Below are 57,671 nucleotides of genomic sequence, written 5' to 3'. Positions count from 1 at the left end.
ATGATGAAGCCCATGCAAAATCGCGTGTATTCTGAATTTTAAACTTCCATGTTTTCGTTCCTTTTGCTGTTTTAGAAGCTTTATTCACTTCATCTGCTGAACGGATAATTACTGTTTTATCACTTGCTTTTGCTTTGTTCCATCTGTTTATTTCTTCTTTAGAATACACTTCATTCTGATTCAATAATTCACCCGATCCAACAACATAATGTGTAGATGGAACTGTTATACTAGCTGTTACATCTCCGTATTCCAAATAAAATTCTCCAGCTCCTAAATAAGGTAAAGTGTTCCATCCCATGATGTCATCATAAACAGCCATACGCGGAAACCATTGTGCCATTGTAAAAATCTTTCCATTCTTTGTTGGCTCTACTCCCATTCTATCCGCTCCATAATCAGGAGAAGTAAACGAATACTCAATTTTAATTTTAGCTTTTCCTCCTCTCGCTTTCAAATGGCTCGCTAAATCAATTTGCATCCGAGTATCAGAAATAGTGTAGTTTGCATTTTTCCCATCTATTTGAACAGATTTTATGTTATATCCACCTTCAAATTGGGACACAGAATCTCCGTAACGACTTCCGGAAAGAGGAACCAAAGTACTTCCCCGTGAATCTTTTTTGAATAAATTTTGGTCCAATTGCAACCATAAAAAGTCTAAATCATCAAAACTATTGTTGGTATACGTAATCTCTGAAGTTCCTGAAATTTCGTTTTTTTCTTCGTTTAAACTCACATTCAAGGTATAATCAGCACGGTTTTGCCAATAATTATGACCAGGTTTTCCACTCGCTGAACGAGTTTCGGTTGCATTATTTTGATAAAAAAAAGGTTTGAAAGCTTCTTGATAATCGTATTTTGGTTTTTCTTGTTGTCCAAAAACAGCAATAGAAAATAAGCTTATACCTAAAAAGATAGGTTTGAAATAATTTTTTTTCATGTGTGAAATTTTACAGCAACGTTAAATTTACTTTTAATTTTTCAAACACATCAAATAAGTTTCAAGTATTTCTCTATTCTTAAGAAAACATATTCATTCCACTCACTTTAAATAAAATTGACTTGCAGAATTGACAAAGTGTTTAAATGCTTGTGTTATTTCATTTTCTTTTTTGATTGTCAAAGGAAATGGAACCATGTGTGAATAATCAAACGCATAATCAACAATTTCAACAGCTGTTTTCAGCTTTCGATAACCTCCTTGTAATGTATTCAATGCTTCTATTGGCGGCGCCACTTCATCTTTTTCTAACACATATGATTTTATTTTCAGCTGAAGGTCTTTTAATCGTTCTTCTCTTTCTTTTTGAAAATAATTGTAACGTAGCATCATCTTGAACCAGCTTTCTTCTTTGTGTAAAGACGGATTTTGAAAATGCCCCAGACGTTTGTCATTTTTGAAGTTTGTACTTAACAATTCAGCAAAAACAGTTTGCATCGTGATTGCAGCTTTAGAGTCCATAATATATTTAGAAATCGGATACATTCGATCAATTGTCATCCCTCCACAAAAGCAGAATAACTTTGAATCTGAAAAAATACCTTTCGGATTTGCCATCATCAAAATTACAGATAAAAAAGAGCCTATCGAATAACCAAATAAATCAATTTTAGCATTTTTCTTGATAGAAGATAATTCTCCATTTCTAATTTGATTGACTAATTTTATCGTATCGGAATAGGTTTGAAAACCAGACCAAAAAATTCGCTGCGGATACGCTTCCAGTCTTGCACTAATAGCGGCATTTACATAAGAAGAATCTGAATTGTCCCGGTTATCTTTCATTCTCATTTTAGATACTTCTACCATTTTACGTCTATCGCTCCAGGTATCTTCAGCTCTATTCATATGAAAAGCTATAGGAAAAAGAATAACAGCTTTTTTTGTTTGTTGAGCTATTTCATAAGCCCAAGGTAAATACTTGTCCCAATTTTTCTCATTCAATCCATGAAAAAAAATAATTGCTCCTTCTGCTTCTTCTGTATCCAAACGCTGAACAATGGTATAATCGAATTTTTTGTTGCATTCTATGTTGTAATCTCGAATGTCAACATCATCATTTCCATAAATCATGTTTACCGAATCACTTTCATCAAAACTAAGATGGTGATCTTTGCATATTAATTGAGAGGAATCTGTCAACAAATCTTCAGCTGAATCTGAAGTAATTTGATGTTTGATTAGTTTTAAATTAAGCGCCGGATATTTGGTTGAAGTTTGATTCAGATCAAAAGCTTCTTTTAACTGTTGATAAAGTTGATGATACTGCATACCAATGATTTTTAAATCACCTAATTTACTTAATTCCTATGCGTGCATATTAAAAGAAATGAAATTTCTGCCTAAAAATATCAATTTGATCACTTTCTTGACAAAATATTTTCAGAACAAAAAAAACTCATCCCGAAAGATGAGTTTTTAATAGTTGAATGATTATTTACATTCTATTTTTTATTTGCATAAAGAACAGGATTCAAATCCTCGTCATTGTACATTTTCATTTGTTTATACACTTTCATGTATTTTTTTCCTGCTTCAAAATCTGCTAACAATTCTTCAATCGCAATAGATAAATCTTGGTGTTGTTGATTCAGAATATCTAATTTCAATTGACAAGCTGCTTTATGTTCTGGGGTAGCATCTTCACGTTCTACCTCTTGTTTCATGTGGTAAACTTTCAAAGATAAAATTGAAAAACGATCCACAGCCCAAGCAGGGGACTCAGTATTATAGGTTGCATCAGCTTTCACTTCAACATTTTCATATTGCTTTAAAAACCAGCTATCTACATACTCTACCATATCCGTACGCTCTTGGTTCGATTTATCAATCCAGCGTTTCAAACTTAGTGCTTCAACAGGATCAATTTCCGGGTTACGGATAATATCTTCTAAATGCCATTGTACAGTATCAATCCAGTTTTTCTTGTACAATAAGTGAGCAATCAAATCATCTTCGTTATATGGATTTTCGATTTGACGATTTACGTCATCATATTGGTGATAGTCATTAATGCTTTGATTAAAAATAGACCAAGCTTTATCTGTAAATTTCATGTGTATTTGTTTATAAAATAAAAGCATTGCAATTAAAATTGTTCAACTACAATGCTTTATTATTTAATTAAAAATAGATTTTAATTCTCCTTTTTCTCAGAAGTCGTTTCTGTTGCTTCTGATTTGTTCTCATCTTTTGTTGCTTTCTTAAATTCGTTTAAACCCGAACCTAATCCTCTCATTAATTCAGGAATTTTTTTACCTCCGAATAATAATAAAACAACAAGTACGATTACGATCCATTCTTTACCTCCTAATCCCATACTGAATTGATTTTAATGCAAATATATAATTTTTTTCTTACATTCCTGCTACCCAAGAAGCAGGATTTTGTTTCGTTGTCCCACTCCAAACCTGGAAATTCATTACTGTTTCTCCTTCTCCACTTGTATAGACAATTCCTAAAGATTGCCCACGTTTTACAACATCATCTTTTGAAACACTTACGCTTGAGATATTGGTATAGACTGTAAAATATGACCCATGTCGAATTAGAATAGATTTATTTCCTCCGGGAATGGCTATAACACCTTGAACAGTCCCCTCATATACAGCACGAGCATGCGCACCTTTATAAGTAGAAATATCTACACCACTATTTTGTGTTGTGATGTTGGACAAAACAGGATGTGAATTTGATCCAAATCGGCTCACAATTGTTCCTTTATCAACCGGCCAAGGTAAACGTCCTCTATTAGAAGAAAACTCTCCTGAAATACCTTCAGAGTCCGGACGTTCTGCATGAGTTTCAGCTGGTTTTACAGCATCTACTTTAACAACACGTTCCTTTTCCGGAACTTTTGTCACCACTTTTTGTTCTGCTTCTATTTTAGCCTTACGCTCTGCTTCTGCTTTTGCAGCTGCAATTTTACGTGCATCTTCTTCTTTTTGAGCTTTTAAACGAGCTTCTTCTTCAGCTTTACGTTGCGCAATAATACGTTGACGCTCTGCTTCTGCCTCACGTTCTAACTGTTCAAATTTTGAAATCTCAGTTTTTGCGGTAGAGACAAAATTTCCAGCAGGATGATTCTTTAAATAAGATTGATATGCTTGTTTTGTATGTGCAGAACGTGCAATGTTCCAAGCTTTAGCATCATTCTCAATTCGTAAAATAGCTGTGCGAGCAGACTTTGCATAATCTCCTTTCGGATTATCTCTCAAATATTCATTGTAAGATGCAATTGTATTTCCACGTTTTGCTTCGTTCCAATCCTTTAAATCTTTTTCAGCACGGATTTTAGCCTGGCGAATTTCTTCTTCAATAATAGCCTTAATCTGGGCATCTATTTGGCGCTGCTGAGCTTCTTTTGCATTGATTTCAGCAACAATAACGCCTTCATTTTTATGAAATTCTTCTACTGCTTTTTCTTTTGTCAATCGTTCCTTTTCAAGATTTTGACTAAATAGCGTTTGCTGAGAAAGGACTTTTGCTTTTTCGTCTTTTGCTTTCTCTTTTTGTGCTTTTTTATGTTGAATATCGGTTTGTTTACCAATAATTTCGTTCGCCTGTCCCAATTGGAATGCCGAATATTTCTCTAAATATTTGATACGACGATACGCCTCTCCCAAACTTTTAGAAGAAAGCACAAAAAGTAATTTATTTTCAACAGATTTGTTCTTGTACGCACGAACCAAAACCTGTTTGTATTCTTTTTTTAGTTCTACCAACTCACGCGAAAGCTTATTAATCTCTAATTGAGTTAAATAAATTTCATCCTCAATAAATCGTTTTTCTTTCGATAAGTTGTTCACTAATTTACTCTGAACTTGAATTTTTTTTGTCAAATTCTGTACATAATCAACATTTAACTTCGAATTTCGTTTATTAACCTCGAGTTGTTTGTTTAAGTTTATAATCTCTTTTTTTAGCTGAGCATTTTGCTTTTGTAAGTTCGCTTTATTATACGGAACCTGCGCAAACACTGATAATGACAACGTTAAAAATACAGTTGATAAAACAAACTTCATTATTTTATTTCTTTTTTCTTATACCCATCTGGAATTGAGAACGGTGTGTTCGTTTCCTGAAACGTAAAACTATTATATTCCAAATCTATTCGACGCGTTTTTTTCTCTTTTATAATAATTTTAACATTTTTTGGAAACTCCTCTTCTCCGGCTTTTATCCAGTTATTGTAAACCAAATCAACTTCCATTTTACGTTTTGGATCTTTTAAATGTGCTTCCTTCAAGCGAAATCCATTGTCAAAAATATACGTCTGAATGTATTCCCCTTCTTTAGGAGAAGTTACAATATCTTGGTTTTTATTGTATGTAATTGTGTATTGATCATTCAAAAAAGCAGCTGTGTAATCTGTCGGATTTAAATCAACGAAAACCTTTCCTAGCATTAAATTTTGTAATTTTTGATAATCAATAAAATCAACTTTCAATAATTTATTTGCAATAGAAAAGTCTCCTTCATAATAAGTTCCTCCTAATTTCTCATAAGCCGAAAAACCATTTGGCGTAATCAATGAACGCGCACCGGTAAAACCAAATTTGGTTGCATTAACCCATATCTTTTGTCCATTTTTTATCGCAATTGTTGCATTTACATCACCCGAAATTTCTTCTAAATCTGCAGTAACCTTTGCTTTTATTGTCAAATCTTTGAATTCCGATTTTTTGGACAATGTTTGCTGAATAATTTTTGCCGAAGCTGATATTACTTCGGTATTATTTTTATCAACTTTTGCTATTTTTTGAGTATTACAAGCTGTTGTAATAACTCCTAAACAAAAGATATACGTTAATTTCTTCATCATATTTTCTTAAGCTTCATGTGACTTAAAATCTAATTCAGAATAATCTCCTAAACTGATACTACGAGAAACTCCAAAATACTTGGCATTATTTCCAATCATAGTATCTGTTAAGTTTGCATTACAAATTCTTGAATTTTCTTGAATTAAACTGTTATCGATATTTGAGTTTTCAACAACCGTTCCATTTCCTAACGAAACGAATGGTCCGATTTTCGAATTTTTGATTACTACATTTTCACCAATAAAACATGGCTCAATAATTAATGAATGATCAATTATTGCTGAAGAATGAATTTCTTTGAAGTCTTCTTGATCTAAATTCAAAACGCGAGTATTGGTATCCACTGTAACAGCTTTGTTTCCACAATCCATCCATTCATCAACTTTTCCAAGCGTAAATTTATCACCTGCAACACGCATATTCTCCAAAGCATCTGTCAATTGATATTCGCCACCTTTTTGAATATCATTTTCCAGTAAATATTCAATTTCTTTGTACAGCTTTTGTCCATCTCTGAAAAAATAAATTCCAATAATTGCTAAATCAGAAACAAATTCTTTCGGTTTTTCCACAAAATCTGTAATCACATTCTGGTTATCTAGTTTTACAACTCCAAAAGCAGAAGGGTTATCGACTTGTTTTACCCAAACAACGCCATCCGATTCCATGTCTAATTTGAAATCAGCACGGAACAAAGTATCAGCATAAGCTACAATAACAGGTCCATCTAAAACTTCTTTCGCCATCCAGATAGAATGCGCTGTTCCCAGAGGTTCTAACTGATGACAAATTGTTCCTTTTGCTCCTAATTTTTCAGCTATTGCAATTAAATCAGCTTCAACCTCAGCTCCAAAATCACCGATTACAAAAGCTATTTCATCAATCTTTTCTGAACATACTTTTGCAATGTCTTCCACTAAACGATGAACAATTGGCTTTCCTGCTATTGGAATTAACGGTTTTGGTGTTGTTAATGTATGAGGGCGTAAACGTGAACCACGTCCAGCCATTGGGATAATAATTTTCATTTTATTTTAAAAAATATCTTTGTTAGATTGTATCATTGATAAGATTCTGAAAATAAATTCAAACCTTTCTTTATTGCTTTCCTGTGCTTCCGAAACCTCCGGCTCCTCTTTCTGTTTCGTTCAACATTTCTGTTTCCTCCCATTCGATTGTTTCGTGTTTAGCGATCACCAATTGTGCAATTCGTTCACCATCATTAATCACACAGACTTCATTTGAAACATTGGCTAAAATCACACCGATTTCTCCACGATAATCCGCATCAATTGTTCCCGGAGAATTAAGGCATGTTAATCCATATTTTAATGCCATTCCACTACGGGGACGAACTTGTGCTTCATAACCTGCAGGTAATTCGATACTCAATCCTGTCGGAATTAATCTTCTTTCTAATGGCTTCAATTCAATTGGAGCATCAATGTTAGCTGTCAAATCCATTCCAGCTGATAATGCTGTTTTATACTCAGGCAAAGCATGTTTCGAAATATTAATAACTTTTACTTTCATTTTTATTTTCTTAGTTTTTTAAGTGTGTTTCTTTCCGCAAATGCAATAAACGCAATGTACACGATTAGAATCAGATTACCACTAATCAAATTCGAACCAAGGATAAAATAATTTGTCCAAGCCAAAGCAATTGCAATTCCCATATAAAATAATATTTTATTGACTTTGTATGGAATTGGGTAAACTTTCTGACCCCAAATGTACGAAATCACCATCATTATGCCATATGCAAATAAAGTTGTCCAAGCAGAAACCATAAATCCATATTTTGGCAATAAAAAGATGTTTAAAAGAATGGTAATTGCACCTCCTATTAAGGAAATTACTGTTCCGATATTTGTTCTATCTGTCACTTTGTACCAGATAGAAAGATTGTAATAAATCCCAAAAAATAAATTGGCGATTAAAATAATTGGCACAATATCTAAAGCGACCCAAAAAGAAGAATCCGGAATAAAAATTTTCTTAATCCAATCAATATTTGCTAAAATACCAAGAATTACAATGTTGCAAATAATACTAAAGAAGAATAAAATATTGGCATACATCTGTTTTGCATCTCCTTTTTTTGCTACTTTAAAGAAAAAAGGCTCTATACCCATTCGATAAGCTGTTACAAAAAGCGTCATCAAAGTTGCTAATTTATAACACGCTGCGTACGAACCTGCGTCAGCTTCATTGATAAATTGCCGCTGAACTAATTTGTCGAAATTCTCATTTAAAATATAACCTAAACCCGCAATCATGATAGGATAACCATATATAAACATTGTTTTGAATAAAGGTTTATCAAACCTGAATTGAACATGACGAATAACACCTAACAATAAAACAACTCCAAGAATACTTGCGATTAAATTCGCTATAAAAGGAAAAGAGATGGTATTCTCAAAACCTAGGCTACTCATAAAACTCCTCGAAACATAATACAATAAAACAATTGTAAAAACTGCCTGGAACACATTTTGAAAAACTTTAATGGCTGAATATAAAATCGGTCGGTTTTTAAAACGTAATACAGCAAAAGGAATTACACAAATTGTATCAAAAAAAGCAATCCAACCAAACCACAATAGGTATTCGGGATGATCCGTATAATTCGCAAAATCAGCCAAAGGCTGTAAGAAGAGATACAACAGCGTCATCATTGCAGATGATGTTATAACCATAAACCAAAAGGATGTATTCAGCACTTTCTGGTACAATCCTTCTTCGGTAGCATACCGAAAAAATGCGGTTTCGAAACCAAAAGTCAGGATGACATTTAGAAATGAAACTGCGGCATACAGTTGTCCGAAAATAGAGAAATCCGTATTTGACGTTTTATCAATAATGAAAGGATTTAACGCAAACATGATTAACCTCGGCAAAATTGAGCCAATACCATAAATAATGGTCTCACTAAAAAGTTTTTTGTACAAAGCCGTTAAAATTTTTACAAAATTGAGTTTCTTTTCGTAAAATTCAAAATACCTAAGCTACAAAATCTGTAACTTTGTCTGTTCAATAAGTATATTATGATAGAGTTATCTAATCGTAAAGTTGGATTAATCGGGAATGGAAGCTGGGCAACTGCTATTGCAAAAATGCTGAATAAAAATCTTGAGACATTCAACTGGTGGGTAAAAGACGAGTACGTAAAAGGATATTTGGAACGTAATAAACACAATCCAAATTATTTGACTGATGTCGAATTTAAGTCAGAGAAACTTAAAATATCGACGGATATAAACGAAGTTGTCATGAATTCGGATATTATCTTTTTGGTTGTACCATCCATTTACGTTGCCGATTGTTTGAACAAATTAACTGTTCCATTGACAGATAAATTTGTTGTAACATCGATAAAAGGAATTATTCCGGACCATTTTCAATTGGTAGGGCAATATTTGTTTGACAATTTCGACTTGAAAGAAGAACAATTAGGGATTGTGAGTGGGCCTTGTCATGCTGAAGAAGTTGCCTTAGAGCGCCTTTCATATTTGACAATTGCTGCCAAAGAGGAGAGTAAAGCACAAATTGTAGCCGATTGTTTGGCTTGTGACTTTATCAAAACGAAACTATCAAACGATATTTATGGGACGGAGTTTGGAGCTGTTCTGAAAAATATTTACGCCATTGCTGCAGGTATCGCACATGGACTAGGCTACGGAGATAATTTTCAGGCTGTTTTAATGAGTAATGCAATTCGTGAAATGAATCATATATTAAAAACGGCGAGCCCTTTGAAACGTAAAATAAATGATTCCGCTTATCTTGGCGATTTACTGGTAACTGGTTATTCGTTTTTCTCCAGAAACCGAATGTTCGGAAATATGATCGGAAAAGGCTATACTGTAAAATCTGCTATTTTAGAGATGAATATGGTTGCCGAAGGTTATTATGCGACAAAAGGTGTAGCCATTATGAATGAACAGTATCAAATTAAAGCACCGATTATCAACGCCGTTCATAAAATTTTATACGAAGGAAAAAATCCTGCAAGAACCATAGAAAAATTATCTAAAAAATTAGATTAAAATGATTAAACAAGATTTTATTTCAAAATATATTCAGGAACTAAATAAAACATTGGCCCGAATTATCTCTTTAGAAATTGGAAATTCGGATGATGGCTTCTTGATTATGTTCAATCAAATGTTACAATCGTATTATAAAATTGATGATAATAATTTGTCAACATTATTAGAAGTTAACGAGGAACGTGACCAGTTTTTATTGTCTGACGAATTAAAAAAGAAGAATATTTTAACGTTTATGAAAGCGATTCGTGTGTATATCAACCAGAATAATTCGGAAAAAGCGTTAACCTCTTATGAAGTTTTAAAACGTATTGAGAGCCTCAATTCTGGAATTTTTCAATTTCCGACAGAAGAAGATAACTTAATCGCACAGGAACGAAAAGTTATTGAAGAGAAAATAAGATTGATTTAAAACCATTATCATTTTCAAAAATATAAAAGCGGTTAGTATACTAATTGCTTTTTTTGTATCTTCAACCAAATCTAAATCAAACTACTATGAACGACATTCTTTCACTTTTATCCTCATTATTATGTTGTATTTCACCTGTTATCCTCATCTTTGGAATTGCTTTTTGGGCAAGTAAATCGAGAGAAAAGAAGCAAAATACCTTATTAGAAACCGTTCCTTCCAATGCCGATTTTAAGGCAGTATTACGGTATAATTTCGGAAAAAATCAATCACAATTTTTCAAATTAAAAGCGTTTCAAGGAAGTGGCGTTTTGTATGTCATTGCTGATAAAATACATTACGTGACAACCAATAATCCCGATGATAACTTTATCTTCGATTTGAAAACTTCTGAAATCAACTGGATTGGTGTTAATCTTGCAAATGGATTATTAGAATGGTTTCAAATTAGAAATGGTGGTCAAGATTATTATTTTAATGTCGAAACAGGATTATTTATTTTCCATACAAGTTCATCAAAAATGAAAACGTCACAGGTTTTTTCTTATCTCAAGGAGGCTCAGAAAAAATATCAATAAAACCAAACCACTTCAAAAAGAAGTGGTTTTCTATTTTTACAAAAATCATAATCTCAACTTCTAATTATTTATTTTCCAATTTGTCCTTATCTTTGCGCAAACACAACAAAACAATGCAAATTTTAGACGGAATTAAACTGGCAAAAGAGATCAAACAAGAGATCAAGGAGCTGGTACAGAATTACAAAGACCAAGGAGTTCGTGTACCACATTTGGGTGCTATTTTAGTAGGAAGCAACGGTGCTTCACAAACGTATGTTGACAATAAAATAAAAGATTGTCATTTTGTAGGAATCGAATCTTCTGAATTACGATTACCTGACACCATTTCCCAAGAAGATTTAATTGCGGAAATTGAAAAATGGAACAATGATGAGACCTTAGATGGATTTATCGTTCAGTTGCCTTTACCAAAACACATTGATCAAGAAGCTGTTATTAATGCAATTGATCCTAAAAAAGATGTGGACGGTTTCCATCCGATGAACTTTGGTAAAATGGCTTTAGAGATGGAAACATTTTTGCCAGCAACACCTTTTGGAATTATGGAAATGTTGGAACGTTATAACATTGATACAACAGGAAAACATACAGTTGTGATTGGTCGTTCACGAATCGTTGGTCGTCCAATGAGTATTTTGATGAGTAAAAACGGAAACCCCGGAAACAGTACAGTAACGTTAGCACACTCTAAAACCCAAAATTTAGAACAATTTACAAAAGAAGCTGATATCGTGATTACCGCTTTAGGAGTTCCAGGCTTTTTAAAAGCTGATATGATAAAAGATGGAGCAGTTATCATTGACGTTGGAATTACTCGCGTTGATGATGAAACTAATCCAAGAGGCTTCAAATTAGCTGGTGATGTAGACTTTGATAACGTAAAAGAAAAAGCATCGTGGATTACACCGGTTCCGGGAGGAGTTGGTCCTATGACACGTGCCATGTTATTAAAAAATACATTGTTGGCTTACAACAATAAAAAATAAAATTATGATACACATTGCATCGACAACTGCAGAAGAACAACAACTGATAAAAGAAGGAAAATTATTACCTGTTATGGAACATTTCTATACTATTCAAGGTGAAGGAATGTACACAGGTGTAGCTTCCTATTTTATTCGATTAGGAGGGTGTGATGTTGGTTGCCATTGGTGCGATGTAAAAGATAGCTGGGATGCTGAAAAGCATCCCTTAACCAACGTTGATGAATTAGTCGATTTGGCAACTTCTCAAGCCAAAACAATTATTATCACAGGTGGAGAACCCTTGATGTGGGACTTGACTTATTTAACCAAAAAACTGCATGAAAAAGGAGCCAGAATTCATATCGAAACCTCTGGTGCTTATCCATTAAGTGGTGAAATTGACTGGGTTTGTCTTTCTCCAAAGAAAACAATGCTTCCGTTGGATGAAGTTTGTGAAGCTGCGCACGAATTGAAATGTATTATTTTCAATAACCACGATTTTCAGTTTGCTGAAGAACAGGCTGCACGAGTTGGAGAAGATTGTACACTATTCTTACAAACTGAATGGAGTAAACGCGACAAAAATCTTCCATTAATCATTGAGTACGTCAAAGAAAACCCTAAATGGCGTTATTCTTTACAAACACATAAATATTTGGATATTCCATAGGAAATTGTCTGTTTAAAATCATTTCTATTTATCATCAGTAAACTTTTTTAAGTTTCTGAATTTCATTATTTTTATTCAAACAAAAAGTTGAATGATGAAAAAAATAGTTTTAATGAGCTTCGCTGCAATTCTAATGATGAGTTGCGGAGGTTCGAAGAAAGATGAATCTACTCCGCCGGAGATTGATTATAGTACAGCACCAAAAGAAGATTCAGAATCTTCTACAGCTACTCCTGCTACAAATAATCATATCGTTCTAAAAGCTGGAGATGATATGCGTTATGACAAAACAGCATTTACTGTGAAAGCTGGTGAGGAGGTGACTTTAATTTTGATGAATTCTGGTGAGATGTCGAAAGAAGCAATGGGACATAATTTTGTTTTATTAAAACCGGGTGCTGATGCTTCCGGATTTGCTAATACTGCAGCATCGGCCAAAGCGACAGATTATATTCCAACTGATTTACAATCTGAAATTATTGCCCATACAAAACTATTAGGAGGTAAAGAAAACGACCAAATCAAATTCACTTTAGAAGAAGGCTCTTATGATTTCTTATGTTCTTTTCCCGGGCATTTTGCAACAATGAACGGAAAAATTACAGCGATAAAATAATCATCGAAAAAATATTTTACAAGAACCTCTTTCATAAAAAAGAGGTTCTTTTGTATGTAATTTTGTATTTTTAAGAATGCTAACGAGAATTATTCATGTAAAGAACCCTTTACTGAAGCCCTACATTCAGTATTTTCTATTTTTCCAATCTGAGAAAAATGAAACGATTAGCTATTCCACCTTTCCAAATATCAATTTGTGTTTGTCTATTTACCGAAATAATTCTGTGGACTTTAAAAAAGAGAGACTTGTCAATCAAATTGATGTTGAGACTTCCAATTCTTCTATCAAAAGTTATTTTGCAGGCTTTCATCAAAAAGCTTTAAGTGTAAAAATAGAGAATTTTATGGATGAAATTTGTGTACTCTTTTATCCAAGTGCTCTTCGGGCTTTTACGAATGTAAATTTCAATGAATTAATGAATTCTAACGAAGCATTTCAGTTAGCTTTTAATTCTTCAAATTATTTTATTTTAGAAAAATTATTTGAAGAAATTGAATTAGAGAAACGTACTACTATTCTCGAAAATTTCTTGCTACAACAACTTGTCATTTCGAATCATTCCGTCAAAATAAAAACAATCTTACAGTTTATTCACAATCAAGAAAATATAAATTATGGTGTTCAGGAAATTGCGAAACACTTTCAAATAAGCGAAGCTACGTTGTATCGGTTATGTATAAATGAACTGGGACAGAGCCCGAAAAATTATATAAAAACAGTCCGTTTTCGCAAAGTTTTAAACGATATTTTAATTCATCAAAATGAATTGACCAAAATAGCATATACCCACAATTTCTTCGATCAAGCACATTTGATCAAAGATTTTAAACAAATTTCCGGTATTACACCTAAGCAAACCAATCATAAAATTAGTGTATTAGACAATGAACTGATTTGGATTTACGAAGAAAAATAAAATTTTGAATGATTTTTACAATTCTATCTTTTATAGACAATCGTTATTTGTCTATAAAAATAGAATATGAAAAATATATTTGCTCTCCTTTGTCTTTTATTTTATTCTTTTGTCTTTGGACAAACCTATCAATTAACAGGGAAAATTGTTGATCAAAATAATCAAGCATTGTCCAATCAACTTGTTTTGTTAGCCGTAAAAGATAGTTTGGCGAATCAACAAACACTTACCAATGATTTGGGGGAATTTATTTTTGAAGTTGAAAAAAATTCTTACGATGTTTCCCTTGAACAACAAGGGCAAGAGATTTTTCTACAACGTATTTTACTTGATAAAAATATGGCGCTTGGAAGCTTAAAAGTGGAAAATACATTCAATCTGGAAGGTGTAACGATTACCAAAAAGAAAAAGCTCATTGAGCAACAGATTGACCGAATGGTTTTTAATGTCGAGAATTCTATTGCAGCACAAGGGATGGATGGTTTGGATGCTTTACGAAATACGCCTTTGGTCCGTTTAGAAAATGATGCCATTTCGATTATCGGTAAAAACAATGTTTCCGTTATGATTAATGATCGTCCACTTCAGCTTTCAGGATCTGATTTACAGAATTATTTGCGCTCATTACGTTCAGAAGATATTGCGAGAATCGAGGTCATTACAACTCCTCCGGCAAAATACGAAGCGCAAGGAAATAGCGGAATCATCAATATTATTTTGAAGAAAAATACAAATTTAGGATGGAACGGGTCGATTTCTACAACCTACCAACGCAATTCCTATAATGGCTATCGTATTCATCCAACTGTTAACTATCAATCCGAAAAAATAAGTTCGTCATTAAAAATTCGTTATTATAATATGGGCTATAAAATGGATTCTTGGCGAAATTTAGTCAGCGCTGAAAAAAGTGTTTATACCAATAGCAATAGAAAAGATTCTCCTCGCGGCGGTGGATTCAATTACAGTTTAGATTATAAGATGAATGAACAATCGAATATAGGTTTGATTTACGATTTTAGTCAGAGTAATTACAACGTAAATGCAGAAAATACCGCAACTTATTTTACACGAACTATTCAGGATTCTATTCTAACAACAAATGAAAATCAACATTGGAAAACCCCCACACATACTTTTAATTTATATTATGATTTAAAGCTCGATTCAATCGGTAAAAAAATGAGTATTACAACAAATTATCTTGGCACTACCCCAGATAAAAGAAACCAGCTTAACACAATTTCAGATACTGATTATTTGTCTTTTGTTCGAAATTTCAGCAAAATGAATTATTCTATTTTTTCCGGACAAATCGATTTTACATTACCTTTCTCTACTTTCAAGATGGATACTGGTGCGAAATATACTTTACTAAGCAACAAATCGGATGTTAAATTTTATGAATTAAAAAATGATGATTATTTGCTAAATCCGATGAACAGTAATGTTTTTGACTATTCAGAAAAAAATTATGCAACTTATGTAAGTATACAAAAGGATTTTGATGAACATTGGTCTGCAAAAGCCGGACTTCGTTATGAAGTCACTGATTATGAAGGTAAATCGGAAACCCAAAGTGTTGCAAAAAATAATTACGGAAAATTTTTCCCGACTGCTTATGTCAGCTATAAAACGAATCAAAATACATTTACTCTAAACTATTCAAAACGTATTAATCGCCCGGGATTCCAAGAAATAAATCCATTCCGATGGTACTCTAACCCGTATTTATATTACGCAGGAAACGCCTCTGTTCAACCTTCTTTCAATGATAATATTGAATTTTCATTCAATTACAAAAGTAAACTCAATGCACAATTGTATTATCAGTTTACTAAAAATGATTTGACCAATGTTTCTCGTTTAGAAGATGGAATCTATAGTAATGTCATCGAAAATAGTTTTAACCAGAATAGATTTGGCTTGAACCTAAATTATTTTGATACCTATTTTAAACGTTGGGAAATGGTTGCTGTTGCAAATACATCTTATACCAAAACACTCCCGTTGATCAAAGAAGTGGAAAGTCTCAGTATTTATTCCTTCTATCTCTCTATTAATAATACGTTTACGTTAAATAAAGACAAAACTTATTTTCTATTAGTGAATTATTGGCAGGATTTGCCTTGGACATATGCCAATACAAAAATGAATGGAAGAAATGATCTTTCTCTCGGATTGAGAGCTTCTTTCTTTAACAAAAACCTACAAACAAGTTTAGTTGTCAATGATATTTTTAATCAGGTAAGGAATTATGGGAATGCCAATATGTCGGGTTACAATTCATCCTTCTACCAATTTATGGATTACCGTAAATTAACCTTGAGCTTGAGTTACTCTTTTGGAAATAAAGAAATAAAAGGCAATACAAAGAAAATTAATTTTGAAGATAAAAGTCGTGCAAACTAATTAACAATACAAAAAAATAGCCTCCAAAAAATACTGTAAAATTATATAATTCCTAATAAATCTAGAAAATTTCTAGATTTATTAAAAATACTTCATGCTAAATAAAGTTTTGGCATAAATATTGAAACAAACATATACGTATAAGATTTAGTAGAGTAAATTTTGTCCTCATGTGTTAATTTTAAGCCTGTTTTTACAACAGGCTTTTTTTTATTTTCAATCATTTGATGATTAAATCTTTAACAATTTTTTATCATCTATTTCTGCAATTATAGTTTTAACTTGTTAATCAACAACAAAAATTACGATTATGGCAAAAAATGTTTCGCATCAAATTGTAGAATTATTAGAAAAAGCAAACATAAAACGTGTATATGCAGTCACCGGAGATAGTTTAAATTTTTTCAATATCGCTGTCAAGCAATCCGATAATATTGACTGGGTTCATGTACGACACGAAGAAGTAGGTGCATATGCTGCAACAGCAGAATCTGAACTAAATGGAATAGGATGTTGTGCAGGTAGTTCCGGTCCGGGGCATGTTCACTTGATTAACGGAGTATACGAAGCACATAAATCGAGAACACCTTTGGTTGTTATTGCTTCTACAATTCCCACCATAGAATTTGGTACCGATTATTTTCAAGAAACAAACACCATAAAACTTTTTGACGATTGTAGTTGTTACAATCAAATCATTACACGACCAGAACAAGCCCAACGCATTGTCCAAACTGCAATTCAACATGCAATATCAAAAAAAGATGTTGCAGTAATTGGCCTTCCGGGAGATATTGCTGAAATGGATGCAATTGACGAAGCTTATACTACGAATCTATTTTTCAACCAACCGATTATTATCCCAAATAAAACTGAATTGCAACAAGCTTCGCAAATCATTAACGAAGCTAAACGTGTCACTCTATTCTGTGGAATTGGTGCTTCGGAAGCTAATCAGGAAATTATTGAATTCTCTAAAAAGCTCCATGCTCCTGTCGGCTATTCTTTCAAAGGAAAAATGAGTATTCAACCCAATAACCCGAATGAAGTAGGTATGACAGGGTTATTAGGACAACCTTCTGCTTATCACGCCATGCATAAAGCAGATCTAATTGTTTTAATTGGAACCGATTTTCCTTATAAAGATTTTATTCCTACAGATAAAAAAATCATTCAGATAGACACAGAGGGTGCAAAAATAGGTAGACGTGCAAAAGTGGACTTAGGATTAGTAGGAAATGCGAAGGAAACAGTTCAGGAATTATTGTCTTTAGTTCAACCAAAAGACAATCGTGATTTTCTTGACAGCCAGTTAGAATTGTACAAAAAAGTATTGGAAAATAAATTGACATACGTCCATGACAAGGGAACAGAAAATGCTATACAACCAGAATACACCGCTTATTTACTGGATGAGCTAGCAACAAAAGATGCAATATTCACAGTTGATACAGGAATGTGTTGTGTATGGGGAGCCCGTTACATTACAGGAACAGGCGAACGAAAAATGTTAGGATCTTTCAATCACGGATCTATGGCAAATGCGATGCCTCAAGCAATAGGCGCACAGTTGGCTTACCCCGAAAGACAAATCATTGCAATGTGCGGTGATGGAGGAATTTCGATGTTATTAGGAGATTTGGCTACGATAAAACAATATCACTTACCTGTGAAAATAATTATTTTTAACAACCGAACATTAGGAATGGTGAAACTAGAAATGGAAGTCGCAGGTTTACCTGATAATGAAACAGATATGGAAAATCCTGATTTTGCCTTAATTGGAAAAGCGATGGGAATTGAAAGTGAAGCTGTTAAAAATCCTGATGATTTACCTGATGCTATTTGCAGGGCTTTTGCCCATAATGGTCCGTATTTATTGAATGTTTTTACGAATCCAAATGCTTTGGCAATGCCTCCAAAAATAGATTTCAATCAAATGCTGGGAATGACAAAATCTATGGCTAAATTAATGTTAGGTGGAAAAATGGATGAAGTCATGGACACAATCAAATCCAATTATAAACATTTGAAAGATTTATAAGGATGAATGCAACTGCAATTACTCCATCTCATAAGAAACTTTTCATTACGGCCTGGGTTTTAGGTTTGCTTTTTTATTTTATCGACTATGCAACCCGTTCTGCACCTTCATTAATGATAAAAGATTTAGCTGAAAACTTTGCTATTTCTAAAGAAGACACTGTCTCGTTAGTCGGAACTTATTATTACACCTATTCAATTTGTGCTTTAATTGCTGGAATTTGTTTGGATAAATTTGGTGCTAAATATTCCATGTTTGCAGGATGCTTTATACTCGGTATTGGATGTATTTTATTTATAGTTTCTTCTCATTTTGTTGGAGAAACAGGACGATTACTACAAGGAGCCGGTAGTGCATTTGCATTTCCCGGTTGTGTCTATTTAGCCACAAAAGGATTTTCTTCGAAATCATTGGCAACCGCCATAGGCTTTACCCAATGTATAGGAATGTTGGGTGGAGCTGCAGGACAATTTGTTGTTGAACCACTATTAGAAGATGGTTTAAGCTTCAAAGTATTTTGGATTATTGCAGGTATTTTGTGTATTATTCCTGCGATTGCCATGTTAATCATTACACCAAAAGCTTCTGAGCAAGAAATTGAAAAAAGTAAAACCACCTCTTTTATTGAGCCTTTCAAAATTATTTTCAGTAACAGAGAGTCATGGTTAACAGGAATTATTTCCGGATTACTCTTTATTCCGACCACCATTTTTGCAATGACCTGGGCTGTGGCCTTCTTTAAACTAGATCTTGGTTTTGATACACAAAAGGCCGCATTAACAGCTGCAATGGCTTCATTAGGTTGGGTTGTTGGCTGTCCTTTAATGGGAATTTTAACAGACAAAATTGGTTTACGAAAGCCTGTTATTTTAATAGGATGTATGGGTATGATTTTGATGTTAGTACTATTCATTTATTTACCTAACTTCATGAACCCTAAAATAACCTTGTTTATTTTTGGAATATTTTCAGGCGTGGCAATGATTCCCTATTCTGTTATAAAAGAAGCTAATCCTGATCATGTAAAGGGTTCTGCAACCGGTGTTCAAAACTTTTTGACTTTTGGAGTAACCTCTCTTGTTAGTCCATTATTTGCAAAAATGTATGGAAATAAAATCACAACCGTTACCGATAAATTGGAACATTTTCAACATGCTATTTGGTTTTGGATCATCGGAATACTCATCGCCATCGTTCTCACTTTATTCCTAAAAGAAACAGGTCAAAAACAGCAAGATTTACAATAAATAAAACCGCTTATTAAGCGGTTTTATTTATGTTTTAAGGTTATTTATTTTCTCCAGTATTTATACGTATTTATTAATCCGTTTGTAGATGAATCGTGCGAAATTACCTGCTCTTCATTTTCTAACTCCGGTAAAATAACATTCGCTAATTGCTTTCCTAACTCTACTCCCCATTGATCAAAAGAAAAAATATTCCAAATAACTCCTTGAACGAAGATTTTGTGTTCATACATTGCAATTAGATTCCCTAAAACTTTTGGCGTTAGAACTTCATATAAAATTGAATTTGTCGGGCGATTTCCTTCAAAAATCTTAAATGCTGTTAAAAAATCAATTTCTTCTTTTGATTTTCCTGCCTTTTCTAATTCAGCAACAACAGTTTCTTCATCTTTTCCAAAAGCCAACGCTTCTGTTTGGGCAAAGAAATTGGATAGTAATTTTGCATGATGATCTCCTAAAACGTTCAACGAATTAGCGCCTGCAATAAAATCGGCTGGAATTAATTTTGTCCCTTGGTGAATCAATTGATAAAAAGCATGTTGTCCGTTTGTTCCCGGTTCTCCCCAAATAATAGGACCTGTTTCATAATCAACTTTTTTTCCATCTCTCCCAACATATTTACCATTACTTTCCATATCTCCTTGCTGAAAATATGCAGCAAAACGGGATAAATATTGTTCATATGGCAATAAAGCAACAGAATCAGCTCCAAAGAAATTGTTGTACCAAATTCCTAAAAGAGCCAATACAACAGGAATGTTTTGATCTAATGTTTCCGTTTTAAAATGTACATCCATTTCATGAGCTCCTTCCAACAATTCTTCGAAATGATCGAAACCAACTGCCAAGGAGATGCTCAAGCCAATAGCACTCCACAATGAATAGCGGCCACCAACCCAATCCCAAAACTGGAACATATTTGCTGTATCAATTCCGAAATCTGAAACACCTTCTGCATTTGTTGATAATGCAACAAAATGTTTGGCTACATCCGCTTCAATAGCATCAGAATCTAAGAACCATTTCTTTGCAGAAAAAGCATTTGTCATTGTTTCCTGCGTCGTAAATGTTTTAGAAGCAACGATGAACAATGTTGTTTCTGGATTTATTTGTTTAAATGTCTCTGCTAAGTGTGTTCCATCAATATTTGAAACAAAGTGAATATTTAAACGAGTTTTATAATGTTTCAATGCTTCTGTCACCATGACAGGTCCAAGATCAGATCCTCCGATTCCAATATTCACAACATCAGTAATTTCTTTCCCCGAAAAACCTTTCCATTCCCCGAAAATTACCTTCTCTGAAAACGATTTCATTTGTTCCAAAACTGCATTAATTTGTGGCATTACATCTTTACCGTCAACAAAAACCTCTTCATTAGAACGATTGCGCAAAGCTGTATGCAAGACAGCTCGGTTTTCAGTTGAATTGATCACATCTCCTTCAAACATCTGTTGAATTGCCTGATCAACATCCATTTCTTTTGCCAAATCAACCAAGAGTTGAATTGTTTCAGAATTGATTCTATTTTTTGAATAATCCACCAATAATGATGGATATTGAATAGAAAATTCTTCAAAGCGATTTGGATTTTGAGCAAATAGTTCTTTGATTGTTGTTTGTTGAATAGATTGAAAATGTTTTTCTAATGCCTTCCAAGCATTTGTCTTTGTTGGATTGAGGGTATTTAAAGCCATAATATTTTAGTATTCTTTCCTAAACAAATTTAATCATTTCAAGTTCATCTCAAAACCTATAATTCAACGATAACGTTTTAGAAGAAAAAATTTTAATAAATAATAGTCCCCCATTGTGTAACCTTTTGTTAAACATCTCGTCTTATCACAAACAAGTAAAGTTATGCGCAACTATTTTTTCGTCACAGTTTTAATCATTTGTAACATCATCTCGGCTCAAATTCAATTAAAAGGAACTGTCAAGGATGTTAACAACCTTGCTATTCCATATTGTTCGATCGGAATAAAAGAATCAGAAACCGGAACAATTACGGATGAAAATGGTGAATTTTCAATTGTAATTCCTGAAAGCTTAGTAAATAGCCCGCTTATTTTTGATGCTTCCGGCTATGAGGAAAAATCTTTATCCATTAAAGAAATGCAACAGAATCCTATTGTTCTTCTCAAAGAAAAAACGATTTCATTAACAGAAGTAATGGTAAAAAGCGAAAAAATGAAAGCGAAAATAATTGGGCAGAAAACTCGTCCAATGTTAACTTTTTCTAAGATGTTTAATGAGAATGTTCCGACAATTGAACAAGGAAATATTTTTGACATCTATCCAAAAACGACACTTAGTGCCTACAATTTTTATATCATTCCAAGTTCTAAATTTGAAGAAATTACACTGAAAATCAACATCTATTCCGTTAAAAATGGATTGCCGCACGAATCGCTTTTGGACGAAAATATCATTTATAAAACCTCAACGACAGCGTGGCAAAAAATTGATTTGACACCCTATAAATTTCGTTTCAAAAACTTGGAGCAAATTGCTGTAACCGTTCAATTGGTTGAGTATAAAAAACCAAATGATGAAGATTTCGTATTTGGTGTTTCAGCAAAAAAATCGCTGGCAAAAGAGTTATTATTTCGCTTCCAAAGTCAAGGAAATTGGGAAGCTTCTGCTGGTATATTTATTTCAAATTTAGAGGTGCTGTATTCAAAAGATAAAGAAGAAGAAAAAGTGGAAAAAGCGGAAGAAATAGACGCAAAAACGCAACACTTAATTACCTATTACCAACATAAAGAGAAAGCTAAAAAATCTGTTTATGGAAAAAATAAGTCAGGAAAATATATTGATTTGGACAATGCAAAAATCTATTATGAGGAATATGGAAGCGGTGAACCATTGATTTTATTACATGGCAATAATGGCAGCATTGAAGATTTTTACCTGCAAATTCCTTTTTTTGCAAAATATTTTCGCGTGATTGCAATTGACACACGTGGACAAGGTAGAAGCACAGATTTAACAACGAATAATTATACTTATGAATTATTTGCGAATGACCTGTATAAAATTATTCAACAACTTCATTTGACAAAAGTAAATCTCGTTGGCTGGAGTGATGGCGGAAATACAGCTTTGATTTTCAACACCCAGCATCCTGAGTTAATCAATAAAATTGTAACAATAGGAGCCGTTCTTAATCCTGAAGGCGTAAAAGAAGAGTTAACAGCAAGTTTTAAAACCCTAATTGAAACTCCTTCAGAAACTACAAATTTACGTTTAATACAACTGATGCTAAATGAACCAAATATTACTAAGCCTGACCTAAAAAAGATTGAAAACCGTGTGTTGGTAATTGCCGGAGAACAAGATGAAGTAAAAGAAAGTCATACCAAAGAAATTCAAAAGAGTATTTTAAACGCAGAATTGTTAATTGTACCTCATTCTACACATTATGTACCTTTTGAACAACCCAAGAAACTGAATGATGCTATTTTGAAATTTTTGAAAAATTGAAAAATAAAAAGGCAGGTTTAGTTTTTTAATTTCTCCATATCTTTACTTCGCTAAACCAACTTCATGAAATACATCACAAGTTTTTTCGTCCTTATTTGGCGCATTTGGATGATTTTGTTAGCCGCAATTTATGTTTTAACAATAGGTGTTTTTATCGTGTTGCCTTTGGCTAACTTCGATAAAACTTTTCCATATATCTACCCTTTTATTCGCTATTGGGGAAAATTTGTTTTGTATGGAACCGGTTTCAGAATTGATTATAAAAAACTTGTTCCGCTCGATTCAAAAGAAAACTATATTTTTATCGCCAATCACACTTCAGTAATGGATATTATGTTGATGTTGACAATTCTAAAACATCATCCAATCGTGTTTGTTGGTAAAGCAGAATTACTTAAAATCCCTATCTTTGGACGAATCTTTGAAAGAATTTGTATTCCAGTAGATAGAAAAAGTGTTCGTAGTAAAGCACTTGTTTATCCTGAAGCAAAGAAAAAGTTAGATAAAAATCTCAGCATTTTTATTTTTCCTGAAGGAGGAGTAACCAACGAGAAAGAGTTTAGAATTTATTTGGATCCATTTAAAGACGGTGCTTTCAATATTGCTATCGAGACGAAAACACCATTAGCCGTTTTTTCAATTCACGGATTAAATAAAATGTTTCCTTTCAATTGGTTCAGAGGTTATCCGGGAAGAATAAAAGTTCGATTACTGGCTACTTTTGAAACCAAAGATTTAGACGTAAAAAAAGACAAAGCTGCTTTAAAAGAAGCTGCTTTCAATACAATATTAAAAGATTTAGAAGAATGCAAAAGTTAGTTTATATTGCACTTGGAACTGCTTTAATTGCCGCAAGCTGTAATAAACAAATAACCTCTACAAAAAACATTGAAGCAAAAGATAACCAAACCTTTGCCGATTTAGATCAGGCACGAATTAAACATTTGAGTTTGGATATTGAAACAGACTTCAAGACGCAACAAATTAAAGGATCTGCTACTTATACATTCGAAAATAAGAATGCGAAACAATTAATTTTAGACACCGAAAAACTAACAATTGATTCTGTTTTATTAGCAAATGGTCAAAAAACAACCTATCAATTAGGAGAAAAAGATTCCATCAAAGGGCAGGCTCTAATTATTGATGTAACGCAAAAGGATACAATTGTAAAAGTTTTTTATAAAACCTCACCAGATGCAAATGCTTTACAATGGCTAAATCCGCAGCAAACTCACGACAAGAAACACCCTTTTTTATTGTCGCAAGGACAAGCAATTTTAACACGGTCTTGGATTCCTATCCAGGATACACCAAGTGTTCGTGTGACGTATGATGCAAAGGTGAAAACACCTAAAGAGTTAATGGCATTGATGAGCGCGATCAATCCAAAAGAAAAATCTGTTGATGGAACCTATACATTCGATATGCCACAACCAATTGCACCCTATTTGATTGCACTGGCTGTAGGTGATGTCAACTACCAACCCATAGACAACAGAACAGGAGTATATGCAGAACCGGGATTATTGAAAGCTGCTGCATGGGAATTTGCAGAAATGGGAAAAATGGTAACTGCCGCCGAAAAATTATACGGGACATATCCTTGGGAACAATTTGATGTCTTGGTTTTACCTCCTTCATTTCCATTTGGAGGAATGGAAAATCCTCGTTTAACATTCGCTACGCCAACTGCAATTGTTGGAGACCGCTCGATGACAAACCTTATTGCACATGAGTTGGCACATTCTTGGTCAGGAAATTTAGTAACCAATTCCACTTGGGATGATTTCTGGGTAAACGAAGGTTTTACGGTTTATTTTGAACGTCGAATTATGGAAGAATTAGAAGGAAAAGATTATGCTGATATGATTTCAGTTATTGGTTTTCAGGATTTAGAAACTTCAATGCGTAATATTCCTGAAAAATACACTTCTTTAAAAGTTGACATGAAAGGTGCTAATCCTGATGACGCCTTTTCTGATGTCCCTTATGACAAAGGATATTTGTTTTTAAAAATGTTGGAGGACAAATATGGTCGCGAAAAATTTGATCCTTTCTTGAAACAATATTTTTCTTCGCATGCTTTTCAAACCATGACAACAGAAAAGTTTGTAGACTATCTGAAAGAAAATCTGACAAATGGAGACGATAGCTTTGTTCAGGAATGGATTTACAACACGGGATGGCCAAAAGATTTAAAGAAACCAACGTCAACATTATTTGATTTAGCAGAGGCACAGTTAAAACAAGATATTCAAAACGGACGAGCTAAAGTTACTCCTAAAAAAATAGAGATTTCAACAAAATCTACAAATGAATGGGTTCACTTTATTCGCCAAATAGACCCAAAGAAAAACACAAAAGGAGATTTAGCCTATTTGGATGCCATTTATGATTTTACAAATTCTAAAAATCCGGAAATAGAATGTGCCTGGTACGAAAAAGCATTCTTAATGCATTATGATAAAGTGAATACCAATGCAAAAGAATTTTTAGTACATGTTGGTCGCCGCAAATTTTTAGAGCCTTTGTATTTAGCACTCAAAGAATCAAATCAAATCGAGTTAGCAAAAGATATTTACAAAGATGCACGTCCAAACTACCATTTTGTAGCTCGTCAAACAATTGATTCCATGTTAAATTACAAACCATAAAAACCATGGCAATTGTAGCATATACAGATGGTTCGTCTTTAGGAAATCCTGGTCCGGGTGGATTTGGTTGTATTTTGTTGGAAACGGAGAAAAAAGTGAAAAAGGAGATTTCTCAAGGTTTTCGCTTAACAACGAATAACCGAATGGAGCTTCTTGCCGTGATTACTGCTTTGGAAACGTTAAAGTTTACAAATACTGAAATTACAATTATCACAGATTCTAAATATGTCGTTGACGCAGTGGAAAAACGCTGGGTTTTTGGTTGGTTGCAAAAGAATTTTAAAGGGAAAAAGAATTCCGATTTATGGCGAAGGTTTTTGGAGGTGTATAAAATTCATCGTGTAAAATTTCAATGGATAAAAGGACATGCCGGTCATCATTGGAATGAAATGGCCGATCAATTGGCTGTTGCTGCAGCCAATGATCCTGCAAATTTTAAAGTCGATTCTTTCTTTGAAATTCATCAAAACGAAGAATAATTTTCTACTTTTGTGAGGCAGAGAGAAAAATGAAAATGAAGACGTTGTGGGGATTACTCCCACTAATTTTGATGGTATCATACAATTGTTCACCTAAAGAAAGAAAAGGTGAAATAATCTACTTTAGTGGGCGAATAGCGAATGCGCAAACGGATAGCATTTACCTATTGTTGAATAATCGGGAAAAAGCTTTTGCTTTAGATTTTGACGGAAATTTTTCGGATACTCTTCAGTTGGTTGACGAAGGCTATAAAACACTTTCTATTGAACGGGAAGAATTCACAATCTATCTAGTTCCAGGTGACAGTCTGGTATTAAATACAGATCTGACCCAACTTGAAAGCAATTTTAAATTTTCAGGAAAAGGAAAAAACCGAAACAATTATCTTGTTGAAAAAAGCTTTAAAACAGATCATTTTTTAACTGAAAATACCGAACTATTCAAACTACCTCCATCGGATTTTAAGAATCGTATTAAACGTTTTCATCTAAAAGTTTTTGAAGATTTAGAAAAATTAGAAGTAAATAGTTCGTTTATTAAAACAGAGAAAAATAATTTGAATTACGACTTTATTAACTTATTGTATACCTACAAAGATTCATATACCTACTATAATCCTGCTTCACAACAATTGCCTGTTAACTTTTTAACAGAATTAGATAAAATTGACTTGGACAATGAGGACGCTTACAGAACTTACCAAAGTTACCGTAGTATTGTATTGACTAACTTGCAGGAAAAATTGTATCAAGGGTTCTCTGCTGATGCTTTGCTACAAGAAATAGAAAGTCAATCGATAAAAAATGGGTTCATTCATTCATTAATCTACGAACTTGATTCAAAAGACCCCAATAGCCTGGCAATTTATCAAGCAATTCAAAAACACTGTAAACATCAACCCTGGTTAGATGAAGCTGAAAAACGAATGAAAAAATGAGTTAATGCATTAAATTTTATTCACCTAATAATCAGCTAGATGAATATTTTTTACGGTTTTCCTTTTTTTTTAAGCAACCTTTTGGTGAAATTTGCATCTTTATTTATAAATCAATCAACTAAAATGCCTAAGCCTAAGAGAATCCATAAGACTTATAAAAAGTCTGTATTCAGTAAAATGAGAGTAAAACCTGTCAACATATTGCTTTTTATGGCAATTGCTTGTTTTATCTTCTTTTTAGTTTTTATCTATTAATTAAAACTAAAAAAACCTTCTATTTACTTTTGGGCTAATTTTCCCTAACTTCGTTTCAAACGAAGAAAGATGACAAAAGCAGAAGCCAGAAAGTATTATCGAACCTTAAGAAAAGAGTTCACAAAAGTAGAAGTGTATAGCTTAAGTGAAAAGATTTTCCAGTATGTCAAGCAAATCGATTTTTCTTCTGAAAAGTCTTTTCACATTTTCTTACCAATTGAAAAAAATCATGAGATCAATACTTATCCTATTATAGAATGGTTATTTCAACAACAAAAAGAAGTTGTTTTACCTTTGGTTATTGGTGATGATATGATAAATTGCCACGTTGAAAAAGGTTTTCAAACTTCTTTAAATTCACTTCACATTCCGGAGCCTATCGACTATAAAGAAGTAGATGATTCGACAATAGATGTTATTTTTATTCCAATGTTTGTCGCGGATAAAAAAGGAAACCGCGTGGGTTATGGTGGCGGTTATTACGATAAGTTTTTAGCACGATGCAGACCTGATTCAAAAAAAATAGGTCTAACTTATTTTAGACCTATTGAACATCTTGAAGATATTTATTTTGGTGATTTTCCACTTGATTTCTGTATTACGCCTGAAGGAATTGAGTCTTTCTGAATCGAATCTTTTTTATCCATTAACGTTGTAAAGTAAAATTTAAATTCGCGTTGAAATTTTATTGGTTCTTGTTTTAAAACAAATACACCAACATGATTATTCGTTTCAATTAATTTTTTATCAGAATTAAAGTAATTAACTGTATAAGCTATCCTTTTGATAGAATCCGGAGCAATAGAATCTTTCGGTAAAATAGCAAATTTTGAAACCGAAGTATAGGTTACTTTTTTAGCACGTAAATCTCTCAACAAAGAGAAAATCTCTGTCGTATCTTTTTTCGGAAAATATGATAACAATTGATCCCGCAACAAACTATCCACTACTGTATCGCTCGTATTAGATGCCAGTGCTGAAAGTTCGTATAATTCGCGTAACTTCTGTTTTGCAATAAAATTAACCGCTTCTACAGAATCCATCTTACTACTAACGGTAGACGATTCGTTCTTGTATCCTTTTATCGCTTCTGGGTTATAATCCCCGTTATATTTATCGTCTTTACACGAAAATATAATCCAAACACTCAATAGCAATACGATGCTAAACTGAACCAATTTACTTATCGTTTTCATCTTGTTGGATTTTAAATTTTAATTTTACAATTTTTCCTTTTTTACTTTCCGATTCGATCAAAGAAAAATTCTTTAATGATGTCGTAGGCATTGTAACCAAATTGATATACTGTTGTTTTGAAAGAATTTCTACACCAAAAAAATCATTGTCATATACTTGATAAATCAAAGCATCATCAGCAATCATTTGATTCAGTTTAGAAATTCGTTGTTTCAAATCTTTTGCTGAATTAGAATAATAATACAGCATAATTTTATAATCGTCCGGTTCTAATAACAACTTTTCAGGTTGATTATACTGATGTAAATTAACCTTAAATGTATCTTGTTTATAATAAGGAGAACTCACAAACATCTTGATTGTATCTTTTTGCGACTCGAATTTAATACAACCTGTTTTCGTCGATAAATACAGTGGCGTAAAACCATCTCTAATGATTGTGACCTCAACAGAATTGGTAATTTTGCTTTGTCTATCTGAATCTACAAAACAAAATTCATATTCCCTTTGGCTAAAAAAAGTGTAATAAACGGCTGCTCCTATTCCACTTAACAAAACAACTGTTGCAACCAATATCGAAATCAATTTTAACTTCGGTTTTTGTTGCTGAAGTTCATCTTTTGTTAAAACTGTTTCCTTTTTTATAGGTCCTTTAACTTCCTGCTTAATTTCACTTTCTAATTCTACGGAAGTTGTTCCTTCTAATCCTTCTTTTTCGGTTTCTTCTGCTTTTTCTGTCGATTCAGTTGGTTGATTTGAGTTTAGTTGCTCATTTTTTTGTGTTTGAACAAAATGCGCCCAGTTCTTAAATCCACAATATTGCGCCAAAAGATTGAGCATATCTATACGCGGAAGTTTCTTAAAATCTGACTTAAAATACGTATAAAACCATTTTTCGCTAACGGTAGATCTGGTTTTATTGAATAAATCATCTTGAAAAGAAGTGATTTCCTGACCTTTCCAATCAGAGATTTTTTCGGATTGAGCAGAATTTTCTTCCAAAAATCGATTGGCAATCGTTTTTTTCAGAATTTCGAAAATTTCTATATCTGTAAATTTGCTCAAAAAATATAATTTAAAATTTTGATTCTTACTATTTTGTAAAATAGTTTTTATTTTACAATTTGTCTTTCAATACAACTACAAATAAAATAATTTTTTTGATATAATAAGTTGTATTTCTTTATTAATGCCATGTTAAATGATTTCTTTTGTTGTAAAATAGTTGTTGATTACTCAGCTGATCGATTACAATCATCTTACAACTGTTTTGCTTAAAAAAATATTGATTCCATATTTAACTTTGATTCAACAAAATGATTAAGAAATCAACAAAAACGAAAATCAATTAAAAACATTTAAAAAAATTAAAGTTATGAAAAAATTAGCATTAAACGTAATCGTATTAGGAGTATTCGGAACTGCATTTGGTTTGTCTTCTTGTAATTTATTCGGATCAAAAGAAACAAAGACTGAAACAGAAGTAAAAAATGATACCATTACAACGATCGAAGATTCAATAAAAATAGATTCTGTAGGAAAAGATTCTGTTGTAATTACAGATTCGACAGTTGTGAAAGAACAACCTGTAAAAGTTGAAACGAAGACAACAACAGAGAAAAAATAATTGTAGAATAAATTAAAGTCAGATCAGATGAAAAAAATAGTATTATTCGCTTTCGTGGCGATTTCTTTTACAGCATTATCATGCAAACAACAACCTAAAGCAGGAGAACCTACAACTGTTGTAGAAGACTCTGTTATTGTAGAGAAAACCGAAATTCCTGCTGCAGATTCTGTAGAAGGTGTGACTGTAGACTCTTCTAAAATTGTACAACCAGCGGAGGCTTCTAAAGATGCTGCAACGAAATAAAAAATCAAAAACCTAAACTAAAAAATCCGCTAGATAAGCGGATTTTTTAGTTTTTTATAGGAATGACTAAGATTCTTTCAACGATTTGATGTCAATCACAAAACGATATTTAACATCCGATTTCATCATACGCTCGTAAGCTGTATTGATGTTCTGAATATCGATCATTTCAATATCAGAAACAATATTATGTTCTCCGCAAAAATCAAGCATTTCCTGCGTTTCTTTAATTCCTCCAATTAAAGAACCTGCTAAATTTCGACGTTTCATAATCAATAAACCGCCATGAACAGCGTCTAAAGGTTCTATTGCTCCTACCATACACATGGTTTTGTCTAACTTTAACAATGCTAAATAGGGGTTAACATCGTGTTTCACAGGAATTGTATTCAACAAAAAATCAAATGTATTTTGATGAGCTTTCATTTGATCTGCATCTTTCGAAATTAAAACTTCATCAGCTCCTAATTTCTTAGCGTCTTCTCCTTTTGATTCCGAAGTTGTAATCATCACAACATGAGCGCCCATTGCTTTAGCAAATTTAACCCCCATATGTCCCAAACCACCTAGTCCGATTACGCCTACTTTATCACCAGCTTTTACTTTCCAATGACGCAAAGGCGACCAAGTCGTAATTCCGGCACATAATAACGGAGCTGCTGCTTTCACATCAATATTTTCCGGGACATGAAGCACAAAATCTTCTTCTACTACAACATTTTCTGAATAACCACCATAAGTCACTCCTCCATATTTTGAATTTTTAGAATTATAAGTACCTGTAAACCCATTCTCACAATATTGTTCTAAACCTTCGTCACAAGAATGACAATGTTGACAAGACTCGACCATACAACCTACCCCAACCAGATCTCCAACTTTGAATTTCGTCACTTCCGAGCCTATTTCTTTTACCCGACCAATAATTTCGTGTCCGGGAACAACAGGGTAATTTGGTTTTCCCCAATCCCCTTTCGCGGTATGAATGTCACTGTGACAAACACCACAATATTCGATATCAATAAAAATATCTTTTGGCGATAGCTGACGACGCTCTATGGTATGTGGGCCTAATGCGTCTGTTTCGTTAAATGCTGCATATACTTTTGTATTCATTTTTTATATATTTTTATTATTTGTTTGTATTCTATACAATTTTAATTGTCTATCATCAATTCTCTGACATCACTTAAAAAATCATCATCCTTTCCACAAGAAATTTTTTTATTTAGATTATCTTTAAAATATTCATTGAATCGCTTACAATTCTTAACCGTATAAAATTTTTGCTCCTTGTTTACTAAAATGAAAGGATATTTACTATTCATTAAGCTATAGCTAGTTCCATAATAATTAGCAGATCCCATTATTCCAATTGCTTTACCAGCGGGAATTGAAGAGATTTCTGTATAAAAATATTCAGGTGTAGCATATTTTACTTTAATGTAATAATTCTTTGAATAAGTAATTGCAAAAGCTCCTTTCATCCTTTTGGATTCATGTTTATTACTTGCTTTTATTCCGAAAAAAAGAATTCCTTTATAAACAATTGCAAAAGCATTTTTTATAATATCTCCACTTTTTGAATAGTTAAATGCCATTAAATCATTTGAATTTTCATAAAATTTCCCGCCTTCTTCTTTTCCTACTAATTTTTCAGTTGATGATGGACTTTTTTTGTAAAAATCTTCAATTGTTTCATAAACTCCTTCAGGCAAATCATTTTCATAATACATATTTCTTACTTCAAAATATGTTCTTTGCTCTACTTGTTTCGTAAAGTCAATAGAATCAAAAATAATTTCTGAAACAGACTCTTTTGTTATAGCCAGATTAGATTTTTTTTTAATCTTATACTCATAAACTTTATCTCCATAAACAACATCTTCTACTTCTAAGATTTTGCCATCCGTTAAAACAAAAGTCGCTTTCTTTATATGCTGTCCAAAAGCAAAAGTTGAACATAGGATAAGTAGAGTAAATAATTTTTTCATTCGTTTATATTTTGGATAAAATTAAAAAAATCCACCTGAATAATCAGATGGATTTCTTGTATTTATTAAAATTGAATTTATTTCAATTTCTTTATTCCCATGTTCCACAAAGTGAACGCATATTTATCAGCCGTTTCATTGATTACAACTTCTGTTGAACGACCTGCTCCATGACCTGCTTTTGTTTCAATTCGGATTAAAACCGGATTATTACATCCTTGTTTTGCTTGCAAATTCGCAGCGAATTTGTACGAATGCGCAGGAACTACACGATCATCATGATCTCCTGTTGTGACCAATGTTGCCGGATAACATGTTCCTTCTTTTACATTATGAACAGGTGAATATCCTTTTAAATAATCGAACATTTCTTTGCTGTCATCAGCCGTTCCGTAGTCGTATCCCCAACCTGCTCCGGCAGTGAATGTATGATAACGTAGCATATCTAAAACACCAACTGCTGGTAAAGCTACTTTTGCCACTTTTGGATTGATTGTTTCTGTTGCTCCGACTAATAATCCTCCATTAGAACCTCCGGATAAAGCTGTAAAATCTGGTGAAGTATAGTTATTTTTCTGAAGGTATTCTGCTGCTGCTATGAAATCGTTAAATACATTCAATTTATTGAATTGACGACCTCCGTCGTGCCATTTTTTTCCATACTCTCCACCTCCTCGTAAGTTTGGAACAGCGTAAACTCCACCATTTTCAATCCAAGCTGCTGTAGCAGGGCTAAATCCCGGTGTTAAACTAATGTTGAATCCTCCATAACCATAAACGATTGTAGGATTTTTCCCATTTTTCTTTAAACCTTTCTTATAGGTAATAATCATCGGAACTTTTGTTCCATCTTTTGAAGTATAGAAAACTTGTTCAGAAATGTAATCATCCGAATTAAATTTCACATTTGGTTTGATGTAAACATCTGATGAACCTGTTTCTACATTGTATTTGTAGCTAGTAGATGGTGTGATATAATTAGAGAATCCGAAATAAATTTCTTTTTCTGATTTTTTCCCTCCAAATCCTGAAGCAGAACCCACTCCCGGCAATTCGATTTGACGAACTTTTGATCCGTCATATTTATATTGTTCAACAACAGAAATTGCATCTTTCAAATATTTCGCAAATAAATATCCACCTCCTGTCGATACAGATAACACATTTTCAGTTTCAGGAATAACAGTTGTCCATGCAGCTTCACTTAAATCAGAAATCGTCGCTTTTACCACTTTATTATTTGGCGCTTTATTATTCGTAAAGATGTAGAATGTTTCTCCATCATTATCAATGACAGAAGTGTTCGTCTCAAAATTATTTACAATTGTTTTGATTGAGCTATTTGCTTGGGATAAATCCTTATAATACAACTCATTACCAGTCGTTGTATTTGCAGCTGTAATAATCAAGAAACGTTCATCGTCTGTTAAATAGGCTCCGACATAACGGCGAGGAATCTCAGATCCACCAAAAATCAATTGATCTTTTTTCTGAGCTGTTCCTAATTTATGGTAATATAATTTGTGTTGATCTGTTTTTTCAGATAATTCAGATCCTTTCGGTTTATCATAAGATGAATAATAGAACCCATCGTTTCCTTTCCAAGCTGTTCCTGAAAATTTAACATCGATCAATGTTTCTCCAACTTGTTTTTTATCTTTTGTATTTAATACGATAACTTTTCTCCAGTCCGAACCTCCTTCTGAAATAGAGTAAGCAACTAAGCTTCCGTCTTTTGAGAAGCTAACATCTGCTAATGAAACAGATCCGTCTTTCGAAAATTTATTTGGGTCTAAGAAAACTTCTTCTGTTCCGTTTTCTCCTAATTTGCGGTATAAAACTGAATGTTGTTGTAAACCATCATTTTTGTAGTAATAGGTGTAATCTCCTTCTTTAAATGGTGTTGAAATTTTCTCATAATTCCAAATATCCGTCAACGATTTTTTTAATTGCGTACGCAATGGAATTTCATTCAAATAAGCATAAGTCGCTTTATTTTGTTCAATCACCCATTTCTTTGTCTCCTCAGACAAGTCATTTTCTAACCAACGATATGGATCTTGTACTTCCTCTCCAAAATACGTGTCAACATGGTCAATTTTTTTCGTTTCCGGGTACTTTTTCTTATAGCTTTGAGCATTCACTCCTATCATAAGGGCAACGTTTAATAAAATAAAAGTAGTTTTTTTCATTTCTTTTGATATATAGCTGTTTTGGTAAAGATAATAAATCCAAAAACATAAATTGGTATTGAAAAAAATGATTTACATTTGTGCGAAATCTCTCTCAGATTTTTAAATTTAAATGAATGCTTAAAACTTCGCGGCAACTTAACGTTTACTTCATTTGGATTTAATTTTTATCAATTATTTTAATTTGTAAAATCTAAAAAAATGACTGTAGAAAAGTCTTTAACAGCCAAAATTGGGTCTATTTTTTCGTTGATTAAACAATCTTTTTCAAGCGAAAACTTAGATTTAACCGCGATGCCAATCAAAAAATCAGTGTTTTTATTGGCCATTCCGATGATGTTCGAAATGGTGATGGAATCTGTTTTTGCTTTGGTCGATTTATATTTTGTAGGCCATTTAAAAGAAAGTGCATTTGCCATACAAACAGTTGGTTTAACAGAATCATTGTTGACAATTGTCTATTCTATTTCAATCGGGATAAGTATGGCCGCAACCGCCATTATTGCACGAAGAGTTGGAGAAAAGAAACCCGAAAAAGCTTCAGAAAGTGCTTCGCAGGCAATATTATTAGCAATAATCATTACTGTTCTATTAAGTATTTTGGGATTTATTTTCTCAAAGGATTTACTGATTTGGATGGGCTCAACCGAAGCTGCTGCTGAATATGGTAAGAATTTTACAAGAATCATGATGGCAAGCTGCTTAAGCATTGTTTTATTGTTCTTAATCAATGGAATCTTTCGTGGTGCAGGAAATGCTGCCATTGCCATGAAAAGTTTATGGCTGGCAAATGGAATCAACATTATTTTATGTCCGATTCTTGTTCGTGGTTGGTTCTTTTTCCCTGAAATGGGATTAGAAGGAGCTGCTTTATCTACTGCAATCGGTAGAAGCTGCGGTGTTATTTATCAATTGTACTGCTTAATGAAAAAAGACTCTTTGATTCAGATAAAATGGTCTTACTTTATTCCAAAATCTAAGTTAATTCTCAATATTGTGCGAATAGCTGTTCCTGCAATTGTTCAATACATTATAGCGAGTTGCAGTTGGATTATTTTGGCTCGAATTGTTGCTCAAACCGGAGGAGAAATTGCTTCATCCGGTTATCAAACAGCTTTACGACTAATGATGTTTTTCATGTTACCGGCATGGGGATTAAGCAATGCTGCTGCGACTTTAGTTGGTCAAAATTTAGGAAATAAAGCCCCCGAAAAAGCTGAAAAATCGGTATTAATGACGATGAAATTCAACATTATTTACATGTTAATTGTAAGTGTTATTTTTTATGGACTGAGCAATTACTTGGTTTCTATTTTTACAACGGAAGCACATATCAAACTTGTTGCGAAAGAAGGAATGTATGTTTTAGCGAGCGGTTTTTTATTGTACGGAATTGGAATGGTAATGATGAATGCATTTAATGGAGCCGGCGATACAATGACTCCCACCTTAATTAATTTGGTTGGTTTTTGGTTGTTTCAAATTCCATTAGCTTATGTTCTTTCCTATTATTTTAACTTGAAAGAAGAGGGGGTTTTTATTGCAATTCCTGTTTCAGAAACCTTTATTGCTATATTGGCATTTGTCCTTTTTAAACGAGGAAAATGGAAACTGAAAATGATTTAAAACTAAAAAAGAGTTCTTAGAAAGAACTCTTTTTTAGTTTAATAAAGGGTATAAATTATCCTTTGAATGTATAATACCTAGCCCCTTTTAAGTCTAGATTTTCAGTTTCAATTCTATCCAAAGCAAAACCTTTTGAAGCATTGATCGAAATTTTCAAATTCTTATTGTGTAAATCTTGGTATTGTTCAAACGTAATAGCCTCTCTTTGATTCAAATAATTGAACAGATCAACTTTATTTATGACGTTTTTCCATCCTTCACCAATTTGTCCTTGGAACACTTTTGATTTAGATCCTGAACCATATGCAATAAACCCGATTGTTTTTCCTGTCAATTCTTCATTCGTGTCAGCGCTAACTTGCAAAGCTGATAAAAATGCTGCAAAAATGGAAGCTGTGTACATATTTCCGATTTCCGAAGAAGCACGTTGGGTTGGTTCTACTTTTTCTTTGATCAATGTTTTATATGCTTCAGATTTTGAAACTATTTTTAACTGATCGTTCGAGTTATCTTGTCCATTTTCTAAAGCAAAAACATCCGAAAACATTCTTTTTCCCTGAAATGCATACGGTAAATGAAACGCAATATAACGCCAATTTTCATATAATTTTCCTTCGACTCCTGCTTTCTCTTTAAAGTTGAAATACGCTTCTCTTACTCTATTTTTGTAACATTCGTTTGAATACTGTCCCTCGAAAACAGGTTCATCAGAAAATATCTCTATTTCTGATTTTGATGTTCCTAAAGTTTCCAAAATAGTTGCATTAGAAGTTGCCTGATGAGGTTTGAAAAAATCAAAAACTGATTCCATTCCAATTCCCCAATGGTGATCAAATGTAATTAAATTTGGTTGATCAGAGATTAACATTGCCACAGCACCAGCTCCTTGTGTGTACTCTCCTGTAGACTCTAATCCATATTTTGCATAATCAGCTGCAATAACAATTGCTTTTTTATCAGAATTTACCCGAACATAATCAATCGAATTATGCAAGGCATCAACTCCTCCTACACAAGCAAATATCATGTCAACAACGTCCGTGTGTTTAAACGGTCTTTCGCCAAACTTATTTGCTAAAACAGATTCTACCAACTGTACTGCGTAAGTTGCTGTTGGCTTTGCGCCGTCTAAAGCACTTTCTGTTCCTAAATAAATCCGTCCGATTTCATTTGGATTAATTTCAAAATCATGGATTAATTTCAACAAAGCATTCGCTGCAATTGTAGCGGTATCTTCGTGAACATCTAAAACAGACATTTTCTTTAAACCTAATCCTATTTCAAGTTTATCAGGGTCAATCTGACGTTGAATTGCTAAATCTTTTATTGGTAAATATATATGCGGAACGTAGATTGAAACCGCCTCTATTCCATACTTCATTTTCGTTTATTTTTAAAGCGAACATCAAATTTAAGGGTATTTTAATTTTATTCCGGCATGAAATAAATCCTGAATTCTCCGAAATATAGTTTCACTATAAATTAATCAATAAACCATGCGTTTTTTTATAATATTTACTAAATTTATAGAAGATAATTTTAAATATCTTTTTCAATATGGCTAGAACTTTTTATAAATCGATCAAAAATTCAATCAAGTATTGGTGGATTTTACTTCTTATAGGATTATTGTTTATAGGAATGGGCATTTATTGCTTCGCTTTCCCGACGGCCTCATATGTAGCTCTTTCGGTCTTTTTTGCGGTATCATTTTTGTTTTCCGGAATTTCAGAAATCATCTTTTCTATCTCGAACAAGGATGAAATCGATAGTTGGGGTTGGACGCTAGCGTATGGAATTGTAACAACCATTGTCGGATTTATGTTGGTGGTCAATCCAATTTTAAGCTTAGAAGTCTTTGCTTATTATGTGGGATTCCTTATTTTATTCCGTTCAATATCGGGGATTAGTTATGCATTTGATTTGAAAAATTATGGTGTAAAAGATTGGGGAGTGTCTTTATTTTTAGCTGTCATAGGATTAATTATTTCGTTGATCTTACTATCCTCTCCACAGTTAGCCGGGTTAACTGCTGTCGCATGGCTTGGATTAGCCGTAATTTCATCAGGATTATTTGCCATTTTTATTTCGCTTCAATTGAAAAAAATAAAAGATTTGCCAAATAATATATCAGATGATTTAAGAAGTCGATACGAACAAATCAGAAAAGAAATCGAAGATTTTAAAAATCAATAATTTCAAAAAAAGCCATTTCTAAATGAAGTGGCTTTTTCGTATCTTCTTTTTTCTATTGTCTATAATATTGGTGCCAATAATCTACAAACGGAAGCAAATGCTCGGTTATACCAAGGTTTATTCTCCCACTTGTCAATTGTCAATTGTTCTGAATCATTTCGGTCTATTTCAAACTGATTACTCATTTGGTTCAGCAATATGTCATTCTCTATAACTGATGTAATCTCGAAATTAATCATGAAGCTGCGATAGTCTAAATTTACTGTTCCAATAAAAGCCAATTGATCATCAACCGTAATTGTTTTGGCATGAATAAATCCTTTTTCATACAAATAAACTTTTACCCCACGTTTCATCAAAGGTTTCAGGAAAGATAGAGAAGCCTGCTGAACTACAATAGAATCTCCTTTCTTGGGGATAATCAATTCTACTTCCACTCCTGTAGAAACAGCAATCATCATAGCTGTCTTAAATTCATCACTTGGAATAAAATAAGGGGTACATAGCTGTACTTTCTTCTTTGCTAGAGTAATTGCTAAAATCATCGCTTCCATAGCCGAATGCACATCACTTCCTGGCGAAGAAAGTCCGAAACTAACCGTTGCATCATTTTCAAAAAAACTACTTTCTACGGGATAAAAGTATTTTGGATTTGAAATATTAAACTTCTTTCCTTCCGTCATCATCCAATTCAAATAAAAATGTAATTGCAGACTATTGATTGATTCTCCCTCAATCATCACCGATGTATCTCGCCAATAAATCTTATTATCTGGGCTTTCTTCTCCATTTTGATTAATGTACTTGTCGCTAATGTTAATTCCTCCTACAAATGCCTTTGTCCCATCAACAATCAGAATCTTTCGGTGATTACGGTAATTGGAATTTGCTAAAGATGAAAACCGAACAGGAAGAAAGGTTTGAAACTCTATTCCTGAAGCTTCCAATCTCTTTTGATGTTTGTTTAGTTTTGGAGAGCCAAAATCATCAGCAGTTACACGGACTTCTATTCCGTTTTTTGCTTTTTCTTCAAGAATTGAAATAATCTCATTTCCAATACGATCTTCATCAAAAATATAATACTCAAGATGAATATGATCTTTTGCATTTTTCAAGGCTTCTAAAAATAAGGGAAACTTTTTCTCACCATTAATCAATAATTTCACTCTATTCTTCGTTGACGGATAAGCCACCCTTGCATTATTCAAATACCGGTATACTTGAGCAAAAGCTCCAATCCTCTGCTCTACTTTGGACAAATCTTCTTGAACAAATTCATCCAATTCGCTCCATTTTTCATTGATAATCCGTTGATGATTCTTGTCTATACGTTTAAAAAATTCGTCTTTCTTAAATTTTTGTCCAAAGAAAAAGTACAGAATAATCCCTATAAAAGGGAGAAAAACAATCACTAATATCCATGCAATTGTCTTTGTTGGGTTTCTGTTTTCTATTAGAATAGTTGTTAAAACCATGATATAGAAAAAAGACAAAGGAATCCAGTACCATTCTTTAATAAAATTCCAGATCTGTAAAAGTGATGATAACCATTCCATTTTATGAACTTTTCATTTTTTTGATAAAAAATAATTGAATAAAAATCAATTGCTTAAAAAAATAATGGAAAATATTTTAAATTTATTTTGGAAATAATAAATAAAGGTGCTTATATTTGCAATCCAAAATGAGCGGTGCCTTAGCTCAGTTGGTAGAGCAAAGGACTGAAAATCCTTGTGTCCCTGGTTCGATTCCTGGAGGCACCACATTTTAAAACCTCAAGCATTTGTTTGAGGTTTTTTTTTTGAAGCGTTATAACAATTTATTAATTGAACATTTTGTATTCACTTATTTAAATATTCAGTAAATTGCATTACAGATGGAAATAGGAAACAGACCATGGGGATCTTACTATGTTTTAGAAGATACCGATATATATAAAGTAAAAAGAATTGAAGTTAATGTTGGAGGACGCTTATCTTACCAATACCATAATCATCGTGCTGAAGTTTGGACAATTGTTCAGGGAAAAGCTTTGGTTACATTAGACGATGTTGAATATGAATACAACACCGGAGAAGTTGTTATTATTCCCTTGAAAGCTAAACATCGTATTCAAAATACCGGAAATGACACCTTAATTTTTATCGAAGTACAACATGGTACGTATTTTGGTGAAGAGGACATCGTTCGTATTGACGATGATTACAATCGTTCAAGTGACGACTAAATTACTAAAAACAAACTATAAAAGACTAAACTAATCATACTATGAAAATCGGAATTACATTCAGTGCATTTGATTTGTTGCATGCAGGACATATCAAAATGCTTGAAGATGCAAAACAACAATGCGATTATTTGATTGTCGGGCTACAGACTGATCCTACATTAGACAGGCCGGAGAAAAACAGACCTACACAAACAGTTGTAGAACGTTATATCCAGTTGAAAGGATGCAAATTTGTAGACGAAATCGTTCCTTACGCGACAGAACAAGATTTAGAAGATGTTTTAAGATCATTTAAAATTGATGTCCGTATTTTAGGAATTGAATACCAAGATAAGAATTTCACAGGAAGGAAGTATTGTGAAGAAAAAGGGATTCAATTGTATTACAATTCGAGAGATCACCGTTTTTCAAGTTCAGGATTAAGAAAAGTGGTTGCAGAAAAAGAACTTTTAAAAGTTGTAAAATAAAATTTTTAATGAAGGTTGGATTTTATCCAACCTTTTTTATTTACAATACTTTCTCAATCAAAAAATTAATATAAAAAATAATTCTAAAAACTATACCTTTGCAAAATGTCAAATATAGTTGCAATTGTAGGAAGACCAAACGTTGGTAAATCTACGTTCTTCAATCGATTAATCCAAAAAAGACAAGCTATCGTGGACGACACTTCTGGTGTTACACGTGACCGTCATTATGGAAAATCTGATTGGAATGGAAAAGAATTTACCGTAATCGATACCGGAGGGTATGTCGTTGGTTCAGATGATACCTTTGAAGAAGAGATCCGCAAGCAAGTTGAATTGGCTATTGATGAAGCAAATGTCATATTGTTCATGGTAGACAATCAAGTTGGATTAACGGATATGGATAAGGAAGTTGGCAACCTTTTAAGACGCACTAAGAAACCTACATTCTTAGTTGTGAATAAGGTCGATACCAACAAAAATTTAGAAGATTCTTATGAGTTTTATAACTTAGGATTCGAAAAAATGTACACAATCGCTGCTATGAGCGGAAGTGGAACAGGTGAATTATTGGATGATGTTGTGGATACTTTTACAGAAGAAGAGCACATTGATCCATTCGAAGGTTTACCTAAAATTACGATCGTAGGTCGTCCAAATGCCGGAAAATCTACATTAATTAATGCATTATTAGGTGAAGAACGTAATATTGTAACTGATATCGCAGGTACAACACGTGATTCTATCGAAACATTGTACAATAAATTTGGACACGAATTTGTTTTGGTAGATACAGCCGGAATGCGAAAAAAAGGAAAAGTTAGCGAAGATTTAGAATTTTATTCTGTAATGCGTTCAGTTCGTGCAATCGAAGAATGTGACGTTTGTGTCTTGATGATTGATGCAGAGCGTGGAATTGAAGCACAGGATTTGAATATTCTTTATTTAGCAGAACGAAACCGAAAAGGTGTTGTCATCTTAATCAACAAATGGGATTTACTTGAAAAAGAAACCAATACGATGAAAGAATACAAAGATGCTATTCTTAGACGTATTGCACCATTTACAGACGTTCCTGTTTTATTTATTTCAGCGTTAACAAAACAACGTGTATTAAAAGCTGTTGATACTTTTATCGAAGTGTATGAAAACCGTAGCCGTCGTATCAAAACAAGTAAGTTAAATGAAACGTTGTTACCTATTATCGAGATTACGCCTCCACCTGCAGTAAAAGGAAAATACATCAAAATAAAATATGTCACGCAGTTACCTACAAAAACGCCACAGTTTGCATTTTTCTGTAACTTGCCACAATATATTAGAGATCCTTATAAACGATTTATCGAAAATCAATTGAGGAAAGAATTTAATTTTGAAGGTGTTCCAATCGAAGTTTACTTCAGAAAGAAATAATAAAAATCCAAAAAGTCCATTTACATAGTGTAGATGGACTTTTTTATTGAATAACAATAGAATTTAACATTCATAAAAAAAGCTCAACGATTGACGCTGAGCATTTTTGTGACCGAGACAGGATTCAAACCTGTAACCTCTTGAGCCGTAATCAAGTGCGCTATTCAGTTGCGCCACTCGGCCATTTGAAAAAAATAGAAAAGTAATTTCCCTTATTTTCGAATGCAAATATACAGCACTTTTATTGTAAAAACCTAAGGTTTTTGTGAAAATTTTTTAACTATAATTTAATCTACAACTAGTCAATTGCTTACAAAAATATTTTTTTACGATTTTACAATATTTATTAACTTGCTTCGTCAAAATTCAATCCAAATGATAAAAAAAATAATTCTAAGTTCATTCATTATTCTTGCCTTTAGCAGCTGTAAACAGTCGAAAGAAGAGCTGTCTTCTGAAAAAGAAAATACATCATTTCAATTTGCAAAAAACATTTCGATTGATGAAAATGAAAAAACCATTACCATAAAATCTACCGGGAATACTATAACCTTTGACAAGGAAGATTTACCTATTAAAACAGTAATGGTTGAAACATCTGCAGCCGTATCGTTTTTAGATGAATTAGGAAGTATTGATTTGATTAAAGGAGTTACTGATGCTGATTTTATTTACAATCCTAAAATCGCAGAAAAAATCGCAAACAACTCAATCTTAAAAGTTGGAAATTCGAACGAGTTATTCACAGAAATTATCCTAAAAAATAAACCTCAATTAATTATTGCAAGTTCTAACCCTGTTTTAGCCAAATTTCATCAGCAATTGGAGCAGAATGGAATAAACGTATTGTATTTGGATGAATACAAAGAACAGAATCCATTAGGACAGGTTGAATATTTGAAAGTTTTTGGAAAATTATTCGGAAAAGACCACGAAGCTCAAAAACGTATTGAAACGGTAAAAAATAATTACGATTCAATCAAAAACATTATTCAAGCCAAAGCAAAAGGCAATGTTTCGACAATTGTGAATACAATGTATGGCGATATTTGGTATGCTCCTACAAAAGATTTGCTGCAAGCAAAATTGATTGATGATGCCAAAGGAAATTATATTTTTAATGATAAAACCGGTGAAAATAGTTTGAGTCTAACATTTGAAGAAGTCTATACAAAAGGAAAAAATGCAACATATTGGATTAACGTAACGAATGTAAATTCTTTAGCAGAAATGAAAGCTGCTTATTCAAATTACACTTGGTTTGAAGCATTTAAGAAAGGGAATGTCTATGCTTATAACAAACGTATGAATTCAAAAGGATCAAATGATTACTTTGAACAAGGTATTCTACGTCCGGATATTGTACTAAACGATTTAGGAAAGATTTTTTACCCTAATTTATTTCCCACTTACGAATTATACTTTTATCAACAATTGAAATAGCAACAACCAAGATAAAGATTCTTGTATTTGATACAACGACTCCCATTTAAATCAGGTTAAGAAATTCTTTTGACCTGATTTTTTAGCTTATGATCATAAATTCTCCAAATTAAAATAAGCTTCGCTGATATAATCACTAATGTCAGAAGCTGTTAAGCTATGCGGATGTATTTTCTTTATGGCCAGGTCTCCAGCTAAACCATGCAGATAAACCCCTATTAAAGCTGCATCAACAGATTGATAACCTTGCCCTTTTAACGACGCAATTATTCCGCTCAATGTATCACCAGATCCAGCTGTAGCCATTCCCCAATTCCCTGTTGAATTAAAATACACCTTACCATCAGAGGTAGTAATTACGGAATAAAATCCTTTAATCACGAAAGTGATTTGGTATTGTAATGCTAAATCCTTCACCATTTTTATTTTATCAAAATCATTTTCCCAATTCCCAATAAGTCTCTGTAATTCTTTGGGATGCGGAGTTAATATAGATTCTTTGGGGATAATTAAAAAAGGATTCGTTTGTTTTGCTAAAATATTCAGTGCGTCAGCATCAATCACAAGCGGTTGAGCTTGTTTTTTTATCCATTCTATAAAGTTTATTTCTGTCTCAGCCGTTTGCCCCAATCCCATTCCAATTGCTACCCCTTGATAATCTTGTAATAAAGGGAAGTTTTTAATCAAGTCATTTGTTTCGTCTGTTAAACACATACTTTCAATTAGATTTACCTGCAGAATATCTTGCCCACATTTTGGCGTATAAGATGTTACAAGTCCGCTACCTGTTTTTAAAGCTGCTTTGGCACTCAAAACAATTGAACCAATTTTACCAAGACTTCCTCCTACGATAAGTGCATGCCCAAATGTTCCTTTATGCGAAAAACAGCTTGGAGTCTTTAACCGTTTTTGTATATCTTTTTTCTCAAGAAAGTAAAAATTGGTTTTGAACTGATTCAAGACACTCTTATCCAGTCCAATATCTATTAGTGACAATGAGTCGGAATAAGTTTGATTGTCAGGTAAAAGAAGTCCTATTTTCGGAACTTGAAAAGTATAAGTACGTTGAACTTTAAGACATGGAAATCTTTTATTCATTGGATAATCTGCTATAAAACCGGAAGGTAAATCTACAGCAATGATAGATTGTGGATTCGCTTGATAAATTTGTTCAAAAAACAGTGCCCATTGATTATCTAAAGGGTTACTCAAACCTGTTCCAAAAATGGCATCAATAATAAAAGCTTTTTCAGGAATTTCAACTTGATCATCTGGTTTAAAATACCGCACATCGGCCTCTTTCAATAACCTCTGATTCTTTAAATTGTCTTCACTGTACTTCTCTGAATGAAGTAGATAAACAATTGGATCGAAACCCTGCGAATTCAGGTATCGCGCAACTCCTAATCCATCTCCTCCATTATTTCCTTTCCCGCAGAAAATAACAATTGGTGACTGAATTGGCGCAAAGTCATTCAACATATTTTCTGTCAGTTTTTTAACCGCTCTCTCCATCAAATCCCATGAAGATATTTTTTGATTTTCAGTTGTCAATCGGTCCCATTCCTTGGTTTGTTCTGCTGAGAGTATTTTCATCGAAAAAGAATTGTTTCCATAAAGTTAACAAATAAAAAAGGGAACCAAATTTTTGATTCCCTTTTTATGTTTTAAACTATAATGAATTAGAATAATTCTGATTTAAATTGTTCTAAGAAACGTTTATCATTTTCTGTGTATAAACGGATATCTCCGATTTGATAAAGCAATAGTGCAATGCGTTCTATTCCCATCCCAAATGCATATCCCGAATATTTTTCAGGATCGATGTCTACATTACGCAAAACATTTGGATCGACCATACCACATCCCATAATTTCTAACCAACCTGTACCTTTGGTCATACGGTAATCTGTTTCTGTTTCTAATCCCCAATAAACATCAACTTCAGCAGAAGGTTCTGTAAATGGAAAATATGAAGGTCTTAAACGAATTTCAGATTTACCGAATAATTCCGTTGTAAAATAACTTAATGTTTGTTTCAAATCTGCAAAAGAAACACCTTCGTCGATATACAACCCTTCGATTTGATGAAACATCATGTGCGAACGAGACGAAATCGCTTCATTACGGTAAACACGTCCCGGTGATAAAAAACGCATTGGCGGTTGGTTGTTCTCCATGTGGCGAATCTGAACAGAAGACGTATGTGTACGCAAGACGATGTCCGGATCTTTTTCAATGAAGAACGTATCCTGCATATCACGTGCCGGATGGTATGTTGGTAAATTAAGCGCTGTAAAATTGTGCCAATCATCCTCTATTTCAGGTCCCTCAGAAACACTGAATCCAATACGGTTAAAAATCTCGATAATACGATTTTTTGTCACATTGATTGGATGACGAGATCCTAATGTAAAAGGTTCTCCCGGACGAGTTAAATCTAATGAAATATCTGTTTTTCCTTCATTCGAAATTTCATTTTTAAGAACAGTTGATTTTTCAGTTGCCAATGTCTTTAATTCATTTACAACTTGACCAAATTCCTTTTTTTGTTCATTTGGAACAGATTTAAACTGCGCAAATAAGTCAGTTAAAATTCCTTTTTTTCCTAAAAATTTAATTCTGAATTCTTCAATTTCAGAAGCATTCGTTGAATGGAAGTTTTTTACTTCTTCAATATATTGTTTGATTTGGTCAATCATAATTTCTGATCAATTTAGACGCAAATTTAACGGATAATAGCCTTATAACAAATTATTCATGTAATTTTATCTTCTCTCAATCAAAACTCTGTATAAAAATGGTTTATTGCTCTCTATAAAGTGTGGAACCATTCTTTCTTTTCTTATTTGTATCTAACGGAAAAAGAATACTGTCATTTTTCGAAAACCGTACGAAATAGCGTTCTTCTGACGGTTGATCAAAATTTAAAACATATACAGTCGCATCCTGATCATCTTCAAAACCTCGTTCATAATTCACGTTTCCTTTGATGGTATGCGAACTATTTTTCTCTTTTTCAATCAGTTCAAATGTATTGTTTTTATAAATAGAAAGTTCGTTTGTTTCATTTTTGAAAAGTTCCTGTACTTCCGGAAGGTCTACTACTGAAGTTCTCTTTTTTTCCGTTTCTTCCGCCTTATGCTGACAAGCTGCCACTAGCGATAAGGCTATCATTCCAACGATTCGTTTTTTCATACTGTTATGTGGTTTACTTTTATGTAAAGGTGATACAAATTCTCTATTTTTTATAGTTTTTACCTCATTTTGCTCTATAAAGTGTACAACGAAGCATAAAAAAATCCTTGCAATTGCAAGGATTTTTTTATGCTTATTTTCTAAAATTATTTTCCAAAAAACTCTTTTACTTTTGCTGTAATTCTATTGCGTTCTGTATCTGTTAAATTAGAACCGGAAGGTAAACATAATCCATTTTCAAATAATTCTTCTGCTACTTTTCCTCCATAATAAGGTGCATCTGCAAAAATAGGCTGCATATGCATTGGTTTCCATAATGGTCGAGACTCAATCTCATCTTCCAAGAAAGCTAAACGTAAATCTTCGCGTGTTTTCCCGACAATTTCAGGATCAATTAGAATCGCTGATAGCCAGTGGTTCGAAAAATAATCTGTATTTGGTTCCGTAAATACCGTAATACCATCAATATCAGCAAATAAATCCTGGTAGAATTGATTCATTGCGCGGCGGGCTTCAATACGATTATCCAAAACTTCCATTTGTCCTCGTCCAATTCCTGCCGTAATATTACTCATTCGGTAATTGTATCCGATATGCGAATGTTGATAATGAGGGGCGTTATCACGAGCTTGTGTAGATAAGAAGACAGCTTTGTCTTTGTCTTCTTGCGAATGACAAACCAATGCTCCTCCTCCGGAAGTCGTGATGATTTTATTTCCATTGAAAGATAAAGCACCAAAACGCCCGAATGTTCCACATTTTATTCCTTTGAATGTAGAGCCTAAAGCTTCGGCTGCATCTTCAATAACCGGAATATTGTATTTTTCAGCAACGGCAGTTACTTCTTCAACCTTATAAGGCATTCCATACAAATGAACTGCTAAAATCGCTTTTGGTGTTTTTCCTTTCGCGATACGATCTTTAATTGCTTCTTCTAAAGCTACCGGACAAATGTTCCAAGTTTCTTTTTCCGAATCTACAAAAATAGGTGTTGCTCCTTGGTAGGCAATTGGATTTGCAGTCGCTGAAAATGTCATTGATTGACAAATCACCTCATCTCCGTGAGATACACCGCATTCGATTAATGCCAAATGAAGTGCTGCCGTTCCTGCAGAAAGTGCCGCAACCTTAACATCTCCATGTAAATAATTTTCCAGGTCTTCTTCAAACCCATTTACATTAGGACCTAGAGGTGCTACCCAGTTTGCATCGAATGCTTCGTGAATATATTTTAACTCATTGCCTCCCATGTGGGGAGATGATAACCATATTTTTTCAGCCATTTTTATAGTTGTTTTTGCTGTACAAATTTAGAGTAAAAGAATCAATTTTAATCAGATTTAACTTTTTTACTTTATCCTACTCGCTTAAAATGAAAAATAACCTCTGTTCCAACGTATTTTTTGAAAAGATACAGACCATTCATGATTTTGTCTATTATAATATTACCAATTAATAAATTGAGCAGGATAATCTGTTTCAATAATATCAGGACGATTAATAAGATGTCGGATATAACCTCTTGTTCGTTCAAGATCAGTTGGTAATTTATCAGTGGTCGGAGCAATCGCAATCATTATCATTACACCTTTACTTCTTAAATAAGCAATCAGTTCTTTTTGCTCTTCTTTCACTTCTCCTCCTATCCAGGCAATCATACGGTTGAATGGAATGTTTAATTCTTCAAAACTCCTGACGTCCTTCATCGTGTGGAAAGGTTTCATAAACATAACATCATCCAGGTGTTTGGCATAATAAGCAACCTCTTCATCTTTTCTCAGTCCCAAAACAACATTTGGATAAGGATTCTCTTTTAAAAATTTTACATAAGTCGCATATGGAACTCCTTTATTGTCCAATTGAAAAATTGTTTTTCCCTGGCTCCAATCCAATGCTTCTTTTAGGGTTGGAATTTTAAAGTTGGTCACTTTACCATCTCTGTCTTTCAAATTGGCTTTTTTAATCTCGGCGTAAGTATACTCTTTTACCTTTCCTTTCAATGTTGTCGTCCGATCAAGCGTGTCGTCATGCATCAGTATTAACACCGAATCTTTTGTCAATTGAGGGTCAATCTCAAAAAAAGAAGGGATAATGGATAACGTCTTTTCAAAAGCTTCGATACTATTTTCAGGATAACCGGGCATCATACCCCCTCTATGTCCTGAGATGATAATGGGTTTTGACTGATCTTGTTTAAAGTAAGATTTCAGCTCCTCAAAATTTCGAATATCAACTGTATTTAATTGCGCTTTGGCTACAGTAAGTGTAGCCAATAGCGCAATACATAAATGTATTTTTTTCATCAAAAGAAAGATTTAAAAACTGTATCTGAATCCAATCTGTATCTGGTAAGGATTAAACGCATAACTTGTTTTTCCTGTATTGGTATTCACGTTATAAACAAATCGTTCGTTAGCGGTATCAAAGCTCTTTATTGAATAGATGTTTTGTTTCCCTATTCTTGGTCCAACACCCCATTCTTTGTTCATTAAATTCGCGACATTGAAAATATCAACAGCTACTTCAAAGCGGTGTTTCTCAACAATTTTGATTTTTTTCGCTAATCTTAAATCAAATGTTCCGGAAAAACCGTTAATTCCTCCATTTCGTTCTGCAATTTTTCCAAAACTCTTGCGGATATATTCTTTCGTATGTTTTTCAACCTCAGGATTATCTAAAATAGCTTGAATTCCTTTTTTCAAATATTCCGGAGTCGATGCCGAATTAGGATCGTAGATATAAGCCAAATCGTTTGAGTTAACAAAATCTCCATTCATATTTCCATTAACCGCCAACGAATAACGTGTCCCTCCTATTCCACTGAACCGAATACCAGCTGTCATTCCCCAAAATGTAGGTGATTGACCATAAACAACTAATTTATGACGGAAATGTGTATCCGAATAATTCATTTTACTCAAGTTTCGCGGATCTTCAGCAACCATAAGACTTAAAGTTGCTGTATTCGCGACATTCCCATTATAAGACGTATTATCTTTTGAATCGTTCCATGTATAAGAAACAGAAATCTGTCCATCTTTAAAGTAACGGTAAGTACCGTCCAATACAATTGCATATTGGTCTTTTTTACCATCACTGATTAATTCCAGCACCCGTCCTAATTCATTCGTTTTTCTTCCATTCACCCAATTGGCTGCTCCATTGGTTGGATTAATTGTTGAGGCAGGTACATATACTCCTCGGTTTGCTTCTTCTTTTATTCTGAAATAAGGTTCATCTACCATATTACGGTCAACATACATATAGTTGTTTCGTGCCCAGTTTGCATATGCACTAATTCCTACTCTCAGGCGGTCACTGAAGAAATGGTTATAAGAAGCGTTTAATTTGTAAACCGTCGGAACTTTCGCCTCTTTACTGTTTGCATTAATGGTAATCAATTTTTCGATCGCCGGATTATTGAAAAGATCTTTTCCCGGCGCTTGATCAGGATTTTGTCTATAATCGATGAAATCCGGTGTCGGAACCAAATTTCCTACAATATCAACAGCGGCAACTTTTGTTCCATCAAACAACATATTATTGATCATTGAATACGGGTTCAATGACGAACCAAAGATTCCTCCCCCAAATTTGATGAAATCTTTCCTATTTTGATTGATATCCCATGTCAATTGAAAACGCGGTTGAATCTGCCATGTATTGATTTTATTGTCCGTTCTTACTCCTAATTGTTTATCCGCAACTTCATTGTAATTCGCTGCATTTAAATACTGCATATTCTCGAAACGGATACCGGCCATTAAATCTAAACCAGGAAGAATCTCTGTTTCCAATTGTCCGTAAACAGCTGATGACAATTGATTAATAACTGTTGACGGATCGTCTGTTAATCGAATTTCTCGCGCATAACGGTAAGGTGTCATGTTCTTGAAATTATCCATTCCGGTAAAATAGAAACGACCATTCATTTCGCTCCCATATACATTCTTCATGTGGTAATAAGAAAAATCACCTCCCAATGTATATTTGATATTATTTCGGTTGATATAAACATTGTTAACCAATTGCAGAACATTTCCTTTGAACCATTCAGGCGAAAATCGCTGACCTCCTAATTGTATGTTTGTGTACTGTGTTTTTTCTCCGATTTGAGAGCCAATACTTTCTACAATTGCACGGGGAATAGATTGGCTTGGTAATTCACTTGAAGGGATAATGTTCTGATGCTCTACAAAATGCTGAACTTTCAGTTCATTGGTAATATCATCATTAAAATCAGTTCTCAACGATAGCATTAAACTGTTATCGGTTTTCTTTCTGTCAATATAGGATTCGTACATATTAATCGATGTATTGTCTCCTTCAGAAAGTTTATCCATTTCATGAACAAAATTATTACGTAAAGTCAGCAAATTCCGAGCATTTAACTGCCAATCGACACGTAAAAAAGCCGCATTTGTATCTTTATTTTTATCAAATGAACCAAATTGAGGATTATTCGATACCCCATATTTATCACGAGCGATTGATAGAAATTGATCTAAAGTTGATTGGGTAACGTTATACAAAGCCTCATCACTTGGGTTATTAATATTGGCAATCAACAAAGGGCGTTTATCCACTTGTCTGTCCCAAGCGACAAAGAAATGCGCTTTGTCTTTCTTAATCGGACCTCCTAATGAGAACCCGTATTGGAAAGTTGAAAATTCATTGTCTCGTTTATTTCCTCTAATATCATATGGGCTCGATAACCAATCGGCACGTCCATAAAGAAATGTACTTCCTTCCAGTTTATTGGTTCCTGATTTGGTTACAGTACTTATTGTTCCTCCTCCGGCACGACCATTTGTTACATCGTATTCATTGGTCACTACTTTAAATTCGCGAATAGCCTCCATTGAAATTGAGTAAGACGACGAGGTTGAACCTCCTGCAATTGTTCCACGATTGGACATTCCATCAATTGTGTAATCCACAGATGATGACAGCTGGCCTCCTATACTTGTTCCGTTACTTAATGGAGATAAATCAATTAATGATGTGAAATTTCGCCCATTGACGGGTAATGTTTGTAAATCTTTAGCTGAAACTGAAGTTGAAGCTCCAACCTGTTTGATTGAACTTTTTAATGTCTGCCCATTTACAGTCACCTCATTCAAACTCGTTGTTGTTCCGTTTGAGAATTTAAAGGGTACCCAAATCAAATCTCCCTGATTAAGACTATACCCTCTTAAAATTTCTTCCCCCTGTCCTTCAGAAATAAATGTAATTGTATAAGGAGAGCCTAATGGCAATTGTTTTAAATTGTATTCTCCTTTTTCATTTGTTTTAGTAGAAGTTGTAAAACCTGTCGATTCGTTTTTAACGATCACAGTCACTTGTGGCAAGTCAAATCCCTCGTTATCGGTTATCTTTCCAGAAATACCGGCCAAGTCTCCTTGTCCATAAACAGCTGTTGAAGCACCTAAAGTAAAGACTACTGCTGATAATTGAAATAAATTGAGTTTCATGTATGTTTATTTTGAAGCCCAAAATTATCATACACTAAACGATAAGAGGTTAAATAAAATTTAAGATATATTTAACAAAACTTATTCTTAATGTTAATAAAATCTTATTGAATATTTTTCATTTCCGAGTTTAACGAAATCTTTATTCCATTTTCTGTGAAGCTGAACTGAATTTATGAAGCTAAATTGCGTACTAATTTATTAAAATCTGAGGATCAACCTTTTTTATTGTATTTCAAAATCTTTCCAGGGTTTCCTACAACTACTGCATAATCGGGTATATCATTAATAATAACGGCTCCTGCTCCAATTGTACACCATTTTCCAATCTTAATTCCCTGAATAATAGAAGATCCTATTCCAATATGGGTTCCTTCATCCACTTCAACATTTCCAGCTAAGGCAGCACTTGGTGAAATATGAGCATAATCTCCAATTATACATTCGTGATCAATTGAAGCATTTGTGTTAATAATGCAATGTTTTCCAATTACCACTTCAGTATTTATTGATACTCCTGCCATTATGACTGTCCCTTCTCCTATAGTAGCACGTCTTGAAACAGCTGATTTTGGATGTATTAAAACCTTATATTTAAAACGGGAATTGTTTTCGACAATTTTTCTTCGTACCTGATTACTCCCTATCGAAATAACCGTTTCAATTTGTTCGTCCGGTACCTGATGTAAAATTGGATAATCTAGAAGTTCATCTTTAGAAAGATCTTCATCTATAAATGCTTCTATTTTGATGTTATTTTCTTCGGCAATTTCTGCAATTACTTTTCCATGTCCACTTGCTCCGTAAAGATACATAGGTTAATTATTTCCGTTAAAAGGTTCTATTGTTACATGTCCGTCTGCTGCTATTCCTTCTGATTTAAATACTTTTTTAAAGGTTGTAAAAAAGACCTTTAAATCGGTTCCAAATGAAATATGATCGACATACCAAACATCCAATTCAAATTTCTTTGTCCAAGAAATGGCATTTCGTCCATTCACTTGTGCCCATCCTGTTATCCCAGGACGTACATGATGTCTTCTTTTTTGAGTTTCATTGTATAAAGGCAAATATTGTGGTAATAAAGGTCGCGGTCCTATAATGGCCATATCTCCTTTTAGAACATTGATCAATTGAGGAATCTCATCCAACGATGTTTTACGAACAAAGGCTCCAATAGCTGTCAATCGATCAGCATCAGGCAAAAGATTTCCATTTTTATCCTTTTTATCATTCATGGTTTTGAACTTGATGATTTTAAAAATCTTTTCTTTCAATCCTGGACGAGCTTGAAAGAAAAATGGTTTTCCTTGATTGGCAAAATACAGACCAATTGTAATGATGATAAATATGGGTGATAATATGATTAAGCCGACTAATGCAATGAAAAAATCAAGAAGTCGTTTGATATAGTTTTTGTACATGGTTTTGTTAATTTGGTAGTTGGCGAAGCAATAAATTATATTCTTCCAAAAGAGCATCCCAAACTACTGATTGTTCATAACGAGATTGTATCATTGGTCGAGCATTTTTCTTTAATTGATGATAAAGGTTTTTATCTTCAATCATTTTCTGCATAGCTATCTTTAATACTTCAGTATTTTTTACCGGAATAATTGTGCCGTTTTTTCCTTCAACAATAATTTCATTGCATCCATTAATATCAGAAACGATACTCGGCAATTCCATTGCTCCGGCTTGCATCACAACATTTGGAAACCCTTCTCTATAGCTTGGGAACACTAATGCATTGGCTATTGCAAAATAAGAACGAACATCTTTTTGGAAACCTACACTGATGATATTTGAATTGGTTTCAATTTCATTCAATGTTTCGCCTTGTAAAGGATCGAGTTCACTTTCTAAAGGTCCTACCAACAAAAGTTTTAAGTGTTGAGTTTTAAGTTTTGAAAAAGCTTCAATTAATTCGTTGATCCCTTTATCTCCTACTAATCGACCTACAAAAACAAAAACAAAATCATCTGGGTGTATATTGAGTTCCTTTTTTAATTGGGATTGTTTTTCTTCCGGAATTTGTAAACGAGAAAAAAACGTCGTATCGATTCCATTTGAAGAACCTTGTCCTATTACTTTTAATTTGTCTACTGAGGTATACTTATTTTGTAAGATAAAATTATATAATCCTTGTGAATTTGGATAAACTTTTGTTGCCGATGAATAAGTTAATTTCTCAACAAAATCTAAAATCTTACGTTTATTCCCTGTAGCTTCCATTAGGGGAAGACCGGCAACGGTATGTAATCGAATAGGCACTCCTGCTAATTTTGCCGCTAACATGCCTACAATTCCGGCTTTTGGGGTATGCGTGTGTACAATTTTCGGTTGAACTTTTTTTAAATAATTATACGTTTTTAGTAAGGATTTGATATCTTGAATTGGTGTGATTTTACGAGACATCTCAATCGGAACCACTGCTATTCCTTCCTCATTTTTCACTTCTTCCAACTCTTTGTCATTGGAAGAAACTCCAATTACTTCAAAATAATTAGACATATATCTTAACTGTCCTCTTAATAACACTTTAAGTGAAAGAGGGATGGTTGTAATGCGGATGAGTTTAGTTTTCAAAACTTTCAATTATTAATTTCAAATTATGTGTTAAATTATATGTAGAATCTATTAGTTTTCTTCCATTTTTACCTTGTTCAATTGTCATTTCAATATTGCATATATATTTTTCTATAGCAATAAACCAGTCATTAGAATTTACAAAGCTTCCATTAAAATCAGCAATTACAACATCATTATTCATTCCAACTGGTGAAGCAAGCACTGCAATACTACATCCCATATATTGAATTAATTTATATGAACATTTACCTAACTCCCATGGAGTTTCATCTAAAGGCATTATACCCAAACTAAACTTATTTATTTCAATTATTTCTGTATCCTCACTCCATGGTATATAATAAATAAAATTATTTATTGTTTCTTCATATTGTTTTGCCCCTATTATATTTACATAGAAATTAGGGTACTTTTGTTTCAATTCGTTAAATACAGGAATTAGTTTTTCTATATATTTATAAGTGGAAGGAGAGCCTATCCATCCTAAAATAAACTTATCATCCTGATTCTCCTTTTCAACTCTATAATAATTTTCTGTATTAATAACTGTTGGTAATATTATTACTTCCTTAGCTCCTGAAACTTTTGCTCTTGATGCTAAATATGAATTACCTGCAAAAACACAGTTGCTATATTTCATTACTTTATCAATCTTATTTGATAATAGTTTTTTTATAATTTTATTCTTACTTAAATCATAATTATGAAAAATTGCATCATCATAATCAACAATATATTTGATATTTAATTTATTAAATACTTGCTCAAACCAACTAGGCAAATAAGGAAAAAGTTCTTTTTCAATTACGATAATATCAAATTTATTTATAGTAAATAATAAAAAAAATCTTTTTAAATACCCTGATATTAAGTAAATATTTTTTGTTAATTTTTTATTATAAAGTGCTTTTAAGTATTTATCATTAAATAATGGGGAAAAATTAACTTCATATCCTTCTTCTTTAAGAAACGGTATGAATTGTAAACTTCGTAATCGACTACTTGCTCCTAATGATGTGTATTTGGTAAGATAAAGTACTTTTTTCATACAAAAAATTTATCTCTTTTTATAAAATAAATAAATGGTAATACATAAAAAATATTAAACTCAAATGATTCTAAATACGGATTAGTAAATGTAGCAATCAACATAGAGATATAACCAATTATCATGTAATTATCATATGGATGTTTTTTTGTTAAACTAAAATACTTTTTCAATGAATAGATAAATGGTATTGAATAGATAATAAAACCAAAAAAACTAACTCTATAAATAAGTGCAAAAGGTACATTTTCATACCTCCAAGGAAATTTCACACTTCTAATATAATCCACTCCAACTCCATGTCCTGCTCCAAATATATTATTATTTATACCTTCTATTAAAGCTTTTGTTTGAAGAGGTCTTTCTTTATCTCCTCCTTTTAAAACTTTTGAATTAAACTCTAATAAAATATTAAATAAGTTTACACCAAAATAATTTAATATCGTATTTGCTAACAAAAATAAAACAATACCTAAAAAAATATATTTAATTACTTTAGAATTAAAATTAGCCATTGCATAAAAAATAACTCCTATAAATATACTTAATAGTAAAGCAGATCTTCCTGATACTACTGCAGTAATAAATATCAATAATATTCCTAAATAATAGTATAATTTATTATTAAATATTTTTTCTAATTGAATAAAAGCAGGGATGAAAAAAATTAATGATCCATATACAAATAATTTCATTTCTACAATTCCTTTACTAGAAAAAGTCATATTCGGATCTTCAATCAAAAGCTCTAATATTTTTTTTTGTCCCGTTTGAAATAACCATATGGCAATAAAAACAGAAATACATCCAAAAGTCATAAAAATGTTTAAATAATTTACAATTTTATTAATTTGATATTTTTCTAAACAATAATTTAATATGACGGACCATAAAATTGGTGTAAATACATAAACAATCAAGACTTGACTAAATGCTTCATCAGGGTTCTTGGATTTGTCTATACCTACTATTAAATATATTGTTGTAACTATTATACTTAGAAATAATGAAAATATTACAACTTTGTTAAGCTTTAGAATTTTAGTGACACCTATCATCATTAAAAAAATGAATAATGGTAACTTAATTCCTCGAAATGAGTTTGGAAATACAAATAACAGAAATGCACTAACAAAAAATATAATTCCTAATAGTGAAAT

The 57,671-nt window shown here is 32.9% G+C and carries 52 protein-coding genes and 2 tRNA genes (2 of these 54 running past the window's edge); 25 read left to right on the top strand and 29 right to left on the bottom strand.

What is annotated here, in order from left to right:
* From H277_RS0110795 to H277_RS0110755, 9 genes are all read right to left on the bottom strand, one after another.
* A protein-coding gene (locus H277_RS0110795) for a M1 family metallopeptidase (protein WP_019975611.1) crosses the window boundary here: on the bottom strand, positions 1-943 show its 5' portion. Its footprint begins 1,259 nt before the window's first position; only the first 943 of its 2,202 coding nucleotides appear in the window; it begins with the start codon at positions 941-943; the stop codon falls past the left edge of the window.
* A gap of 102 nt (positions 944-1,045) precedes the next feature.
* Positions 1,046-2,275 carry a DUF6051 family protein gene (locus H277_RS0110790; RefSeq protein ID WP_019975610.1) on the bottom strand — a complete coding sequence of 410 codons (1,230 nt, stop codon included), beginning with the start codon at positions 2,273-2,275 and terminating at the stop codon, positions 1,046-1,048.
* 173 nt (positions 2,276-2,448) lie between these two features.
* Positions 2,449-3,060: a DUF4254 domain-containing protein gene (locus H277_RS0110785; protein WP_019975609.1), complete on the bottom strand. Its 612-nt coding sequence runs from the start codon at positions 3,058-3,060 to the stop codon at positions 2,449-2,451.
* An 80-nt stretch (positions 3,061-3,140) separates the two neighbouring features.
* Positions 3,141-3,323: a twin-arginine translocase TatA/TatE family subunit gene (gene tatA, locus H277_RS0110780; protein WP_019975608.1), complete on the bottom strand. Its 183-nt coding sequence runs from the start codon at positions 3,321-3,323 to the stop codon at positions 3,141-3,143.
* Positions 3,324-3,360: 37 nt separating this feature from the next.
* Positions 3,361-5,028 carry a peptidoglycan DD-metalloendopeptidase family protein gene (locus H277_RS0110775; RefSeq protein ID WP_051094544.1) on the bottom strand — a complete coding sequence of 556 codons (1,668 nt, stop codon included), beginning with the start codon at positions 5,026-5,028 and terminating at the stop codon, positions 3,361-3,363.
* Entirely contained in the window at positions 5,028-5,828 is an 801-nt protein-coding gene (gene lolB1 / locus H277_RS0110770) for a lipoprotein insertase outer membrane protein LolB1 (RefSeq protein ID WP_019975606.1), read from the bottom strand. The genes H277_RS0110775 and lolB1 overlap by 1 nt, the downstream gene beginning before the upstream one ends.
* 6 nt (positions 5,829-5,834) lie before the next feature.
* Positions 5,835-6,857 (bottom strand): sugar phosphate nucleotidyltransferase, encoded by a 1,023-nt coding sequence (locus H277_RS0110765; protein WP_019975605.1) that lies wholly within the window; start codon positions 6,855-6,857, stop codon positions 5,835-5,837.
* A gap of 70 nt (positions 6,858-6,927) precedes the next feature.
* Positions 6,928-7,362, bottom strand: a complete 435-nt coding sequence (dut, locus tag H277_RS0110760; RefSeq protein WP_019975604.1) for a dUTP diphosphatase — start codon at positions 7,360-7,362, stop codon at positions 6,928-6,930.
* Between the two features lie 2 nt (positions 7,363-7,364).
* Positions 7,365-8,783 (bottom strand): lipopolysaccharide biosynthesis protein, encoded by a 1,419-nt coding sequence (locus H277_RS0110755; protein WP_026357539.1) that lies wholly within the window; start codon positions 8,781-8,783, stop codon positions 7,365-7,367.
* A gap of 96 nt (positions 8,784-8,879) precedes the next feature.
* On the opposite strand from H277_RS0110755, the gene H277_RS0110750 reads away from it, so the two are divergent.
* The 10 genes from H277_RS0110750 to H277_RS0110700 all read left to right on the top strand — a co-directional run bounded on the left by H277_RS0110750 (position 8,880) and on the right by H277_RS0110700 (position 19,753).
* Complete coding sequence (locus H277_RS0110750; RefSeq protein ID WP_019975602.1) at positions 8,880-9,881, top strand: NAD(P)H-dependent glycerol-3-phosphate dehydrogenase; 1,002 nt, start codon at positions 8,880-8,882, stop codon at positions 9,879-9,881.
* Position 9,882: 1 nt separating this feature from the next.
* Positions 9,883-10,296, top strand: coding sequence for a hypothetical protein (locus H277_RS0110745; RefSeq protein ID WP_019975601.1), 414 nt, complete (start codon positions 9,883-9,885; stop codon positions 10,294-10,296).
* Positions 10,297-10,382: 86 nt separating this feature from the next.
* Complete coding sequence (locus H277_RS0110740; protein WP_019975600.1) at positions 10,383-10,874, top strand: hypothetical protein; 492 nt, start codon at positions 10,383-10,385, stop codon at positions 10,872-10,874.
* A 113-nt stretch (positions 10,875-10,987) separates the two neighbouring features.
* Entirely contained in the window at positions 10,988-11,863 is an 876-nt protein-coding gene (locus H277_RS0110735) for a bifunctional 5,10-methylenetetrahydrofolate dehydrogenase/5,10-methenyltetrahydrofolate cyclohydrolase (protein WP_019975599.1), read from the top strand.
* A 4-nt stretch (positions 11,864-11,867) separates the two neighbouring features.
* Positions 11,868-12,515 carry a 7-carboxy-7-deazaguanine synthase QueE gene (locus H277_RS0110730; RefSeq protein ID WP_019975598.1) on the top strand — a complete coding sequence of 216 codons (648 nt, stop codon included), beginning with the start codon at positions 11,868-11,870 and terminating at the stop codon, positions 12,513-12,515.
* A gap of 94 nt (positions 12,516-12,609) precedes the next feature.
* A complete protein-coding gene (locus H277_RS0110725) occupies positions 12,610-13,131 on the top strand; it encodes a plastocyanin/azurin family copper-binding protein (RefSeq protein WP_026357537.1) in 522 nt (173 codons plus the stop codon).
* Positions 13,132-13,207: 76 nt separating this feature from the next.
* The gene (locus H277_RS0110720) at positions 13,208-14,050 is read left to right on the top strand and encodes a helix-turn-helix transcriptional regulator (protein WP_019975596.1); all 843 of its coding nucleotides are present in this window, start codon (positions 13,208-13,210) and stop codon (positions 14,048-14,050) included.
* Positions 14,051-14,116: 66 nt separating this feature from the next.
* Positions 14,117-16,462 (top strand): outer membrane beta-barrel family protein, encoded by a 2,346-nt coding sequence (locus H277_RS0110715; protein WP_019975595.1) that lies wholly within the window; start codon positions 14,117-14,119, stop codon positions 16,460-16,462.
* A 310-nt stretch (positions 16,463-16,772) separates the two neighbouring features.
* Positions 16,773-18,506, top strand: a complete 1,734-nt coding sequence (locus tag H277_RS0110705) for a ubiquinone-dependent pyruvate dehydrogenase (RefSeq protein ID WP_019975593.1) — start codon at positions 16,773-16,775, stop codon at positions 18,504-18,506.
* 2 nt (positions 18,507-18,508) lie between these two features.
* A complete protein-coding gene (locus H277_RS0110700) occupies positions 18,509-19,753 on the top strand; it encodes an MFS transporter (protein WP_019975592.1) in 1,245 nt (414 codons plus the stop codon).
* A gap of 44 nt (positions 19,754-19,797) precedes the next feature.
* On the opposite strand, the gene pgi is transcribed toward H277_RS0110700, so the two are convergent.
* On the bottom strand, positions 19,798-21,450 hold the full coding sequence (pgi, locus tag H277_RS0110695) for a glucose-6-phosphate isomerase (RefSeq protein WP_019975591.1): 1,653 nt from the start codon (positions 21,448-21,450) through the stop codon (positions 19,798-19,800).
* Between the two features lie 163 nt (positions 21,451-21,613).
* Here pgi and H277_RS0110690 point away from each other — a divergent pair, with 163 nt between their 5' ends.
* The 6 genes from H277_RS0110690 to H277_RS0110665 all read left to right on the top strand — a co-directional run bounded on the left by H277_RS0110690 (position 21,614) and on the right by H277_RS0110665 (position 28,195).
* On the top strand, positions 21,614-23,239 hold the full coding sequence (locus H277_RS0110690) for an alpha/beta fold hydrolase (RefSeq protein WP_019975590.1): 1,626 nt from the start codon (positions 21,614-21,616) through the stop codon (positions 23,237-23,239).
* Between the two features lie 63 nt (positions 23,240-23,302).
* Positions 23,303-24,058: a lysophospholipid acyltransferase family protein gene (locus tag H277_RS0110685; protein ID WP_026357536.1), complete on the top strand. Its 756-nt coding sequence runs from the start codon at positions 23,303-23,305 to the stop codon at positions 24,056-24,058.
* Positions 24,046-25,896 carry a M1 family metallopeptidase gene (locus H277_RS0110680; RefSeq protein ID WP_019975588.1) on the top strand — a complete coding sequence of 617 codons (1,851 nt, stop codon included), beginning with the start codon at positions 24,046-24,048 and terminating at the stop codon, positions 25,894-25,896. The genes H277_RS0110685 and H277_RS0110680 overlap by 13 nt, the downstream gene beginning before the upstream one ends.
* A gap of 5 nt (positions 25,897-25,901) precedes the next feature.
* Positions 25,902-26,375 carry a ribonuclease HI gene (rnhA, locus tag H277_RS0110675; protein ID WP_019975587.1) on the top strand — a complete coding sequence of 158 codons (474 nt, stop codon included), beginning with the start codon at positions 25,902-25,904 and terminating at the stop codon, positions 26,373-26,375.
* Between the two features lie 29 nt (positions 26,376-26,404).
* A complete protein-coding gene (locus H277_RS0110670; protein ID WP_019975586.1) occupies positions 26,405-27,313 on the top strand; it encodes a hypothetical protein in 909 nt (302 codons plus the stop codon).
* 324 nt (positions 27,314-27,637) lie between these two features.
* Positions 27,638-28,195, top strand: coding sequence for a 5-formyltetrahydrofolate cyclo-ligase (locus tag H277_RS0110665; protein ID WP_019975585.1), 558 nt, complete (start codon positions 27,638-27,640; stop codon positions 28,193-28,195).
* Here the strand turns inward: H277_RS0110665 and H277_RS0110660 are convergent.
* Both H277_RS0110660 and H277_RS0110655 read right to left on the bottom strand, forming a co-directional pair.
* The gene (locus H277_RS0110660; protein ID WP_019975584.1) at positions 28,135-28,764 is read right to left on the bottom strand and encodes a hypothetical protein; all 630 of its coding nucleotides are present in this window, start codon (positions 28,762-28,764) and stop codon (positions 28,135-28,137) included. The genes H277_RS0110665 and H277_RS0110660 overlap by 61 nt on opposite strands.
* Positions 28,748-29,830, bottom strand: coding sequence for a hypothetical protein (locus H277_RS0110655; protein ID WP_019975583.1), 1,083 nt, complete (start codon positions 29,828-29,830; stop codon positions 28,748-28,750). Before H277_RS0110655 ends, H277_RS0110660 begins: the two co-directional genes overlap by 17 nt.
* A 310-nt stretch (positions 29,831-30,140) precedes the next feature.
* On the opposite strand from H277_RS0110655, the gene H277_RS0110650 reads away from it, so the two are divergent.
* Positions 30,141-30,392: a hypothetical protein gene (locus H277_RS0110650; protein ID WP_019975582.1), complete on the top strand. Its 252-nt coding sequence runs from the start codon at positions 30,141-30,143 to the stop codon at positions 30,390-30,392.
* A gap of 27 nt (positions 30,393-30,419) precedes the next feature.
* On the top strand, positions 30,420-30,638 hold the full coding sequence (locus tag H277_RS0110645) for a hypothetical protein (RefSeq protein WP_019975581.1): 219 nt from the start codon (positions 30,420-30,422) through the stop codon (positions 30,636-30,638).
* A gap of 66 nt (positions 30,639-30,704) precedes the next feature.
* Here the strand turns inward: H277_RS0110645 and H277_RS0110640 are convergent, their stop codons facing one another.
* From H277_RS0110640 to H277_RS0110630, 3 genes are all read right to left on the bottom strand, one after another.
* A complete protein-coding gene (locus tag H277_RS0110640) occupies positions 30,705-31,754 on the bottom strand; it encodes an NAD(P)-dependent alcohol dehydrogenase (protein WP_019975580.1) in 1,050 nt (349 codons plus the stop codon).
* A gap of 41 nt (positions 31,755-31,795) precedes the next feature.
* Positions 31,796-32,632: a hypothetical protein gene (locus tag H277_RS0110635; protein WP_019975579.1), complete on the bottom strand. Its 837-nt coding sequence runs from the start codon at positions 32,630-32,632 to the stop codon at positions 31,796-31,798.
* 77 nt (positions 32,633-32,709) lie between these two features.
* On the bottom strand, positions 32,710-34,824 hold the full coding sequence (locus tag H277_RS0110630) for a prolyl oligopeptidase family serine peptidase (RefSeq protein WP_019975578.1): 2,115 nt from the start codon (positions 34,822-34,824) through the stop codon (positions 32,710-32,712).
* Between the two features lie 201 nt (positions 34,825-35,025).
* Here H277_RS0110630 and H277_RS0110625 point away from each other — a divergent pair, with 201 nt between their 5' ends.
* Entirely contained in the window at positions 35,026-36,450 is a 1,425-nt protein-coding gene (locus H277_RS0110625; protein ID WP_019975577.1) for an MATE family efflux transporter, read from the top strand.
* Positions 36,451-36,505: 55 nt separating this feature from the next.
* Here H277_RS0110625 and H277_RS0110620 read toward each other — a convergent pair whose 3' ends face one another.
* Positions 36,506-37,831, bottom strand: a complete 1,326-nt coding sequence (locus H277_RS0110620) for a hydroxymethylglutaryl-CoA synthase family protein (RefSeq protein WP_019975576.1) — start codon at positions 37,829-37,831, stop codon at positions 36,506-36,508.
* Between the two features lie 176 nt (positions 37,832-38,007).
* Here H277_RS0110620 and H277_RS0110615 point away from each other — a divergent pair, with 176 nt between their 5' ends.
* Complete coding sequence (locus H277_RS0110615) at positions 38,008-38,646, top strand: HdeD family acid-resistance protein (RefSeq protein ID WP_019975575.1); 639 nt, start codon at positions 38,008-38,010, stop codon at positions 38,644-38,646.
* A gap of 59 nt (positions 38,647-38,705) precedes the next feature.
* Here the strand turns inward: H277_RS0110615 and cls are convergent, their stop codons facing one another.
* Positions 38,706-40,202, bottom strand: a complete 1,497-nt coding sequence (gene cls / locus H277_RS0110610; RefSeq protein WP_019975574.1) for a cardiolipin synthase — start codon at positions 40,200-40,202, stop codon at positions 38,706-38,708.
* Positions 40,203-40,336: 134 nt separating this feature from the next.
* Between cls and H277_RS0110605 the strand changes: the two genes are divergently transcribed.
* The 4 genes from H277_RS0110605 (at position 40,337) to der (ending at position 42,756) form a co-directional block, all read left to right on the top strand.
* Positions 40,337-40,409, top strand: a tRNA-Phe gene (locus H277_RS0110605).
* A gap of 113 nt (positions 40,410-40,522) precedes the next feature.
* Entirely contained in the window at positions 40,523-40,873 is a 351-nt protein-coding gene (locus H277_RS0110600; RefSeq protein ID WP_019975573.1) for a phosphomannose isomerase type II C-terminal cupin domain, read from the top strand.
* Positions 40,874-40,914: 41 nt separating this feature from the next.
* The gene (locus H277_RS0110595; RefSeq protein ID WP_019975572.1) at positions 40,915-41,343 is read left to right on the top strand and encodes an adenylyltransferase/cytidyltransferase family protein; all 429 of its coding nucleotides are present in this window, start codon (positions 40,915-40,917) and stop codon (positions 41,341-41,343) included.
* A 105-nt stretch (positions 41,344-41,448) separates the two neighbouring features.
* Positions 41,449-42,756, top strand: coding sequence for a ribosome biogenesis GTPase Der (gene der / locus H277_RS0110590; protein WP_019975571.1), 1,308 nt, complete (start codon positions 41,449-41,451; stop codon positions 42,754-42,756).
* A gap of 109 nt (positions 42,757-42,865) precedes the next feature.
* Here der and H277_RS0110585 read toward each other — a convergent pair.
* A tRNA-Arg gene (locus H277_RS0110585) sits at positions 42,866-42,939 on the bottom strand.
* Between the two features lie 192 nt (positions 42,940-43,131).
* Here H277_RS0110585 and H277_RS0110580 point away from each other — a divergent pair.
* Positions 43,132-44,199: an ABC transporter substrate-binding protein gene (locus H277_RS0110580; RefSeq protein ID WP_019975570.1), complete on the top strand. Its 1,068-nt coding sequence runs from the start codon at positions 43,132-43,134 to the stop codon at positions 44,197-44,199.
* A 93-nt stretch (positions 44,200-44,292) separates the two neighbouring features.
* Here the strand turns inward: H277_RS0110580 and H277_RS0110575 are convergent, their stop codons facing one another.
* The 11 genes from H277_RS0110575 to H277_RS0110525 all read right to left on the bottom strand — a co-directional run.
* Entirely contained in the window at positions 44,293-45,795 is a 1,503-nt protein-coding gene (locus H277_RS0110575; RefSeq protein WP_019975569.1) for a bifunctional ADP-dependent NAD(P)H-hydrate dehydratase/NAD(P)H-hydrate epimerase, read from the bottom strand.
* Between the two features lie 86 nt (positions 45,796-45,881).
* Positions 45,882-46,901, bottom strand: coding sequence for a phenylalanine--tRNA ligase subunit alpha (gene pheS / locus H277_RS0110570; protein WP_019975568.1), 1,020 nt, complete (start codon positions 46,899-46,901; stop codon positions 45,882-45,884).
* 103 nt (positions 46,902-47,004) lie between these two features.
* On the bottom strand, positions 47,005-47,397 hold the full coding sequence (locus H277_RS19750; protein WP_019975567.1) for a hypothetical protein: 393 nt from the start codon (positions 47,395-47,397) through the stop codon (positions 47,005-47,007).
* Between the two features lie 146 nt (positions 47,398-47,543).
* Positions 47,544-48,680, bottom strand: a complete 1,137-nt coding sequence (locus tag H277_RS0110560) for a DegT/DnrJ/EryC1/StrS family aminotransferase (RefSeq protein ID WP_019975566.1) — start codon at positions 48,678-48,680, stop codon at positions 47,544-47,546.
* Positions 48,681-48,842: 162 nt separating this feature from the next.
* Positions 48,843-49,700: a glycerophosphodiester phosphodiesterase family protein gene (locus tag H277_RS0110555; RefSeq protein WP_019975565.1), complete on the bottom strand. Its 858-nt coding sequence runs from the start codon at positions 49,698-49,700 to the stop codon at positions 48,843-48,845.
* Positions 49,701-49,712: 12 nt separating this feature from the next.
* Positions 49,713-52,871, bottom strand: a complete 3,159-nt coding sequence (locus H277_RS0110550) for a TonB-dependent receptor (RefSeq protein WP_019975564.1) — start codon at positions 52,869-52,871, stop codon at positions 49,713-49,715.
* A gap of 215 nt (positions 52,872-53,086) precedes the next feature.
* Positions 53,087-53,686 (bottom strand): acetyltransferase, encoded by a 600-nt coding sequence (locus H277_RS0110545; RefSeq protein ID WP_019975563.1) that lies wholly within the window; start codon positions 53,684-53,686, stop codon positions 53,087-53,089.
* A 3-nt stretch (positions 53,687-53,689) separates the two neighbouring features.
* Positions 53,690-54,295, bottom strand: a complete 606-nt coding sequence (locus H277_RS0110540; RefSeq protein WP_019975562.1) for a sugar transferase — start codon at positions 54,293-54,295, stop codon at positions 53,690-53,692.
* A gap of 7 nt (positions 54,296-54,302) precedes the next feature.
* Entirely contained in the window at positions 54,303-55,469 is a 1,167-nt protein-coding gene (locus tag H277_RS0110535; RefSeq protein WP_019975561.1) for a glycosyltransferase family 4 protein, read from the bottom strand.
* Positions 55,450-56,511, bottom strand: a complete 1,062-nt coding sequence (locus H277_RS18955) for a glycosyltransferase family 4 protein (protein ID WP_019975560.1) — start codon at positions 56,509-56,511, stop codon at positions 55,450-55,452. The genes H277_RS0110535 and H277_RS18955 overlap by 20 nt, the downstream gene beginning before the upstream one ends.
* A protein-coding gene (locus H277_RS0110525; RefSeq protein WP_146810502.1) for a hypothetical protein crosses the window boundary here: on the bottom strand, positions 56,508-57,671 show its 3' portion. It continues 30 nt past the right edge of the window; the window shows 1,164 of its 1,194 coding nt (coding positions 31-1,194); its start codon lies off the right edge, out of view; it ends in the stop codon at positions 56,508-56,510. Before H277_RS0110525 ends, H277_RS18955 begins: the two co-directional genes overlap by 4 nt.

Origin of the sequence: Empedobacter brevis NBRC 14943 = ATCC 43319 (assembly GCF_000382425.1) — a bacterium.
Lineage (GTDB): Bacteria > Bacteroidota > Bacteroidia > Flavobacteriales > Weeksellaceae > Empedobacter > Empedobacter brevis.
This window is presented reverse-complemented; position numbering and strand designations above follow the sequence as displayed.

Coding starts and splice junctions, on each gene's coding strand:
- H277_RS0110560 (WP_019975566.1), bottom strand. CDS start 48,680: ATGGCTGAAAAAATATGGTTATCATCTCCCCACATGGGAGGCAATGAG.
- H277_RS0110645 (WP_019975581.1), top strand. CDS start 30,420: ATGAAAAAAATAGTATTATTCGCTTTCGTGGCGATTTCTTTTACAGCA.
- H277_RS0110680 (WP_019975588.1), top strand. CDS start 24,046: ATGCAAAAGTTAGTTTATATTGCACTTGGAACTGCTTTAATTGCCGCA.
- H277_RS0110785 (WP_019975609.1), bottom strand. CDS start 3,060: ATGAAATTTACAGATAAAGCTTGGTCTATTTTTAATCAAAGCATTAAT.
- H277_RS0110615 (WP_019975575.1), top strand. CDS start 38,008: ATGGCTAGAACTTTTTATAAATCGATCAAAAATTCAATCAAGTATTGG.
- H277_RS0110745 (WP_019975601.1), top strand. CDS start 9,883: ATGATTAAACAAGATTTTATTTCAAAATATATTCAGGAACTAAATAAA.
- H277_RS0110630 (WP_019975578.1), bottom strand. CDS start 34,824: ATGAAAAAAACTACTTTTATTTTATTAAACGTTGCCCTTATGATAGGA.
- H277_RS0110600 (WP_019975573.1), top strand. CDS start 40,523: ATGGAAATAGGAAACAGACCATGGGGATCTTACTATGTTTTAGAAGAT.
- H277_RS19750 (WP_019975567.1), bottom strand. CDS start 47,397: ATGAAAAAACGAATCGTTGGAATGATAGCCTTATCGCTAGTGGCAGCT.
- dut (WP_019975604.1), bottom strand. CDS start 7,362: ATGAAAGTAAAAGTTATTAATATTTCGAAACATGCTTTGCCTGAGTAT.
- H277_RS0110750 (WP_019975602.1), top strand. CDS start 8,880: ATGATAGAGTTATCTAATCGTAAAGTTGGATTAATCGGGAATGGAAGC.
- H277_RS0110690 (WP_019975590.1), top strand. CDS start 21,614: ATGCGCAACTATTTTTTCGTCACAGTTTTAATCATTTGTAACATCATC.
- H277_RS18955 (WP_019975560.1), bottom strand. CDS start 56,511: ATGAAAAAAGTACTTTATCTTACCAAATACACATCATTAGGAGCAAGT.
- H277_RS0110720 (WP_019975596.1), top strand. CDS start 13,208: ATGCTAACGAGAATTATTCATGTAAAGAACCCTTTACTGAAGCCCTAC.
- H277_RS0110660 (WP_019975584.1), bottom strand. CDS start 28,764: ATGAAAACGATAAGTAAATTGGTTCAGTTTAGCATCGTATTGCTATTG.
- H277_RS0110670 (WP_019975586.1), top strand. CDS start 26,405: ATGAAAATGAAGACGTTGTGGGGATTACTCCCACTAATTTTGATGGTA.
- H277_RS0110790 (WP_019975610.1), bottom strand. CDS start 2,275: ATGCAGTATCATCAACTTTATCAACAGTTAAAAGAAGCTTTTGATCTG.
- H277_RS0110650 (WP_019975582.1), top strand. CDS start 30,141: ATGAAAAAATTAGCATTAAACGTAATCGTATTAGGAGTATTCGGAACT.
- H277_RS0110635 (WP_019975579.1), bottom strand. CDS start 32,632: ATGAAAAAATTATTTACTCTACTTATCCTATGTTCAACTTTTGCTTTT.
- H277_RS0110575 (WP_019975569.1), bottom strand. CDS start 45,795: ATGAAAATACTCTCAGCAGAACAAACCAAGGAATGGGACCGATTGACA.
- H277_RS0110725 (WP_026357537.1), top strand. CDS start 12,610: ATGAAAAAAATAGTTTTAATGAGCTTCGCTGCAATTCTAATGATGAGT.
- H277_RS0110580 (WP_019975570.1), top strand. CDS start 43,132: ATGATAAAAAAAATAATTCTAAGTTCATTCATTATTCTTGCCTTTAGC.
- lolB1 (WP_019975606.1), bottom strand. CDS start 5,828: ATGATGAAGAAATTAACGTATATCTTTTGTTTAGGAGTTATTACAACA.
- H277_RS0110705 (WP_019975593.1), top strand. CDS start 16,773: ATGGCAAAAAATGTTTCGCATCAAATTGTAGAATTATTAGAAAAAGCA.
- H277_RS0110700 (WP_019975592.1), top strand. CDS start 18,509: ATGAATGCAACTGCAATTACTCCATCTCATAAGAAACTTTTCATTACG.
- H277_RS0110595 (WP_019975572.1), top strand. CDS start 40,915: ATGAAAATCGGAATTACATTCAGTGCATTTGATTTGTTGCATGCAGGA.
- H277_RS0110640 (WP_019975580.1), bottom strand. CDS start 31,754: ATGAATACAAAAGTATATGCAGCATTTAACGAAACAGACGCATTAGGC.
- H277_RS0110730 (WP_019975598.1), top strand. CDS start 11,868: ATGATACACATTGCATCGACAACTGCAGAAGAACAACAACTGATAAAA.
- H277_RS0110620 (WP_019975576.1), bottom strand. CDS start 37,831: ATGAAGTATGGAATAGAGGCGGTTTCAATCTACGTTCCGCATATATAT.
- H277_RS0110740 (WP_019975600.1), top strand. CDS start 10,383: ATGAACGACATTCTTTCACTTTTATCCTCATTATTATGTTGTATTTCA.
- cls (WP_019975574.1), bottom strand. CDS start 40,202: ATGGAATGGTTATCATCACTTTTACAGATCTGGAATTTTATTAAAGAA.
- H277_RS0110665 (WP_019975585.1), top strand. CDS start 27,638: ATGACAAAAGCAGAAGCCAGAAAGTATTATCGAACCTTAAGAAAAGAG.
- H277_RS0110550 (WP_019975564.1), bottom strand. CDS start 52,871: ATGAAACTCAATTTATTTCAATTATCAGCAGTAGTCTTTACTTTAGGT.
- H277_RS0110545 (WP_019975563.1), bottom strand. CDS start 53,686: ATGTATCTTTACGGAGCAAGTGGACATGGAAAAGTAATTGCAGAAATT.
- H277_RS0110715 (WP_019975595.1), top strand. CDS start 14,117: ATGAAAAATATATTTGCTCTCCTTTGTCTTTTATTTTATTCTTTTGTC.
- rnhA (WP_019975587.1), top strand. CDS start 25,902: ATGGCAATTGTAGCATATACAGATGGTTCGTCTTTAGGAAATCCTGGT.
- H277_RS0110540 (WP_019975562.1), bottom strand. CDS start 54,295: ATGTACAAAAACTATATCAAACGACTTCTTGATTTTTTCATTGCATTA.
- pgi (WP_019975591.1), bottom strand. CDS start 21,450: ATGGCTTTAAATACCCTCAATCCAACAAAGACAAATGCTTGGAAGGCA.
- H277_RS0110555 (WP_019975565.1), bottom strand. CDS start 49,700: ATGAAAAAAATACATTTATGTATTGCGCTATTGGCTACACTTACTGTA.
- H277_RS0110765 (WP_019975605.1), bottom strand. CDS start 6,857: ATGAAAATTATTATCCCAATGGCTGGACGTGGTTCACGTTTACGCCCT.
- H277_RS0110685 (WP_026357536.1), top strand. CDS start 23,303: ATGAAATACATCACAAGTTTTTTCGTCCTTATTTGGCGCATTTGGATG.
- der (WP_019975571.1), top strand. CDS start 41,449: ATGTCAAATATAGTTGCAATTGTAGGAAGACCAAACGTTGGTAAATCT.
- H277_RS0110735 (WP_019975599.1), top strand. CDS start 10,988: ATGCAAATTTTAGACGGAATTAAACTGGCAAAAGAGATCAAACAAGAG.
- H277_RS0110625 (WP_019975577.1), top strand. CDS start 35,026: ATGACTGTAGAAAAGTCTTTAACAGCCAAAATTGGGTCTATTTTTTCG.
- H277_RS0110775 (WP_051094544.1), bottom strand. CDS start 5,028: ATGAAGTTTGTTTTATCAACTGTATTTTTAACGTTGTCATTATCAGTG.
- tatA (WP_019975608.1), bottom strand. CDS start 3,323: ATGGGATTAGGAGGTAAAGAATGGATCGTAATCGTACTTGTTGTTTTA.
- pheS (WP_019975568.1), bottom strand. CDS start 46,901: ATGATTGACCAAATCAAACAATATATTGAAGAAGTAAAAAACTTCCAT.